We start from the raw sequence: 56,190 nt of genomic DNA on the forward strand, positions 1-56,190 counted from the left end.
GGATCATCGGCATGTAGATGGTGACCCGGTCGCCCTTTTGCACGCCGTGCTTCTTCATCACATTGGCCAGCCGGCACACCTGCTCGTGCAGCTCCCTGTAGGTGATCTTCCGGTCCTCGGCAGGGTCGTCGCCTTCCCACAGGATCGCCACCTGGTCGCCGCGCGCCGCAAGGTGACGGTCGATGCAGTTCGCCGAGACGTTGAGCGCCCCGTCCTCGTACCAGCGGATCGAAACATCGCCCTCGAACGACGTGTTCTTCACCTTCGTGTACGGCGTCAGCCAGTCAAGACGCCGCCCATGCTCCCCCCAGAACCCATCAGGATCCCGCAAGCTCGCATCGTACCAATCCCGATACCGCGCAGCGTCAACCGACGCACCCAATCGCCACGAAGGCTGAACACGGTAGATGTGATCATCGGACATTACGCGCCCCCCGTCAGATCGCCAGATATTCGTTGCGAAGTTCCTCGCTTTCGAGAAGCTCCTTCGCCGCTCCGGCAAAAACCAGTTCGCCCGTATCGAGAATCACGGCCCGGTCGGCCAGCCGCAGCGCCGCCACGGCATTCTGTTCCACGATGATGGTGGTGATGCCGCGTTCCTTGATGCCGTGGACGATGCGCTCGATCTCCTGCACGATGACCGGCGCCAAGCCTTCGTAGGGCTCGTCCAGAAGCAGCAGCTTCACCTCGCGGGCCAGCGCCCGCGCCACCGCCAGCATCTGCTGCTCGCCGCCGGACATGGTAATGGCCTCCTGCCTGCGTCGTTCGGCCAGCCGCGGAAAATGCTCGTAAAGCTCCTCGACAGGCATGCCGTGACCCGGCGCGACTTGCGCAAGGATCAGGTTTTCCTCCACCGTCATGCCAGGGATGATGCGACGATCCTCCGGCACGAGCTGGATGCCGGCGCGCGAAGCCTGCCACGACTTCATGGCATGGAGCGGCTGCCCCTCCAGCCAGATTTCGCCCGAGCGCAGAGCCGGATCGTCCATGCGGGCGATGGCGCGCAGGGTAGATGTCTTGCCGGCGCCGTTGCGTCCGAGGAGCGCGAGAATCTCGCCCTTCTTCACATCAAGCGTCACGCCCTGGACGATATAGCTCTCGCCATAATAGGCATGGATATCGCGCACGGCGAAGAAGGCCTTCGACGGATCGGCTTCCGTTGCAGCGGAAATCGCTTCGCGTTTCATCGTAACGACGCTCATTGTACGCTCCCGCCGAGATAGGCTTCCTGCACCCGTGGATCTTCCTTGATTTCCTGCGGAAGGCCCGATGCGATGATGCGCCCCTGCGCCAGAACCGAAATGCGATCCGCCAGCGAGAAGACGACATGCATGTCGTGCTCGATGATGACCTTGGTCATGCCGCTGGACTTGATCTTGCGCAGCAGTTCGATCGTCGTGTTGGTGTCGTGGCGGCTCATGCCGGCCGTCGGCTCGTCGAGCAGCAGAAGACGCGGGCGCTGGATCAGGCACATGGCAAGTTCCAGCCGCCGCTTGTCGCCGCGCGACAGGGACCCGGCATGATCCCCGCGCCTTCCGTGCAGGCCGATGTCGTTGAGCATGTCCTCGGCCTCCTCCCGGATCTCCGCCTCGGATTCGACGCTGCGCAGCATGTTGACGCGAAACGCCCCGTCACGCCGGGCGAAGGCCGGAGCCATAACATTTTGCAGCACCGGCAGGTCCGGAAAGATCTCCGGCGTCTGGAAAACACGCGAGATACCGAGCTGATTGATCTCGTAGGGCGCCTTTCCGGTCAACACGGTGCCGTCGAACACCACCGCGCCGCTGGTGGGCGGTATGCGGCCGATGATGACATTGAGCAGCGTCGACTTTCCGGCCCCGTTGGGGCCGATGATGGCGTGGGTCTTGCCTTCCTCGATCTGCAGATCGATATCGGACAGGGCGCGCAGGCCGCCGAAATTCTTGTGAACATCGGCCGCATGCAGGATGATGTTGGGCGGTGTTTCGCTCATGTCTGTCCTCCTATTCCGCCGGCTGGACCGAGGCGACGCCCTCAGGCGTCTCCTTTCGCCGTTTGAAGCGCGCCATTAGGCGGTGGAACCCCTCGACCAGACCACCGGGCAGGAACACCACGATCAGCACGAACATGAGCCCGAGCGTCAGGTGCCAGCCCTCGCCCACGAATTTCGACAGCACCGTCACGACGACGTTCTGCAAACCGTCCGGCAGGAAGGAGAAGAAGTTGTTCAGCATGTTGGTGTTGATCGCCGAGAAGATGTTCTCGAAATATTTGATCAGCCAGGCGCCGATCACCGGACCAACCAGGGTTCCGACGCCGCCCAGAATGGTCATCAGCACGACATTGCCGGATTCCGTCCACTTCATGCGTTCCGCGCCCGCCAGCGGGTCGGTGATCGACAGGAGCGCGCCCGCCAGACCGGCGATCATGCCGGAGATGACGAAAGCCGCCAGCATATAGGGCCGGGTATTGAAGCCGGTGTAGTTCATCCGCGTCTGGTTGGACTTGATGCCGCGCAGCGCCATGCCGAAAGGCGAGGCGAAGATTTTCTGCGACATGAAAAATGTCAGGATCAGGACCAGGGCGCTGAGGTAGAAGCCGGTGTAGCCTGTCACCGACATGCCCAGGAATGTCGGTTGCGGCAGACCGGCGATATTCGCCTGCGCGCCGAACATCGCATCAAGATAGCGCGGATCGTCGCGCGCCAGCAGCAAGCCGGTCTCGCCATTCGTGATGGGCGTCAGCACCGAATAGGCGAGGCTGTAGCTCATCTGGGCGAAGGCCAGCGTCAGGATCGAGAAATAGATACCCGTGCGCCGCAGGCTGAAATAGCCAATCACCAGCGCAAACAGACCGCTGACGATGACCGCGAAGATCATCGCCGGCACGATATCCATAGACAGAAGCTTGAACGACCACACCGTCGTGTAGGAGCCGACGCCGATAAAGGCGGCGTGGCCGAAGGACAGATAGCCGGTCAGACCGAACAGAATATTGAAGCCGATGGCGAAGATCGCGTAGATCGCGAACTTCTGCATAAGGCCGGGGTAGGCGGCGCCCAGCGGCGCCAGCCAGAGCGGCATGGTGAGCACCACGGCAGCGAAGACTGCGAGCGTGGCGAGGTCCTTGCGAGAAAGCGAGAACATGGCGGATCAGCTCTCCATGATTCCGCGCCGTCCCATCAGGCCGCGCGGACGCACGAGCAGGATGATGACTGCGACGAGGTAGATGATGACCTGATCGATGCCGGGAATGAGGGATTTCACCTCGGTCATCGATGCGAAGGACTGCAATATGCCGAGCAGGAAGCCGGCCGCCACGGCGCCGGGCAACGAGCCCATGCCGCCGACGACCACGACCACGAAGCTCAGAACGAGAAAATCCATGCCAAGGTGATAGTTGGGCGCGAGCAGCGGCGTGTACATGACGCCTGCCACGCCCGCCACCACCGCCGCCAGGCCAAACACGATGGTGAAGCGCCTGTCGATGTCGATGCCCATCAACCCGACCGTCTCGCGGTCGGCCATGCCGGCGCGAACCACCATGCCGAAGGTGGTGAATTGCAGGAAGGCGAAGACGCCGCCGATGACCAGGCCGGAAAACAGCAGATAAATCAGCCGCCACCATGGATAGGTGAGCACGTGCGGAGCCATGCCGAACCACATGCCGATATCGGCCGCGCCGCGCAGATCGGTGGGAATCGGCTGCGGCACCGGATTGGCGCCGAAGAAGCTCTTGACGATTTCCTGCAACACGATCGCCAGACCGAAGGTGACGAGAATCTGCTCGGCATGGCTGCGCTTGTAGAAATGCTTGATGAGGCCCCGCTCGATGGCGATACCGATGATCAGCATGACCGGAATGGCGAGCAGGATCGAAATCGGAACCGAATAATCGACCAGAACCGCGCCAAAATCCCCGAACCAGTTCTGAACCAGCGGTGTGCGCACCTCGACAGGCGCTCCCCATGGCGACAGCTTCTCGGGGTCCACGGTTACTGTTTCAAGGGTGATGAGATACCGGAATGTGACGGCGCAGAAACAGCCGAGCATGAAAAGCGCGCCATGGGCAAAATTCACCACGCCGAGTGTGCCGAAAACCAGCGTAAGGCCGAGGGCGATCAGCGCATAAGCGCCACCCTTGTCCAGCCCGTTTAGCAACTGGGCCAAGAACACGTTCATCTGGATAATCCTTCGATGCGAGACGCAGCACGTTGCGAACGTCAAGGAGCGGACAGAAAGATGACCTCCACCCCGCCCGGTTCAGGCAGGCGGGGTGGCGGCATCTGTTTTCGTCAGCACTCGTTGGGTTCGTAAGGCCCAAGTTCTCCGCCGAAGATCGAAGCGTCGTAGGTGACATCCTCGCGCGTCGTCTTGCCGATCACATTGAGCACATCGAAGCGGCTCGACGGATTCTCGTTACCGCGCACGACCAGAACCTCCTTGAAGCACTGGTGGTCGCTGTCGCGATAAACGGTATGGCCGTTACCCATGCCGTCAAACTCGAAGCCCTCCAGCGCCTTGATGACTTCCGGCGGATAGAAGGTTCCTGCCCGCTCCACAGCATCGGCATAAAGGATCGTCTGGACGTAGCCGGTATGAGCCGACTGCGACGGAGGCTCGCCATAGGCTTCGCCATAGGATTTGGTGAAAGCCTTGGTGCCCTCGTCATCCAGAGACCATTGCCAGTTGGAAGTGCCGATGATGCCCTTCACCGCTTCGCCCGCGCCGACGGCCATGAGTTCGGAGAACATCGGCACGACGATCTCGAAGTTCTTGCCGTTGGCCTGACGCTCACGCAAACCGAACTGCACCGCCTGCGGCAGCGAGTTGACCATGTCGTGACCGTAGTGATTGAGGATGAGCACGTCAGCGCCCGAGTTGAGCACCGGCGTCAGGTATTGCGAGTAATCGCCGAGGCCGAGCGGGGTGCGCACCGTGGCGACTGTTTCCCAGCCGAGCGCCTCGGTGGCGTTCTTGATCGATTCTTCCTGCGTCCAGCCCCAGGTGTAGTCGGCCGTCAGGTGATAGGCGCGGCGGTCGGTGCCGTATTCCTTGGCCAGGAACGGCGCGATCGCCACGCCCGACTGGTAGGCGTTGAAGAAATGCCGGAAACCGTAGCGGCGCTTGTCCTTGCCGGTGGTGTCGTTGGAATGGGTCAGACCGGACATGTAGATGACGCCCATCTCCTGACACAGGCTCTGCTGAGCGATGGCTTCACCGGAAGTGACCGACCCGGTGACCATGATGGCCTTGTCGCGCTCGATCATGCGGCGCGCGCCGTCACGGGCGGCGTCGGTGTTGGTCTGCGTGTCGCCGGTCACATACTCGACCTTACGCCCGAGCACGCCGTTACCCTTCAGCGCCACAGGATTAAGGGTCTTCAACAGACCGCCATCGCCCTCGCCGTTGATATGCTTGACAGCAAGCTCATAACCCTTGAGCTGCTCCAATCCTTCTTCCGCATAGGAGCCCGTCTGGGGCACGTTGAAGCCGAGAACGATCTTGCCGCTGGTCGGATCGTTGCAGAAATTCTGGGCCCATGCCCCCTTCGTGAAAATGTAGGGCGTGCTGAGCGCGGCGATACCGGCGCCAGCGCCCTTGAGCAGGCTGCGCCTGTTGGGTTTAAAAATAGCCATTTCATCTCCTCCACGCGTCCGAGTCTTCGGTTCGCGCCAAGAGACTGTCACAGAATGTTATATTCTCAATAAGTATTTGACATTAAATGAATTTTTTGTCACAAAATGAAGATTGGTAAATTCACTTTAGTAAAGAATTTACAAAATGGGGAAATCCAGAACGCCCATCGGGGTGCGCATAAGGCGCAAGCGCCTTGCAGCCGGGCTGTCACAGGTGGCGCTGGCGCGCTCCCTGGGAATTTCGGCCAGCTATCTCAATCTCATCGAGAACAACAAGCGCAGCATAGGCGGCAAGCTTCTCTTGCGCATCGGCGAACGGCTGGGCATCGATCTGGAACATCTGTCGGGCGAAAGCGAGGCGCGAACCATCGCCGCCATCGGCGACCTGATGGCCGATCCGCTGATGAGCGGTATCGACATCGAACAACAGGCGATCCGTGATCTCGTCGCGCGCTTCCCCGAAGCGGGAACCGCACTGGCGCGACTGCATCGCGCCTATGCCGACGCCTCGATGGAGATCGAGGTGCTCCAGCACCGGCTCAAATCCGATCCGCTGCTTTCCCAGCTCCTGCACGAGATCCTCAACCGCATCGCCGGCATCAAGTCCGGCGCGGAGATCCTGGCCGACATTCCCGACCTCACCGACGACGAGCGCGGTCGCTTCATCGCCAATATAAACACTGAAGCGCGCGAACTGGTCCCCGCGACGCAGGGCCTTGTCGCCTATTTCGACCAGACTGCCGCGCGCCAGCGGCCGGTCTCACCGCTTGGCGAGGTCGATGAGGCATTGATCGCCAACAACAACCATTTTCCGGACCTTGAAGATATCGCCGATACGCTGCGACATGAGGTGAGCAAAGCAAGCGAACTGGATGAGGCGAGGCTTGTCGAGGCCCTTCACAAACGGTTCGACATTACCGGCGATGCGGCGTCGGCAGGCGAGCCGCGCCCGACGTTTTCGGACGCCCTGCCCCGCCATGCGCGCATCTTTCAAATGCTGCGCACATACGCCGCGCATGCGGCGGCTGACGGGCTTTCAGCAACCGCCGACAGGCTTGACCTGTCGACCGAAGAAGCGCGCGAACTCGCGTTGCGGGCGCTTTCCTCCTATGTCGCCGGGGCCATGATGATGCCCTATGACGACTTTCTCGGCAGGGCCGAAGCCCATCGTTACGATGTTGAGTTGCTCGGCACCCTTGCCGGGGTCAGCTTCGAGCAGGCTGCGCACCGGCTGGTGACGCTACGCCGAAAAGGGCGTGAGGGTGTGCCATTCGGTTTTCTGCGCGCCGACCGGTCTGGGCGACTGACCAAACGCTTCCCCCTGCCCGGCCTCACAATTCCCGGTTTCGGCCATGGCTGCCCGTTGTGGCCCATCTACGACGCCTTCTCGACCAGCGGCGTTGTCCGGCAGGTGTCGGTGTTTCCCGGCGGCGGCCGGTTTCTTCTGCTGGCGAAAACCGTGTCCAAGCAGACACCGCGATTTGGGCAGAAGCCGCTGATGTTCTCGATCATGCTCGCCTGCGACATCGTGCATGCCGACCGCACGGTCTACGGCGACGGGCTGGACCTCGGCGGTGCGCCGGTCGAGGTCGGGCCATCCTGCCTGCCCTGCCCCCGTCTTCGTTGCGGCCACCGGCAGGAGATCCCAGTCTAGGAGCATGTCGCCCGAAAGTAGGAACCGGTTTCGGGGCAACGTCATGCGTAAAAACGAGAACTTAAAGCGTAAAGAGCGAATCTGAAGGATCGCGACACGCTTTAACAGCGGTCCTGGGCTTCATTGAGAACCGCTCTATCCCATTGTTTTAGATGTATTTCCGGGCGCAAAAGCGCGACGACCTTGCATCCGGCACCTATCGGGTGACCTGCGTCAGGCGTCTTCCGCCACGCTTTCACGCTCCGCCCCCTGCCAGACCGGCAGGACTATGCGGAAGCAGGCTCCGGGCAATGCGCCCTCGGTGAGTTCCAGTCGACCGTTCAGCTTGCCGACGATCTTGTGGCTGATATTGAGCCCAAGGCCAAGTCCTTGAGAATCCGGCGTGCCGTCCGGTTCGGCCCGAACGAACTTGTCGAATATCTTGTTCTGGAAGAGTGGCGGCACGCCTGAGCCGTTGTCCGAAATATCCACGACATACCCCTCCGGCGTCAGCCCGGACGAGATATGGACCACGGGTTCCCTGGCGTCGTTATGCGAGATCGCATTGGCGATGATGTTGATGAACACCTGGCTTAACCTGCCGGTGTCGGCCAGCACGATGCAGGTTCCGGAACGCGGGCCGCTTTCGATGGCGACCAGCCGCTTTCTGGCCAGCGCCTCACATACGGCGATGGCCTGATCGAGCACATCCTCGGCGTCGACCGGGACATTTTCCCAGTCGCGCTCACCCTGTTCGAGCGCGCTCAAATCGAGAATCTCGTCGAGCAGCTTGGTCAGACGCACGCTTTCATTGTGAATCGTGTTGATGAAGCGCCTTCTCTGCTCCAGCGTCAGCCCGTCAGGCTCCATGAGGATTTCCGCGAAGGAGCGGATCGAGGTCATGGGTGTGCGCACCTCGTGACTGACCTGCGACAGGAACTCGTCTTTCTGCTGGTGCAGTTCCTTCAGCAGCGCGTTGGCCTCCTTCAATTGCTGGGCTGTGAAGTGCAGCTCCTGCGATTTCAGCTCCAGCGCATGCGAGTATTCAATCGCCTGCTGGGTCTCGTCGGCAATCTGCATCATCTCTTCCAGCGAGATGGCATCGCCGGCAATGGCCTTGGTGAGCAGGATATGGGCCGAAGCCGAGCCGATGGAGCCCGCCAGTTCGCGTTCCAGCCGGGCAATGAAATCAGCCGACACGCCCTGCTGCTGCGCCGTCTGCCGATGCGGCACGCCGGCCGTATCGAACAAAGAGCGCGCGCGGCTCCAGCCCAGCACCCTCTCCGCCACGAAGAACAGTTCGCTGGTGGTGGCCGAACCGCGCAGGATGCGCGGCTGCAAGGAAGCCCCGCGGCGGAACACATCCACAAACAGCGCCGCCTGTATGCGCTCAAGCGCATTCTGGCTGGTCGCCGACGAGACGCCCAGCAGCACTGAAACATTGACAAGCATGCTCCAGAACACGGAATGCACCAGCGGGTCCATGCCCTCCATGCCGAACAGCGCCTCGGGCCGCAACGCCCGAACCCCCCACGGGCCGTTCGCCACCACATCGGCGACGACCGGGCTGAACGTATCGAAGGACGGCAGGAAAAGCGTCCAGGCCCAGACGAAGAAGCCGGCGGAAATCGCCGCAAGCGCCCCCTTCATCGTGGCGGTGCGCCAGAAGATCGCCGCCAGCATCGCCGGCAGGAACTGGGCCACGCCGCCAAAGGAGATCAGGCCGATCGGCGCCAGCGCATCCGAACCTTGGGTCAACCAGAAATAAAGGAAGCCGAGCAAAAGCATCAGCGCGATGGAAATTCGGCGGCTGCGCAACAACAGTCTCGCGATATCGCGCTGCTCGCCCGCCTCGTCGCCACGTGGCGCGCTGCGCAGGGCCAGCGGCACGACGATATGGTTCGAAACCATGATCGACAGGGCGATCGAGGCAACGATGATCATCGAGGTGGCGCTGGAAAAGCCTCCAATAAAGGCGAAAAGCGCCAGCGCATCATGCCCTGTCATCATAGGCAGAGTCAGCACGAACATATCCGGGTTGGAACCCGGCGGCATGTTCGTTTGTCCATAGAGCGCGATTGGCAGGATGAACAGGCTCATGGCCATCATGTAACAGGGGAAAGCCCAGCTCGCCGTACGCAGATGATCCTCGTTGGAGTTCTCGACCACGGTGATCTGGAACTGGCGCGGCAGACAGATCACGGCGCAGGCCGAAAGAAACAGCACCGCGATCCATCGGCTGCCGAAGGGCTCAGCCTCATGGACGCGGACACCCGCCTCCACCGCGCGCGCATAGATGTCTGCAAAGCCGTCGCTGACGCCAAAGACCACGAAAACGCCGACAGCTATCAACGCCAGCAGCTTCACCACCGCCTCGAAGGCGATTGCCGCCACGACCCCGGGGTGCTGTTCGCGCGCATCGACATTGCGCGTTCCGAACAGGATGGTGAATACGGCCATGCCGATCGCCACACCCAGGGCGAGCGTGACCTCATCCAGCGTCGCCAGGTGATCCGCACCTGTCCCCTTGGCCACGGATACTGTCTGGATGGATGTCGTGATCGCCTTGAGTTGCAGCGCGATGTAGGGGGTTATGCTCACCACCGCGATCAGCGTGACCAGCACAGCCAGACGGCTCGACTTGCCGAAGCGGGACGACAGGAAGTCTGCAATGGAGGTGATGTGCTGGCTGTGGGCAATGCGGATCAGCTTGCGCAGGAGGAACCACCAGCCGACGAACACCAGCGTCGGGCCCATATAGATCGCCATAAACTCAAGGCCGCTGCGGGCAGCGGTGCCGACGGCGCCATAAAAGGTCCAGCTCGTGCAATAGACCGAGATCGACAGCGTATAGATGGCGGGGGAACTGAGGAAACCGGCGTTGCCGCTTTTGGCGCGCGCATCCGAAAAATAGGCGAGCACGAACAGCAGGCCGACATAGCCCACCGCGGTCAGGATGACGAAATCCGGCGACAATATCATGAATCACCGGCAGGATCTGTCGGCAATGGAGTCCGGGTTTGCGTCGTCGGCTCGGGCGTGACGACATGGAATTGCCGCCGGCGCGACAACAACACCGCGCCGACAATCACCAGAACCCACACGCCGAACAGGTACAGGATCTCGACAGGCACGCCGAGAGGGCTGAGCAGACCTCCAAACAGATTGAGAAGCGGCGGCATCAACAAAACGCCACCGAAAAAAGGCGCGAGCAGCGCTATATCCTCACGCTCCGCCCGCTCCTCCTTCCCGGCTCCGGGCGCGCTAGGCATGGGCGGAACAGGCCTGGCCTTCAAGAATGCGGCGAACCGCATTCACCACATCACCGTTTGCGTAAGGCTTGGTGATGAAATCATCAGCCTTCATATCCAACGCGGCCTGCCGGTCATATTGCTGACCGCGCGCGGTGAGGATGACGACGGAGGTCGATGCAAACGCGGGGTTGGAACGCAGCACCTTCAGCACGTCGAGGCCGCCGCGCTTCGGCAGCATGATGTCCAGCAAAACCAGGCGCGGGCGGAACCGCATGACGGCCTGAAGCGCCGCCTCGCCGTCGCGCGCCACGCCGACGGACCAGCCGCAGCGGGTGAGGATGAACTCGAGCGATTCCAGTATCGCCTGTTCATCTTCAACTATGAGGATATCCGTCATCACAGCAGCCCCTCCCAAGGCTGTGAATGGCGCTGCACCACCTCGTGGCTTTTCCGGCGGCCCACAGGAACGTCCGGTGTTGTTCTTGCAATCCCCTCATCCCAATCCAAACCGACCATTAAATCAAGTCGTCTTTGGTCTAACCATGCCCAACCCGCTCATCCAGCGAGATTTTCTGCGCTTTCCGAAGCTTTTCCAAACGTCTGAAAAAGGAAAGGCTCGCCAATGACGGCAATACGAGGGGCGAAAAACTTTCCTATCCGAGCAAGATTCCCGGAAACCGCATTGAAAACCGACCTTCAAAATCAATTTGAATTTTGAAGTATGCATCCCGAAAACGACAGGCATGACCGTGAAAGCCCGCCGATGTCAAAAGCCGGCGTTCATCCGGTCACAGGCAACGGTGGCCGAGCGAAAGCTTCTCCAGCGAGGCGAGGAAAGCGCCTGGAAACAGATTCACAAAAATACGCGAAGCGACTGAAAACACACAACAATAGATAGATATGGAACATGCGCCGCCCACTCTGCCGTAAGGCGACGCATGTTAAACCATAATTCATTAAGGGCGGCGCACTCACCCGCCATGTCCGTACTTCCGGCCGATGATCGATCAGAATGGGATTTCGTCGTCGAGGTCGCGGCCGCCACCCATTCCCCCGCCCCCGCGCGAACCACCGACATCGCCGGGGCCAGACTGGCCGAAGTCGGAGCCGCGGCCGCCACCACCGCCGCCGGAATAGCCGCCGCGATCATAACCAACCTGCCCGCCGCCTTCGCCCTGACCCTGCCCACGCGCATCGAGCATCTGCAACTCACCGCGGAATTTCTGCAGCACGATCTCGGTGGTGTAGCGGTCCTGGCCGTTCTGGTCCTGCCACTTGCGTGTCTGGAGCTGGCCTTCGATATAGACCTTCATCCCCTTCTTCAGGTACTGCTCGGCGACCTTGGCGAGATTGTCGTTGAAGATCACGACGCTATGCCACTCGGTCTTTTCCTTGCGTTCGCCCGACATCTTGTCGCGCCATGTTTCAGACGTGGCGATGCGCAGGTTCACAACCGGATCGCCGGAGTTCAGCCGCCTGATTTCAGGGTCCGCGCCCAGATTGCCGACCAGAATGACCTTGTTGACGCTGCCCGCCATTACGCTGTCTCCACGCTCGTCCTAAATTGGAAGTCTGCCATATCTTACAGTCTGTCGCGCCGTTTGGCCCGCACGCTGCACCTGTTTCCCCAAAAGGTTTTTGTTCCCTTTATGTTCTTGCTTCCCAGCCCAAAGTCAAGCGAAACATAGCGGTGTCAACCCTGCTTGCATTTCATGAGAGCTGGCGTCAGGCGGGCGACACACCTATAGATACAACATGAAGCTTTCACGCATAGCCACCTGCGGAGTTCTGCTTGTCGCGCTTTCGAGCGGGTCTGCGGTTGCCGGAGGCAAATCCGGAACCGCCGGCCAGACAACTCCATCACCAGGCGATTTGCCAGGTGTGAATGGCGCTTACAGCATCGTGACTCCTCTTCCGCCAGAGCCTGACGACGATAAGCCGACCGGCCAATTCGGCCATTTCAGAGTCGGGAATTTCGATGTGAAGGTTTCAGGCAAGCTCACCTACGACATCGGCGTCGGCACGCTGCGACCTTCGAAACGTTAGGGCCGCGCGTCCTTACCGGTTTCCCAAAGAGTGAGCCCCGCCGCTGCCATTTCGAGCGGTCGGGGCTTTTGATGGGTTCTACCCATGATGCCGGGAGCATTTTACCGGCTTTGGATTTCGGATGCCACGCGGCATTCAGCCGACGATCCGACAAAAGTTTCTGATTTTAGGGGAAACGACCGGTCCGGTTTTCCTGCGCGGAAATTCCGGCTGGCTATCGGCCGATCGCGGCTCCGTTCAGGCGCGGAGCCCTTCGGGACTGTCCGGTGGGGTCATACCTCTCTCCTTCTGTCCGTTTCGCCGTCGGTCCGAAAGCACTTCATCCGCAGGCGCATCATCCATCACGCGGCGTCTCGCAGATGCCATGCGCCTCGCAGAGATCAGCCTCTTGAGGCGATCGGCTTCCGTACCTTCAAAATCTGGCGTGTTCATCCCGTCACGTCAACAGGCCACGGCCGACTTGAGCAAAATGTGATCTTTGTAACAGGCCCGGACCGGATTTGTCAGGAGCATGTTCGGTTTTTGTTCTTTTTGCTTGCCTGCCTTGCAGAAAGACGCTTAAACCCACGATGGAAAGTCGCGGCTTCTCTCGAAACCGCGCCGGGACGACCTATATTGGCGGATGGCCGGGAAACCCCGCCATCCCGAAACATTTCATACCAAGGCGGCGGAACGGCCATGGCCGACCATAAGTTTATCTCCATTCGCGGCGCGCGCGAACACAATCTCAAGAATGTGGACCTCGACCTGCCCCGGGATTCCCTTGTGGTGATGACCGGTCTCTCCGGTTCGGGCAAGTCATCTCTGGCCTTCGACACCATCTATGCCGAAGGCCAGCGCCGCTATGTGGAAAGCCTGTCGGCTTATGCGCGGCAATTCCTGGAGATGATGCAGAAGCCGGACGTCGACCAGATCGACGGGCTGTCGCCCGCCATTTCGATTGAACAGAAAACCACTTCGAAGAACCCGCGCTCGACGGTTGGCACCGTCACCGAGATTTACGACTACATGCGCCTGTTGTTCGCGCGCGTGGGCGTGCCCTATTCCCCGGCGACCGGCCTGCCCATCGAAAGCCAGACCGTCTCGCAGATGGTCGATCGCGTTCTGGCGCTTGAGGAAGGCACACGGCTTTACCTACTTGCCCCGATCGTGCGCGGCCGCAAGGGCGAGTACCGCAAGGAACTTCTGGAGCTCCAGAAAAAGGGTTTCCAGCGCGTCAAGGTCGATGGCGCCTTCTATGAGATCGCGGACGCGCCGGCTCTGGACAAGAAATACAAGCACGACATCGACGTGGTGGTGGACCGCATCGTGGTGCGGCCCGACCTTGCCACCCGCCTCGCGGACTCCATCGAGACGGCCCTTCGGCTGGCCGATGGGCTCGCGGTCGCCGAGTTCGCCGACAAGCCGCTGCCGCCGGAGGAAACCGCCGGGGGCGGGTCCGCCAACAAGTCGCTCAACGACACGCATGAGCGTATCCTGTTCTCCGAAAAATTCGCATGCCCGGTTTCCGGCTTCACCATTCCGGAAATCGAGCCGCGGCTGTTCTCCTTCAACAATCCGTTCGGCGCCTGTCCGACCTGCGACGGCCTGGGCAATCAGCGGGCCATCGATCCCAACCTCGTGATCCCGGATGAAAACCTGTCGCTGCGCGACGGCGCGGTCGCTCCGTGGGCGAAATCCACTTCGCCCTATTACGCGCAGACGCTGGACGCGCTCGGCAAGACCTATGGTTTCAAGCTCGGCGACAAGTTCAGGGATCTGCCCGAGGAAGCCCGGGACGCCATATTGCACGGCACCGGCAAGCGCGAGGTGACGTTCAACTACGACGACGGCCTGCGTTCCTACCAGACGACCAAGACCTTCGAAGGCGTGGTCCCGAATCTCGAACGGCGCTGGAAGGAGACGGAATCGGCCTGGATGCGCGAGGAGATCGAGCGCTTCATGTCGGCCACGCCCTGCCCGGCCTGTGGCGGATATCGCCTGAAGCCGGAGGCTTTGGCGGTGAAGATCGCCGGCAAGCATATTGGCGAAGTCACCCAGCTCTCTATCCGAAAGGCCGACCGCTGGTTCACTGATCTTCCGGACCGGCTCAATGAAAAGCAGAACGAGATCGCGCTGCGCATCCTCAAGGAAATCCGTGAGCGGCTGCGTTTTTTGAACGATGTCGGCCTCGATTACCTGACGCTGTCGCGCAATTCCGGCACGCTGTCGGGCGGCGAAAGCCAGCGCATCCGTCTTGCCTCCCAGATCGGCTCGGGGCTTACCGGCGTGCTTTATGTGCTTGACGAGCCTTCGATCGGCCTGCACCAGCGCGACAACGCCCGCCTGCTCGACACGCTCAAGCATCTGCGCGACCTCGGCAATACGGTCATTGTCGTCGAGCATGACGAGGACGCCATCCTCCATGCCGACTATGTGGTCGATATCGGCCCTGCCGCGGGCGTACATGGAGGCCGGATCATCGCGCAGGGCACGCCGCGCGAGATCATGGCTAATCCGAACTCCATCACCGGCAGGTACCTGTCGGGCGAACTGGAAATCGCAACGCCCTCCCAGCGCCGCGCCGGCAAGAAGGGCAAGCGCATCAAGGTGGTGGGCGCGCGCGGCAACAACCTCAAGAACGTGACGGCGGAAATCCCGCTCGGCACCTTCACCGCCATCACCGGCGTTTCAGGCGGCGGCAAGTCCACCTTCCTGATCGAAACCCTATTCAAGGCCGCCTCGCGGCGCATCATGGGATCGCGCGAGCATCCGGCCGAGCATGACCGCGTCGAAGGGCTGGAATTCCTCGATAAGGTCATCGACATCGACCAATCGCCGATCGGCCGCACGCCGCGTTCCAATCCGGCCACCTATACGGGAGCCTTCACGCCGATCCGCGACTGGTTCGCCGGCCTGCCGGAAGCCAAGGCGCGCGGTTATCAGCCGGGCCGCTTCTCCTTCAACGTCAAGGGCGGGCGCTGCGAGGCCTGTCAGGGCGACGGCGTCATCAAGATCGAGATGCATTTCCTGCCGGACGTCTATGTCACCTGCGACGTCTGCCACGGCAAGCGCTACAATCGCGAAACGCTGGACGTGACCTTCAAGAGCAAGTCCATCGCCGATGTGCTCGACATGACTGTGGAGGAAGGCGTCGAATTCTTCGCCGCAGTGCCTGCGGTGCGCGACAAGTTGCAGACGTTGAAGGATGTCGGCCTCGGCTACATTCACATCGGCCAGCAGGCTACCACCCTGTCGGGCGGCGAGGCCCAGCGCATCAAGCTCGCCAAGGAACTGTCACGCAAGGCGACCGGCAAGACGCTCTATATTCTCGACGAGCCGACCACCGGCCTGCACTTCCACGACGTGGCCAAGCTGCTTGAGGTTCTTCAGGAACTGGTCGAGCAGGGCAATACGGTGGTGGTGATCGAGCACAATCTGGAAGTCATCAAGACGGCCGATTGGGTGCTCGACCTTGGGCCCGAAGGTGGTGACGGTGGCGGTGAGCTGGTTGCAATCGGCACCCCGGAGGACATCGTGGCCGAGCCGCGCAGCTATACGGGCCACTTCCTGAAGGAACTGCTGGAGCGCCGGCCAGGCGGCAAGCAGGTAGCGGCGGAATAGAGGTGAAGCGGCAGGCGAAGCGATTTTCGCGTCCGGATTTGCGTCAAAACAGAGATTTAGGGCGTTGCGCGTTCGCGGAAGAACAAAAAAGCTCTGAAGAATCTGTACGTGAGACCCTGCGACTGTGGCCGCAGCGATAAGACAGACGGGGCGGTTGCGCTCAATCGCCCACGCGCCCACCGATGAATGCGGAGCCGAAGGTGGCCAGCCTATCGGGAGGCGGTGTGCGGCGGCTGCGTTATTCTTGGCGTGACATCATCTATGCAACGCACCTGTCGCCAGAGCGGAACTGTCAGCAGACAACGCGGGACGGTTTGCACCGCTTCCCTCGTGATGAAATACTCCTCAACGATCGGCACCCCTGGGAGTGAAGAATGGCCAAATCAGGAACGATCCGCGCCGGCATGGGCGGCTGGACCTTCGAGCCTTGGAACACGTCTTTTTACCCCGAGAAGCTACCGAAGACCAGGCAACTCGGATATGCGACGCGACAGGTGCCGACGATTGAGGTCAACGGCACCTATTACTCCTCGTTCAAGGAGCCAACCTTCGTCAAATGGGCGAAGGAAGCGCCAGATTGCTTTATCTATTCGCTCAAAGGCAACCGTTTCGTGACCAACCGCCGCGTACTGGGAGAGGCTGGCGAGTCGATGATGCGATTTCTCGGCTCGGGAATTGCGGCTTTGGGCGAAAAGCTCGGGCCCATTCTATGGCAATTTGCACCAACGAAAAAGTTCGATCCGGAGGATTTCGAGGCCTTTCTCAAACTGCTGCCGGGTAGTCAGGATGGCGTGAAGCTGCATCATGCGCTGGAAGTGCGGCACGACAGCTTTGTCACGCCCGATTTTGTGGCGCTTGCCCGAAATTACGGGGCAGCCATTGTCTATGCCGACCATGCCAGATATCCGGCCATCGCAGACCTGACCGGCGACTTCGTCTACGCCCGCCTGCAAACGGGCAGTGACGACAACCCCGACTGCTACACCCCGCGAGCGCTGGACGAGTGGGCCGAAAGAGCCCGGATCTGGGCGGGCGGCAAGACACCCGCCGACCTTCCGACCGCCGGCCCGGTGAACCCGGCTCCTGCCCAGCCGCGTGATGTGTTCATCTATTTCATTACCGAAGGAAAGATGCGAGCGCCGCATGGCGCGATGGCGCTGATGCGGCGCATAGACGGGTGAGGCCAGAGTTACAAAACTGATTCAGAGGTCTGGCATTCTGATTCAAGCGCCGCATGCAAGCCTTTGGAAAAGCTTGAAAAGTCCAGGCGCTTCGCCGTCCCTCGTTCCCGCTGCAGCTTACGTCCCGCGAGCTACCCGCTCTATCTCCTCACGCACAAGCTTCTCGACAAGGGTCGGCAGATTGTTGTCGAGCCATTCCTGCAGCATGGGCCGCAGCATCTCTTCGGCCATTTCATCGAGCGACCTCTTGCTGCGCGCCGCAAAGGCCTCGGAAAGTTCTTCGAACGCCGCCGCAACCTGCCGGCTGGTTTTTTCCGAAACCAGCACCGGCCTCGCGGCGGCAGCCTCGGAAGTTTCAGGCGTCAGCACGGGTTTGGCCGCGACCGTTCCCGAAACAGCAGATTCTATCGCCGGCTTCTGCCCGTCGGCAGGCTCCGAATCGATCGGCGCATCGGCCAGCCGGCCAGCCGGCGGAGGCAAATCTGTTCCCGTGCCTTCTCTGCTGTCGAAGGTAGGCTGATCGACCGGTACATGCCAATCATCAGCCGCTTCGGCGGGCTTGTGAATCGCTTCAAGCGAAGGCCGCGGAAACTCGTTCCGGGTGAAATCGATCTTCGTAAACGCCGATTGCGAATTGGCGAGAGAGCTGCCTTCCGGCTCCTTGTCGCCGGTCCGGCTGTCCTCCACTGCGGACCCTGCCTCGGCCGCAGATCGAGAAACTTCAGGCGCTCCGGCGTTGGGCGTCAGTGAAACCGACTCGGCTCCGGATCGTAGCTCGCTGCGAAATACATCAACCACAGCCGGCGCAGCCTCCTCTGAGGCTTCGGCACCGTCACCGGTGAATGGGTCTGTCGGTTTGCGGCCGGAATCGCTGTCCTCGATGATCCGGCGGATCGACGCCAGGATCTCTTCCATCGAAGGTTCGCGCTGAACATTGCTTGCCGTCGCCATCGTCACGTCCGCCGCCCTCGTGATTTGCCTGCTGGTCAGCTCTGAACGCAACCGAATCGTAACGGTCACGTCCGAATCATGTTGCAATGAACGTAGCGGACCATTGGCCGTGCGAGAATCCCCAAACTGGAACTCGGCTCCATTTCAACAGATTACGGCGAGGTGAAGCTTTTTCGCCGCGACCCTTCACGACAGCCGGCCAACAAAAAAAGGCGCCAAAGCGCCTTTTCCTTCGATCAAAATCCAACAGTCAGGTTTTAGCGGCCATCTGGCGTGCGCAGACCATACCACTTGTCCTTCACGGCGTTGTAGTGCTCTTCCGGCTGGTACTTGGCGACCTGCAGGCCGAGGCGATCGACCGAAAGGCGTCCCATCGCCTGAAGGATGGCATAGCTCGCCAGCACCACGTCGCGCTCCGCGCTGGCCAGATTGATCTTCGCGTTGATCACGTCGCGCTGGGAGTCCAGCACCTCCAGCGTCGTCCGCTGACCGACATTACGCTCCTCGATCACGCCATTCAGCGCGAGTTGCGCGGCGCTCACCAACTGGCGATTTGCAACCACCCCTTCCTGGGCGGCGGCATAGGCTGTCCAGGCGGCTGTGATGGCCTGACGCACCTGATCGCGGCTGACATCGACCTCGATACGGGCCTGACCCAGCTGCTCCTTCGATTTGCGCACCTGCGCAGAGGTGCGGCCGCCCTGATAGATCGGGATCGACAGGGTGGCCCCGATATTGGCCGAGTTGGAATAGCCATCGCTGGTGCTGGCGCCGGCCAGCCCGCCTCGTGTATCGCTGTAGTTGCGCGACACGCCAGCCGAAGCCGTAACCGAAGGCAGCAACGCGCCTTCGGCAGACTTCACGCCATATGCGGCCGCATCCACCAGATGGCTGGTTGCGATGATTGCCGGGTGCTCCTTGGCGGCGATCGCGACAGCGGTGTCGAGACTGGCGGGAAGAAGTTTCGAAAGCGGGGAAGCCGCCTTGAGCTGGCCCGGCTCATCACCGATCAACTGCCTGTACTGAGCCGCGCTCGCCAGAGCGTCGGCGCGGGCGGCGCTGAGCTGGGCTTCCGCGCCCGAGCGAGCGGCGTCAGCCTGCGCCACATCGGTGCGGGTTCCTTCGCCGACTTCGAGTCGCGAACGGGCAGCGCGCGTCTGTTCATTGAGGAATTCGAGATTCTGCTTCGTCAGAGCCGCAACCTGGCGGTCATGGATGACATTCATGTACGCCTGAGCAGCGCTGAACAGGATGTTCTCTTCGGTATTGCGCAGGCTTTCCTGCGAAGCCCGGACCCGCGCTTCGGCGGCCGAAACATTGTTCTTCGTCTGAAAACCGTCGAACAAGGTCTGATTGACCTGCACGCCGAAGCTGCCGCTTGTCAGGCGCGTCGACATATCATGCCGCCGCCGTTCCGTGTAATCGATGCTCGCCGAGCCCATCACGCTCGGCCGATAGCCGGACTTGGCGATGGCGACATCCTCATCGGTGACGCGGACGCCCGCACGCGCAGAATTGAGCTGGGAGTTGTTGCGATAAGCTTTTGACAACGCTCCGGTGATAGTTTCGGCCGAAGCCGTCACCGGCGCAAACGCCGCTGCGGTGATCAAAAGGGCGGCAAAAACGGTCTTGCTAAAGGACTGCACGTCGACCCTCAACTTTACAAATCGATGGCGGCGCAACTCAGGTCCGGAGCCAACCTATCGCGCCTCTGTATTCACATACCCCGCCGACGCATGCCTCTGATGGGCCGCAACCGGATTCGCTCACAGCAAGCCAACATGAGTGGACCTCCGCTGCAAGTTAAATCAGATCAGAACTCGAAAACTTTGTTGCGTTCAAATCCGGGTAGTGGCCGAATTGCCGCATTGAACGCGCGACGTCCCGTCACCAACCCGTCGGCTTTCAGAAAAACACGGGCGACGCCGGCGTTGCCGCTGCCTTCGACGGCGACCAGACGGCCACCGTCGGCAAGCTGCTCATAAAGCGCTTCCGGCACTTCGTCGGCGCTGCCCTGAAGCACGATGACGTCATATGGAGCGCCGGCCTTCCAGCCATCGCGAAGCGCCCCTTCCATGACAGAAACATTGCCGCAACCCAGCGCCGCAAGCGCCTCGCGCGCCCTGCCGGCCAGTTCGGGATCGCTTTCCAATGCGGTGACCGAAGAAGTCAGCTGCGAAAGAATCGCCGACGAATAACCGGTGCCGCAGCCGATATCGAGCACGGCGTCGCCGGAGGCTATCTCCGCCAGTTGCAGAAGCCGCGCGAGCGGTGACGGCTCCATAAGAAATCGCGCGCCGGATTCGCCGTCGGCGATGCGAATATCCTCGTCGATATAGGCCAGTTCACGCATCGATTCATCAACGAACAGCTCACGCGGCACAGACAGGAAAGCATCCAGCAGCGGCGTGCTCGTCACATCGGTGGTGCGAAGCTGCCCGTCGACCATCTTGACCCGACGTTCGGTGAAATCAGCGCTCATATGCAAGCTGCCCCGCTTTGGCGCGCATCGCGCGCTCACAGTCCACAGGAACGCGGGCAATCCTGCCGCTTGCAGGACGCCATGGAACTTGGAGGCCTCGCCCGGAATCGAACCGGGGTGCAAGGATTTGCAGTCCTCTGCGTAACCACTCCGCCACGAGGCCTCACGCTGTCCAAGCGTTCCAGCGGCCTCATTAGGTTAGGGTGTTTTCGTCGTCAAGCCGAACAGAGCCATTCTGAAAAATATCCTTGGGGGAGCGTATCCGAACCAGCCCGCGAATCCCCGAACTGGCAGGGCAAAGGAAGCAATGCCGCGGCCCTACCGCCGCTTGCGTCGTTCCCACCAGACGGCGGAGCGGCGACGCCACCGCCGCACGCGAGCGAACTCATAGGAAAGAACGAGCAGGCCGAGGGGAATCATCCAGAAACCCAGCACGGGCAGAAAGCCGAAGCAGCCAAGTGCGATCAGACCCACGCCTATGAAAATGCGCGCGCGTCGCGACCGGGGCAGCATGAACTCCTTGCCCATAAGCCTGATCTTTCGCGGCGGCGGTTCGCTGCAATCGTTTAGGGGATCTTCCTGAATCATGTCGCTCCAAGTGCCGAAGCTCCTGTCCCTGGGCATAATCACACCCCAAGACCCGAAACCCGTTGCCTCTCAATCTGTTCCAATGACTATCTTGCGCCGCCCGGACAGGCCAATATGGCCATGCAATTGCGACATTTCGAGCGCGAGTGTGCAAATGGTGCAAAAAAACAAAAAGCGGCTTTGCAAAGCTGAAAGGTGTTTGCTATAGGCTGCCCCGTTCTCGCAAGAGTCTGCTGTTCCCCGGTAGCTCAGCGGTAGAGCAACCGGCTGTTAACCGGTTGGTCGCTGGTTCGAATCCGGCCCGGGGAGCCACTTCATCAAGCTATCATGATCAGCCTGCCTTGAGTTGTCGCCGGATGGCGGCGATTGCAACCTGCATGTTGTTTGCCGTGCAGGCAAAAATACTATCCTTTATTTTCAATGGCTTGCTCTGAAAGTTGACCTTCCGGGTTGCGCGCGGGGGGTGCTCTCCTATGCTTCGCCGGTGGCGTCGACGAGATGCCGCGTCGATAAAACCGCAACAAGATTGAGGTGCAGCGGGTGAACGACCCCGAAAATATTCTTGAAGAATCGCCGGATACCGACACATTCGGCGGCCGCTTTTCCAGAGCTCTCGATGCCTGCGAACTGGATATGCGAGAGTTCGCACGCCACCTCGGCGTCAGGCCCAACACCGTCCGGGGATGGGAAAGCGACCGATCGATGCCCAATTTCCATCGCCTGAACAAGATTGCCGGCCTGCTCGGCGTCAGCATCGCATGGCTTCTGCATGGCGTGGGCCGCGGCCCCAGCGAGACGGAACTCCGCAACGACACACCGCAGAATGTCACAGAACAGCTCGCCAGATTGAAATTGCTCCACGCCCAGACAGGCGAGCTCATTACACGGCTTCAACTCGATCTCGACCGTCTGGCGGCCGCCGGACGCTGAGCGCACGCGTTCATGAAACAATAGTTGTCGGCGACTGTTCCTTCAGGTGACAAGTCGCCGCGACTAGGCTATGCATTCGTCCGTCGGGAAGCTGCAAAGCTTCAACTGTTTGCGGGAGAGAACAGCACAAGGCTGTCGCCGAAGGGGAAATCGCCCGAAATCTCTCAGGCAAAAGAACCGTTGGCAGTAACGACACTCTGGAAAGTCGGGGCCTCATCCGCCCTGCGCCGAAGGTGTAAGTGCCGCCGACAGGGTTCCGGCAGCACGAGTCTCTCAGGCTTCAGACAGAGGGGCACGGAAGGGCCGCACGGTGCGGCCCGTTACGTGTTGTTCTGGAGAAGTCATGGCAGGCGAAGAAACAAGACACCTACCCCTGGAAGATCTGCACCAGAAGGCGGGAGCGCGGTTCGGCCCGTTCGCCGGCTGGTCCATGCCGCTGACCTATCCGGCTGGCGTCATGAAGGAGCATCAGCATACCCGCGAGCATGTCGGCGTTTTCGACATCTCCCACATGAAGCTCATCGAGCTCTCCGGCGCTGGCGCCGGCGCGCTTCTCGATCGCGCCTGCCCGCTCGACGCGGCGGCGCTGCCGTTGCTCCAGTCCAAATATTCCTTCCTGCTGAACGACAATGCCGGCATCCTCGATGACGTGATCGTCACACGTCTCGGCGACGCCCGCTTCATGCTGGTGGCCAATGCCGGCAACGCGGCGCAGGACGAGGCGCATCTGCGTGAACTCACGGAAGGGCTGGACGTCACCATCAATCCGCTTGACCGCGTCTTCCTCGCCATTCAGGGCCCGGAAGCCGAAGCAGCGCTCAACAGCATCGGTATCGAAACCGGCGGCCTCTCCTTCATGCACGGCGCCGAGCCGCGCGCCGACTGGTTCCTGACCCGCTCGGGTTATACCGGCGAAGACGGCTTCGAGATCGGCCTGCCGGAAAAAGACGCCCGCGAGTTGCTCGACAAGCTGTTCGCCGACGAGCGCGTGATGTGGATCGGGCTGGCGGCCCGCGACAGCCTTCGCCTTGAAGCCGGGCTTTGCCTGCACGGCAACGACATCTCGCCGGAAGCCAATCCGGTCGATGCCGGCCTCATGTGGGCTGTGCCGAAGAGCGTGCGCGCAGACGGCCGGTTCGTCGGCGCCGAAGCGCTGCGCGACCTGATCGCCCGCGGCGCGGTCGAGAAGCGCGTCGGGCTCAAGCCCGAAGGTCGCCAACCGGTGCGCGCCGGCGCAGCCCTGTTCGATGCCGACGGCAATCCTGCCGGCCGCATCACCTCCGGCGGCTTCGGCCCCTCGGCCGGCCATCCGGTCGCCATGGGCTATGTTCCCGCCACCCTGGCAGCCAACGGTACAAGGCTGTACGCCGATGTGCGCGGCACAAAGATGCCGGTCGATGTGCATGCCCTGCCCTTCACTCCGCATCGCTACCGTAAAGGATAATTCTCATGGCGACGATCTACTATACCGAGGACCACGAATGGCTGCGCGTCGAGGGCGACGTCGCCACGGTCGGCATCACCGATTATGCACAGGAGCAGTTGGGAGACCTCGTCTTCGTCGAGCTTCCTGAAAGCGGCAAGGGGCTGACCAGAGGCGACACGGCCGTCGTCGTGGAATCGGTCAAGGCCGCCTCCGACGTCTATGCGCCGGTCGATGGCGAAGTGACCGAAGCGAACGAGGCGCTCTCCTCCGACCCGGCGCTCGTCAACTCCGCCGCAACCGGTGACGGCTGGCTATGGAAGATGAAGCTTTCCGACAAGAGCCAACTCGACGGCCTCATGGATGAGGCAGCCTACAACGCCCATATAGGCTGACAGGACAACTGAAGATGACCACGGCACCTTACGCTTTCGCAGATCGCCACATCGGCCCCGGCGACGACGATGTCCGCGCAATGCTCGCGCGGATCGGCGTTCCTTCGGTGGATGCGCTGATCGATCAGGCGGTTCCGAAATCGATCCGCCTCGACCGCCCCCTGAACCTTCCGGCTCCGGCGACGGAAGCCGAAGCTCTCGAAGAGCTTTCGGCCACCATGTCGCGCAACACGGTGATGAAGAGCTTCATCGGCGCGGGCTATCACGGCGTGCAGGTGCCGCCGGTCATCCAGCGCAACATGTTCGAGAACCCGGCCTGGTACACGGCGTACACGCCCTATCAGGCCGAGATCAGCCAGGGCCGTCTGGAAATGCTGTTCAATTTCCAGACCCTGGTGTCGGAGCTGACCGGTCTTCCGGTAGCTTCCGCCTCCCTGCTCGATGAAGCGACGGCGGCCGCGGAAGCAGTGGGCATCGCCGTTCGCCACCACCGCGACAAGCGTAACAAGATTGCAATCGCCGGCGTGCCGCTGCCGCAGACGTTCGACGTCCTGCAAACGCGCGCCGAACCGCTCGGCATCGAGATCGATGGCGACACAATCGACGAGAACACCGCCACGCTGATCGTATCCTGGCCGGACGCCAACGGCGTCTATGGCGACCACAAGGCGGCCATCGGAAAGGCGAAAGCGGCCGGCGCTCTGGTCATCTTCATTTCCGACCCGCTGTCGCTGACCGTCACCAGCGCGCCTGCAAGCCTCGGCGCGGATATCGCCGTGGGCTCCATGCAGCGTTTCGGCGTGCCGATGGGCTTCGGCGGGCCGCACGCGGCCTATTGCGCCGTCTCGGAGAAGCTGACGCGCCTCATGCCCGGCCGTCTTGTCGGCCAGTCGGTGGATGCGCATGGCCGCCCCGGATACCGTCTCGCCCTGCAAACGCGCGAGCAGCACATCCGCCGCGACAAGGCGACCTCCAACATCTGCACCGCGCAGGCGCTGCTCGCCAATATGGCGACGGCCTACGCGATCTGGCATGGCCCTTCCGGCCTGCAGGCCATCGCCAGCCGCGTTCACGCTCTGGCCAACGGTCTGGCTGAAGGCCTCGCCGCCGCCGGCGTCACGGTGCTCGGCTCCAGCCGCTTCGATACGGTGACGGTCGAAGTGAAGGGCAAGGCCGAAGCCATCGCCGCCGAAGCGGAAAAGGGCGACAGGCTGCTGCGTGTCATCGACGCCGATCATGTCAGCGTCTCCTTCGACGAAACCTCGAACGAGGCCGATGTCGTAGCGATCGCCGCCCTGTTCGGCGCGCAAGCCACGGCGTCCGCAGCCAGCAGCCTGCCGGGCAAGCCGCGCGGCGGCGAATTCCTGACCCAGCCGGCATTCCACGAGAATCGCTCCGAAACCGACATGATGCGCTATCTGCGCCGGCTGGCCGACAAGGATCTGGCGCTCGACCGCGCCATGATCCCGCTCGGCTCCTGCACCATGAAGCTCAACGCCGCGGCTGAAATGATGCCGGTGAGCTGGCCGAATATCGCCAATCTGCACCCGTTCGCGCCCAAGGCGCATTCGGCGGGCATTCGCGACATGATCGACGAACTGGAAGGCTGGCTTGCCGAGATCACCGGCTTCGACGCCGTGACCTTGCAGCCCAATGCCGGCAGCCAGGGCGAATATGCCGGTCTGCTCGCCATTCGCGGCTACCACAAGTCGCGCGGCGACGGGCATCGCAACATCTGCCTCATTCCCTCCTCCGCACATGGCACCAACCCGGCTTCCGCAGCCATGGCCGGCATGAGCGTGGTGGTGGTTCGCTGCACCGACGACGGCAATATCGACATCGACGACCTGAAGGCCAAAGCCGAACAGCACAGCGCCAATCTGGCGGCGCTGATGTTCACCTACCCGTCCACGCATGGCGTGTTCGAGGAAGGCGCCAAGGACATCTGCGCCATCGTGCACGCGCATGGGGGCCAGGTCTATTTCGACGGCGCCAACCTCAACGCGCTGGTCGGACTCGCGCGCCCCGGCGACATCGGCGCCGATGTCTGCCACATGAACCTGCACAAGACCTTCTGCATCCCGCATGGCGGCGGCGGACCGGGCGTCGGCCCGATCGGCGTCAAGGCGCATCTTGCGCCGCATCTGCCGGGCCACGTCGCGGAAGGTTCGGCGCACGCGGTTTCGGCCGCCCCCTTCGGCAGCGCCTCGATCCTGCCCATCACCTGGATGTATATCCGCATGATGGGGCCGGAGCTGAAAAAGGCGACCGAGATCGCCATCCTGTCGGCCAACTATCTGGTGGCGCGTCTGGGCAACCACTATTCGGTGCTCTACCGGGGCCGTGGCGGACGCGTGGCGCATGAGTGCATCCTCGACACCCGCGTGCTCAAAGACCGCTCGGGCATCACCGTGGACGACATCGCCAAGCGGCTGATCGACTACGGCTTCCATGCGCCGACCATGTCGTTCCCGGTTGCCGGCACGCTGATGGTGGAGCCGACGGAATCCGAGCCGAAGGGTGAGGTGGATCGTCTGTGCGAAGCGTTGATCGCCATCGCCGACGAAGCCGCGAAGGTGGAAAAAGGCGAATGGCCGGCAGACGACAATCCGCTGGTGAACGCGCCGCACACCGCCGCCGAAGCTCTCGCCGGCGACTGGACGCATCCCTATTCGCGCATGGAAGCCGCCTACCCCGCCGGCGACGCCGACACGCTGGTCAAATACTGGCCGCCGGTATCGCGCATCGACAACGTCGCCGGCGACCGCAACCTGATCTGCTCCTGCCCGCCCGTGTCCGAATACAGCGACGCGGCCGAATAGGCCGCAGGCACGAAGAATGTACGAGGCCGGCGTGAAAACGCCGGCCTTGTGCTTTTCAGGACTCTGCAGCCCCTTGCTCCTTGCGACATTCGTCTATATTCGGGGGAAACGATCCTGAACAGAACCGGAACCTCGGTCGCGCTGGCTTCCAAAGCGTGGCACACTCTCCGGTGATTCGCAGCTCCCGCTCACGGACCCGCATGGACGACAGCAACGATCTTTTCGCCCGCATCGATGACAAGCCGCAGCCGGTGCGCACACCGTCGCGCCCGGCCGATCCGCTCGTGCAAGCGGCGCGCAAGGCGGTGGCGACAGCTCCGGCCGCTCCGGCTCCCGCGCCCAAGGAGTTCGGGGAAAGCTACAGCGCCGCCGACATCGAGGTTCTGGAAGGCCTGGAGCCGGTGCGCCGACGCCCCGGCATGTATATCGGCGGCACCGATGAAAAGGCGCTGCACCACCTGTTCGCCGAGGTCATCGACAACTCGATGGACGAGGCCGTGGCTGGCCACGCCACCTTCATCGAGGTGGAGCTGAGCGCCGATGGCTTCCTCACCGTGACCGACAACGGGCGCGGCATTCCCGTCGACATGCACCCGAAATTCAAACGGCCAGCGATCGAGGTCATCATGACCACGCTGCATTCGGGCGGCAAGTTCGACTCCAAGGTCTACGAGACCTCCGGCGGCCTGCACGGCGTCGGTGTGTCCGTGGTCAATGCGCTGTCGGAGGAAATGGAAGTCGAGATCGCGCGCGGGCGCAAGCTCTACCGACAGCGTTTCTCGCGCGGCAAGCCGCTTGGCGATCTGGAGCATCTGGGCGACATCCACAACCGGCGCGGCACCAGGATCAGCTTCAGGCCGGACGAGCAGATTTTCGGCAAGGGCGCGAAATTCGACCCCGCGCGCCTCTACAAGATGGCGCGCTCGAAGGCCTATCTGTTCGGCGGCGTGCAAATCCGCTGGAACTGTGAGCCTTCGCTGATCAAGGAAAAGGACGACACGCCGCCCAAGGCGGAATTCCACTATCCGGGCGGCCTCAAGGATTATCTGGCCGCTTCGCTGAACGGCGACTTTCAGGTTACCCGCGAAATCTTCGCCGGCAAGACCGAACGCCAGGGCGGCCATGGTTCCGTCGAATGGGCTGTGACGTGGTATGGCGGCGACGGTTTCGTCAATTCCTACTGCAACACCATCCCGACCGGAGAAGGTGGAACACACGAAACAGGCTTCCGCAACGTGCTGCTGCGTGGCCTGCGCGCCTATGCCGATCTGACCGGCAACAAACGCGCCTCGGTCGTCACCTCCGAGGATGTGATGATTTCGGCGGCGGGCATGCTGTCGGTCTTTATCCGCGAGCCGGAATTCGTCGGCCAGACCAAGGACCGGCTGGCCACCGTCGAGGCGGTGCGCATCGTGGAAAGCGGGATCCGCGACCAGTTCGACCACTGGCTGGCGGACAATCCGCAGGAAGCCACGAAGCTTCTGGACTGGGTGATCCAGCGCGCCGACGAGCGCGTGCGCCGGCGGCAGGAAAAAGAAGTGTCGCGCAAGACGGCCGTGCGCAAGCTGCGCCTGCCCGGCAAGCTGGCCGACTGCACGCAGAATGCGGCGGCGGGCGCGGAACTGTTCATCGTCGAGGGCGACTCGGCCGGCGGCTCCGCCAAGCAGGCGCGCGACCGCGCCACGCAGGCCGTTCTGCCGCTGCGCGGCAAAATCCTCAACGTCGCCAGCGCCGGTCACGACAAACTCACGGCAAACCAGACCATTTCGGACCTGATTCAGGCGCTTGGCTGCGGCACCCGCTCCAAATACCGCGATCAGGATCTCCGCTACGACCGCGTCATCATCATGACCGACGCCGACGTCGACGGCGCGCACATCGCTTCGCTGCTCATAACCTTCTTCTATCAGGAGATGCCGCAGCTCATCCGCGACGGCCATCTCTACATGGCGGTGCCGCCGCTCTATTCGCTCCGGCAGGGCGGCAAGGTCGCCTATGCGCGCGACGACGCCCACAAGGACGAGTTGCTGCGCACGCAGTTCACCGGGCGCGGCAAGGTGGAGATCGGTCGTTTCAAGGGCCTTGGCGAGATGATGGCGCATCAGCTCAAGGAAACCACAATGGATCCGAAGAAGCGCACGCTTCTGCGTGTCGATGTGCTGGACGAGGATAACGCCACCCGCGACGCTGTCGATGCGCTGATGGGCACGAAGCCGGAGGCCCGCTTCCGCTTCATCACCGAGCGCGCGGAATTTGCCCAGGCCGACGCGCTGGATATCTGACTTCATCATGTGAGCGCCGGGCCCGATACGGAACCCGGCTTCGCCATCTGCGCCAATAGAGCGTTTGCGCTCCGGCGACAGGCTTCAGGCGGCGGCGATGGCGAGTGCGTGGCCGCGCGCGTTCTCGCGCAGCGCGTCGAGATGGACGGATTTTATCAGTGTGGCGAGATCGCCCTGCGCGGCCGGCCCGCCGAGTTCCTCCAGCATCAGCCAGCTCACTTCCTGAACGCCAGCGATACGTTTGCCATTGGCAACCTCGCGCCAGACCCTTAGCGCGCAAAGAATGACGGGGTGGGTGGCATCGGCAAGGCCGGCGCTGGCCAGCAAAGCGCGTAACGCCACGTCATTGCCGGCGGCCAGAAGGCAAGCCACGCGCTGCTCGCCACGACGGGTGAGCACCACCAGAGCGCTGCCGAAGAAATCGATCTTGCCATGCGCGACGGTGCGAATGAGGAAGGAAGCCGTCAGATCGCCCCGGAGGCGCAAATGCTCCGCCAGGGCTGCATGCTCGTCCGCCAGCGTGGATTCGATCAGTGTGAGCGAGGCTCTGGTGCATGCGTCGCGGAGCATGCGTTCGGCGCGCGCGGCCCCCATCAGCGCCTGCACCAGCGGCGAGCCTTTGAGCGTCTCGCCAAGCTTCACCAGCAGCATGTGCCGGCAATCGACGGGGAGTCGCCGGTCGGCGATCAGCGCCTCACGCACCGCGCCGACATGGCCGAAGCGTTCGGCCATGCGCCGGAAGCTGAGAGACGCAATATCGGCGCCGCAATTTTTCAGCAGCGTCAGACAGGCGTCCGCCTCGCCGATCTCGGCAATCGCCGCCGCCACCGGCATCGACACGGACGGACGGTCGGCGATCAGATTCTGCGTGGCCAGGCTTGCGGAAGCAATCCGGTCGATAAGGTCGGCGTCCGTCAGCAAAGGCGAACGGGCGACGACGAGCGCCGCCACTTCCGGCTGATCGGCAGCAAGCCCGGCAACGACCTGCGGCGGCGCGTGGCGACTCATGGAAAGCGCCTCGGCCATGGCCTGGCGCACCTTGGAGGACGGGTCGTCGAGCAGCAGGGTAAGGGCTGCCTCGGCCGCGCATCGGTCCTCGAAGGGAAGCGTATGCTGCACATAGGCATTGGCGAGGGCAGCCGCCGCGGCAGCCCGTTCCGACACTTTCGCAGTGCCAACCCATTTCAGGAAATGCGAAACAACGATCACTTGCGCCAACCCCACAAGCCAGCCCCGGCTTTGACAGGCAGGATAGGGTCGATGGCTTAATAAAGCGTTCACCATGTTTTCATGTCGGGCCAAAGCTTGCCCGGCGGGCGGCAGCGCCCTATCAAAAAGCACGGAGAGGAGAGCGCAATGCCCGGTTTGTACCTTGAGGAATTCGAAGTCGGACATGTCTTTCGCCACACGCTGCGCAAGACCGTGACCGAAAGCGACAACATGCTGTTTTCGGTGATGACGCTGAATCCGCAGCCGCTCCATATCGATTTCGATTTCGCCTCGAAAACCGAATGGGGCAAGCCGCTGGTCAATTCTCTGTTCACGCTGGGACTGATGATCGGCATCGCCGTGAACGACATCACGGTCGGCACCACCGTCGCCAATCTCGGCATGAAGGACACGGTGTTCCCGCATCCGCTGTTCCATGGCGACACGGTGCGGGTGGAAACCACGGTCGTTTCGGTGCGCGAGTCGAAATCGAAGCCCGATCGCGGCATCGTGGAACTGGAACATCGGGCCTATAATCAGAACGATGTGCTGGTGGCCAGGTGCCTGCGTCAGGCCATGATGCTGAAGAGGCCCACTTGATGCGTTCGTTGCTGTTCGTTCCGGGCGATTCGGAAAAGAAGCTGGAGAAAGGCTTTTCCTCCGGGGCCGACGCGGTGATCGTGGATCTGGAGGATTCCGTTGCACCGGCCAACAAGGAAGCCGCGCGGCGCATTGCGTCGGATTTCCTCGCCACGCGCCCCAAGGAGGAGAAGCCTGCGGTCTACATCCGCGTCAACGACCTCACGACAGGCCTGGCCGACGCCGATCTTGCAGCTGTGGCCGGCGCACGCCCCGACGGGATCATGCTGCCAAAGTCGACCAGCGGCGCGGACGTGCAGCAGCTTTCGGCCAAATTGCGCGTGCATGAGGCGGAGCACGGACTGCCGGATGGCGGCATTTCCATCATTCCCATCGCCACCGAAACGGCGGCCTCGCTCTTTTCCGGCGGAACCTATGAGGGAGCTAGCGCCCGGCTTGCCGGACTCACCTGGGGCGCGGAAGACCTGTCGGCTTCCATCGGCGCGCGCGCCGCGCGGGACGGGAATGGGCGCTATACCGACGTGTTCCGTCTCGCCCGCACGATCACCCTGCTTGCGGCGTCGTCCGCCGACGTGGCGGCCATAGACAGCGTCTATCCCGATTTCCGCGATCTCGCCGGGCTGGAAGCGGAGTGCATCGAAGCCGAACGCGACGGCTTCACGGCCAAGATGGCGATCCACCCTGCGCAGGTGCCGATCATCAACGCCGCTTTCACGCCATCAACCGCGGCGATCGAACAGTCTGCGGCCGTGGTCGCAGCTTTCGAGGCCGCGGGAAATCCGGGCGTGGTCGGCATCGGCGGCAAGATGTACGACCGCCCGCATCTGCGCCTCGCCGAGCGGCTGCTGGCAAGAGCGCGGGCTGCGGGCGTGCTGGAATAAAGCCTGCCCTATCCCCGCCATGGGCCGGAATAGTCGGAATACAGCGTCGCCGGATCGGGGCGCGGGCGTTCCGGCGCCGTGCCTTCATAGGTGCCGATATGCACGAAGCCGACGACGCGTTCTTCCGGCGCGAGGCCGAGGATCGCCCTGCCCTGCGCCACGTCGGAATACCAGTTGGTGATCATGTTGGTGTGATAACCCAGCGCGTTCGCGGCTATGATGAGGTTCATGGCCGCCATGCCGCCAGACAGGAACTTTTCCCAATCGGGAATCTTGGGGTGCTCCTTCGGCGTCGAAACAACGCCGACAACCACGGGGGCCCGCGAGAAACGTGTCAGCTCCTGGTTGCGCCTGCCTTCCGGAAGCGGGCCTTCGCGCTCTTCGGCGAGAGCCGCCAGCTTGCGGCCAATCTCCTTGCGCGCTTCGCCGCGGTAGACGATGAAGCGCCAGGGCGCCAGCCTGCCGTGGTCGGGTACGCGGCTGGCGGCGGCGATGATCCGGGCGATCTCGGCATCGTCCGGCCCCGGCGCCTGCAAATCCTGAATTGGCACGGATGCTCTGGACAGCAGGAAATCCATGATCGTCGAGTTCATCAGCAAACATCTCCTGGAAGGATGGCGGCTGGGGCGCAGGCGTCTTTCGCCGGCCCGGGCATTGCCGGAAATGAAGACATCCGCCCAAGCGGATGCAGTCGGGCCTTGAAATTGCCACCGCCTTGCGGTTCAAGGCAAGTTATGATTGCTGCGGCACGCCGTCTTTCCCCCGTCCTCATGACCGCCCTGCTGTGCGCGGCCGCAACGATACCGGCTGCCGCCCAGGAAAGCGACGGGCTCGAAGACCTCAAACTGCCCGGCATTTCCAGCTATTCCACACCGCACGCCGAACGCTCGCTCGCAACCCGCGAAGCCGGTAGCGTGACTTTGAGCGCCCAGCTGATCGACGGCGGCGAGGACATCACGCGCGGCATGATCTGGCGCGTCTTCAAACCCGAACCGGATTCCGAGGGCAAGCTGCCGCTGGTCGCCTCCGCTCAAGGGGGAACCTCGATCTTCGATCTGGAGCCCGGCAGCTATCTCGTCCACGCCTCCTATGGCCGGGCAGGCGCCACCAAGCGCATCTCGGTGGGCCGGGAGGCGCAGCGCGAAAGCTTCGTCCTCGACGCCGGTGGCCTGAAACTCGACGCGATCGCTTCCGGCGGCAGCCGGATACCGCCGGCCAAGCTGCGCTTTTCGATTTATGAGGGCGGCGGGGAGGACAATGGCGAGCGGGCTCTGATCCTGCCCGACGTCCAGTCCAACAGCGTGGTGCGGCTCAGATCCGGCACCTATCATATCGTCTCCACCTATGGTTCGGTGAACGCCATCATCCGCTCGGATATCCGCGTCGAGGCCGGCAAGCTTACCGAGGCGACGGTTGAACACCATGCTGCGGAAGTCACGCTCAAGCTGGTGCGCGAGGCCGGCGGCGAGGCTATTGCGGACACGTCCTGGTCCGTTCTCAACGAGGCTGGAGAACAGGTGAAGGAAAGCGTCGGCGCGTTTGCTCCCATGGTTCTGGCAGATGGCGACTACACGGCGATCGCCAAGAACCGCGACCGCATCTACCAGATGGATTTCAAGGTGGAGCCGGGCCGCAATCGCGAAATCGAAGTGGTGGCTTCCGAAGCCTCGGCAGTCGACCCCGAGGCGGCTGACTGACCGTTCACCAATTTGCCGGTTGCAACAGCTTTCCTCCCGTGACAGAAAAGCTCTGTTCTCAGGGCGGGGCGAAATTCCCCACCGGCGGTATGCGGTGCGATGCCAAAGGCATCAAGGCCGTGAGCCCGCGAGCGCTTTCCCCGAAGATCAGGGAAAGGTCAGCAGATCAGGTGCGACGCCTGAGCCGACGGTCATAGTCCGGATGAAAGAGGACATGCAGGCGCCTCCATACGTGGATGGCAAGCCTTCATGTGATCGCCTTGGGTGACGTGTCTGTTGCTGAAAGGAGATCGCCATGACACAAGCCCACTTCAAGCAAGCCCACCCCGCGTTTGCGCAGACCGCGCGCTATGCCTTCATCAAGGCTAACTGGCATCGCGACATTGTCGACCGCGCTCTGGTGGGGTTCACCCAACTCATTCCAGCCGAACAGGTCGATGTCTTCGACGTTCCGGGCGCTTTCGAAATGCCGATGCTCGCCCGCGATTTGGCCCAGTCCGGCCGTTATGCGGCTGTAGCCGCAGCCGCTCTCGTGGTCGATGGCGGCATCTACCGGCATGATTTCGTGGCGCAGGCGGTGGTCGACGGCCTGATGCGCGCGGGCATGGACACAGGCGTCCCGGTGCTTTCAGTGTCGCTCACCCCGCACCACTATCAGGAAACCGAACATCATAACCGCATCTTTTCCGAGCATTTCGTGCAGAAAGGCCGCGAAGCCGCCGAAGCCGCGCTGATGATCGGCAGAACCCGCGCGCAGTTCGCCGCCGCCGCCTGATTCTTCATTCCCCGGAACGAGAACGGCGACGGACTTCCCCGTCGCCGTTTTTCGTTCGGATGCCCGCAGCGCAATCAGCTTGCGCGGGCGCGCTTGATGTCCGGCGGCGTCGCTTCATCCACAAGCGCCGCGATCGCCTCATCCAGCATCATTGACTGCTGGTCGCGGGAGCCCAGACGACGCATGTTGACCGAGCCCTCCTCCGCTTCGCGCTTGCCGCAAACGAGGATGACCGGCACCTTGGCGAGGCTGTGCTCGCGCACCTTGTAGTTGATCTTCTCGTTGCGAAGATCGGCCTCGGCCGTCAGACCGGCGGCCTTCAGCTTCGCGACGACCTGCTTCACATAATCGTCGGCGTCGGAGGTGATCGTCGCCACCACCACCTGCAAGGGCGCGAACCACAGCGGCATCTGGCCGGCATGGCTCTCGATGAGAATGCCGAGGAAGCGCTCCAGCGAGCCGCAGATGGCGCGGTGCACCATCACCGGCTGCTTCTTCTCCGAATCCGCGCCGATGTAGAACGCGCCGAAGCGTTCCGGCAGGTTGAAATCCACCTGCGTGGTGCCGCACTGCCATTCACGGCCGATGGCGTCTCTGAGCGTATATTCGAACTTCGGGCCGTAGAAGGTGCCCTCGCCTTCATTGACGCCGGTCTTGATGCGATTGTCCTCGCGCGCCATGCGCGCAAGCGCCCGCCGCAGAATGTCCTCGGCATGGTCCCACGCCGCATCGGTGCCGACGCGCTTTTCAGGACGCGTGGCGAGCTTCACCACCACTTCGTCGAAGCCGAAATCCTTATAGACCGACATCATCAGATCGTTGATCTTGAGGATTTCCGCCTCAAGCTGGTCCTCAGTACAGAAGATGTGCGCATCGTCTTGCGTGAAGGCCCGCACCCGCATAAGGCCATGCAGCGCGCCGGAAGCCTCATAGCGATGCACATTTCCGAATTCGGCAAGCCGGATAGGCAGATCGCGGTAAGACTTCAGGCCGTGCTTGAAGATCTGCACATGGCCGGGGCAGTTCATCGGCTTCAGCGCGAAGATGCGCTGGTCGGCGTCCGCGTCGTCGGGATGGGTGAAGGCGTGGGCCGACTTCACCGCGAACATGTTCTCCTGATACCAACCCCAGTGGCCGGACGTCTCCCACAGGCTCTTGTCGAGCACCTGCGGCGCGTTCACCTCCTGATAGTCGTCGCCCAGGCGGCGGCGCATATAGGAAATGAGGTTCTGGAACATCTTCCAGCCTTTGGCGTGCCAGAAGACGACGCCGGGCCCCTCCTCCTGGAAATGGAACAGGTCCATCTCGCGGCCAAGACGGCGATGGTCCCGCTTTTCAGCCTCTTCCAGCATGTGCAGATACTGGTCGAGTTGCTCCTGCGTGGCCCATGCAGTGCCGTAGATGCGTGTCAGCATCGGGTTGTTGGCGTCGCCGCGCCAGTATGCGCCGGCAACCTTCATCAGTTTGAAGGCGTTGCCGATCTGACCCGTGGACGCCATGTGCGGGCCGCGGCAGAGATCGAACCAGTCGCCCTGATAATAGATCTTGAGGTCCTGATCTTCCGGGATCGCCTCGACCAGTTCAACCTTGTAGGCTTCGCCCTTGTCGCGGAACACCTGTCTGGCCTTGTCGCGCGACCACACCTCCCTGGTGAAGGGCTTGTTGCGCTGAATGATCTCGCGCATCTTCTTCTCGATGGCGGCGAAATCCTCGGGGGTGAAAGGCTCGTTGCGGGCGAAGTCGTAGTAGAACCCGTTCTCGATCACCGGACCGATGGTCACCTGCGTTCCCGGCCACAATTCCTGTACCGCCTCGGCCAGCACGTGTGCGGCGTCGTGGCGGATCAGCTCCAGCGCGCGGGGATCGTCGCGGGTGACGATTTCCACCTTGCCGGAACCGCCCAGCGGATCGGACAGGTCACGCAAGACGCCATCGAACGTGTAGGCGACAGCCTTCTTGGCCAGCGATTTGGAAATGGATTCCGCGAGCGCGGCGCCGGTCGTCGCAGCGTCATAGTCGCGCGACGAACCATCGGGAAATGTAAGGGAAACGGTATTCGACACGAATCTTCTCCTATCCAGTCCCGCAAACGAGCGCGGGTGGGTTTGATACGGCTTAAATGCCGAGCCGGTCTGATAGTGCCTGTTCCGGCCTGAGTAAAGACGGCGAAGCATCGCGGCTGCGCCACCCCATCCGCCGGCTTTGTGCTCAGGGAACTTCCACGGTTATGCAATCGAGCTTGTTGCTCTTTAGCACAGCGCATGCGCGCGTGGCGGCAGCCTGATCTTCAAAACCCTCGAAGCGGGCGCGATAGAGCGTCCTGCCGCTGCGGGTGGTTGGCTCGATCTGCGCCAAAGCACCAGTATGGATGCTGCGGACGAGCCCGCCCACTTTGTCCAGGAGGAATTGGGCGGCGTTCCGGTTCGGCAGGGCCGCGATCTGAATCTGCCAGCCCGTAAGGGACGGGACAGGGAAGCCGCCGTCGCCCTGTTCGATCTCAGGCATATGCATGGCAATTTCCACCGCCGGCCTTGGTGTCGGCACGGGCGCATTCATCGCCACCAGAGGTGTTTCAACGCCAGTTCCCTTGCTGAAACGGGTTAGCAGCGACGCCATCTGGTTGTCTCGCGCGCGTGCCGTTTTTCCGCCCAGTACGACGCCAATCAGACGATGGCCGTTGAGGTTCAGGGAACTCGCGAGGTTGTAGCCGGCTGCATCGGTATAGCCGGTCTTGATGCCGTCGACGCCGCCATAGCGATACATGAGGTTATTGTGGCCCTTGCGCAGCTTGCCTCGGAACACGAATGACGGCTGCGCAAACAGGCGATATTCCTTCGGGAAATCCCGCTGTAGAGCCAGCCCAAGCATCGCCATGTCCCGCGCCGTGGTCGTCTGCTTCAGGCCATCCGTCAACCCCGACGGGTTCGTGAAAGCCGTATCCTTCATGCCGATCTGCCGGGCGCGCTGCGTCATCAGCCGCGCGAACCCGGCTTCCGACCCGGCGAGATATTCAGCCATAGCAGCCGCCGCATCATTGGCGGAGACGACGATCATGCCGTCCACGGCCTCACGCACGCTGATGGTGTCGCCGGGCTTCACCCACAGCTTGGTGGGAATCTTGATGGAGGCGTTGCGGGACACGGTGATGCGATCCTCCCACCGCAGCCGCCCGTCTCGGATCGCCTCGAAGGTGATGTAGAGCGTCATCATCTTGGCCAAAGATGCCGGTGGCTGGATGCGGCTGCCGCCCTCCTCTCCAACGAAAACTCCGCTGTCCACGTCGAACACCGCCCATGAGGTTTCGGCCAGCGCAACGCCTGCGCCCAGTACGATGGAGCCAGCCGCAAACAGGGCCGCAAGGAAGTGGCGGACACGCCGCCCACCGCAAAAACCCAGCATCAAGCCCCCTCGAACGAATCGCATTTCTGAAAAATATCACGGCAGAATGTAAGGCCGGAGCCTGAGAAAGCCGAAGCCGTTCCATCCTCACCATGGTAAACTTTTGCTAACAAACAATGAGGGAAATTTTAACGATTGCTCATCCGGCGCTACAGCCCGCAGGCTATCCACATCCTCTTTTCCTGCCGATCTCGCGATACCGCCACGGAAGGAACCAGCGGAAGCGCGGGGCAAGCTCTTCAGGAACATTGTCGATGCCATGCGTGCCCCCCGGCCCGCAGCGCAGGAAGCGGAACAGTCCCATCCAGCCGCCTGCCCACAGGCCGTGGCGGGCAATGGCCTCATAGGCGTATTCCGAGCAGGTGGGCAGATGCCGGCAGGTGTTGCCGACGAAACCGGAGAGGGTGAGCTGATACAGGCGCACAAGCGACGTTCCCAACAGGCGCCCCGGCGTCTTGCGCCACTGGCCTGCCCAGTTGCGTCCTTTCAGGGTTTCTTGCCGTGTCTGTGGATGGCGGTGCGTCACGCTTCTGCCCTGCCCAATTCTCCGCCACATACAGATGCGGTTTCACCGCAGGAATTGCAATGCGACGACAGCCGGCGTCAAGGATAAGTGAACACTGCGTCTCCATTCGCGCATGTTTGAATGGACAACCCCGCCTCTCTATGTTCGGCGCAACACAAAGCCCGGCAGCAGGCCGGACAGGAGGCTCAAAATGCCCGACACCATCGAACTTGGACTGGACACCTTCGGCGACGTCACCTTTGGTGCGGACGGCAGCCTGCTGCCGCAGGCGCAGGTCATCCGCAATCTCGTCGATCAGGCCGTGCTCGCCGACCACACGAAAATCGACTTCATCGGCGTCGGCGAACATCATCGTGACGATTTCGCCGTATCGGCTCCGGAAGTGGTTCTGGCCGGCATCGCCGCGCGCACGGAACGAATCCGACTCGGTTCCGCCGTCACCGTTCTGAGTTCGGACGATCCTATCCGGGTTTTCCAGCGTTTCTCGACCGTCGACGCCATCTCCAATGGCCGGGCCGAGGTCATCCTCGGACGAGGATCGTTCACCGAATCCTTTCCGCTGTTCGGCTTCGCCTTGTCCGACTACGAAACCCTTTTCAGCGAAAAGCTCGACTTGTTCGCGGCGCTGATCAAGGGCGGCCCGGTCACATGGCAAGGTTCCGTGCGCCCGCCGCTCAGCGAGCAGCGCGTTTATCCGCCCATTGAAAACGGCGCGCTCAAAACCTGGATCGGCGTCGGAGGCAGCCCGGAATCGGTGATTCGCGCGGCGCGCTATCAACTGCCGCTGATGCTCGCCATCATCGGCGGCGACCCGAAACGCTTCCGCCCCTATGCGGACCTCTATCGCGATGCGCTAGCGCAATTGAACGCCCCGACGCTGCCCATCGGCGTGCATTCTCCCGGCCATGTCGCCGAGACGGATGAACAGGCCCGCGAGGAGCTCTGGCCGAGCTACAAGAAGATGCATGACCGCATTGGCGGCGAGCGCGGCTGGGGTCCTGTCTCGATCACCGCTTTCAATTCCGAGGCCGACATGGGCTCGCTCTATGTCGGTTCGCCGGAAACCGTGGCGAGGAAGATCGCGTCCACGGTGAAGGCGCTGGGTGCGACGCGCTTCGACCTGAAATACTCTTCAGGTCCGATGGAGCATGAGAAGATGATGCGCTCCATCGAGCTCTACGGAACGCGCGTCATTCCCATGGTGCGCGACCTGCTGGCGAGCGACGCAGGCTGATCTCGCGGCTCTGATCGCGGGCAACCCTCTCCCCTTGCCGGGAGAGGGCTCGCTTCAGGCAGCTTCACCGGCCTTCGCCTTCTCGATCTGGTCGATGCAATCGACAACCGCATCGAACACCAGCATCGTCGAGGCGTGCCTTGCCTTGTAGTCGCGCACAGGCTCCAGATATTTCAGGTCGTCAAAACGACCCTCCGGCGGCGCGCCGTTTTCCTTCAGCATCTTCAGCATGATCTCGCGCAGGTCGCGCAGTTCCCGAGCGCTCGCGCCGATCACCTTCTGCGCCATGATCGAGGAAGACGCCTGTCCGAGCGCGCACGCCTTCACGTCATGCGCATAATCGGTGACGATGCCGTCCCGCATGGACAGGTCGACGACAACTGTCGAGCCGCAAAGCTTGGAATGCGCCTTTGCGGTTGCGTCGGGGCTTTCCAGCCGACCGATCCGCTCGATATTCCCGGCAAAGGACAGGATTTTCTTGTTATAGACATCGTCGATCATGATTTTCCGGTCCTTCGCCGCCACACGAACAGCGATTTCAGTATCCACACTTTCAATCGTGGCGCCGGCCCAATATATAATGATCATGTTTCGGGAACGGCAAGGTGCCTTTGCACGTCTATGCTTTCCGGAACCCAGTCACGCCGTATTCGGGCCGTTTCTCGACCCCGTAACAGGCTGTGGTCCGTTCAACTCGTTCCTCCGCCGAGGGGAACTACGGGAGACGCCTTTATGGACGCCGTCATCAAGAAAACCATGCCCGCCTCTATCTACATGGAAAAGCCTGTCACCGACCGGCCGAGCCAGCAGGAGGTGGAATCCGCTGTCCGCACCCTGTTGCGCTGGACTGGCGACAATCCTGATCGGGAGGGCCTGATCGATACGCCGAAGCGCGTCGCCAAGGCGTTCCGCGAGATGTTCAATGGCTACGACATGTGCCCCGCCGAGGAACTTGGCCGCACTTTCGAGGAAGTGGCCGGCTACGACGATCTCGTGGTGGTGCGCGACATCCAGTTCCATTCGCATTGCGAGCATCACATGGTGCCGATCATCGGCAAGGCCCATGTCGGCTACCTGCCCGATGGCAAGGTCGTCGGCCTGTCCAAGATCGCGCGCGTGGTCGACATATTCGCCCACCGGCTCCAGACGCAGGAAGCGATGACGGCGCAGATCGCAAACGTCATTCAGGATGTGCTCAACCCGCGCGGCGTCGCCGTGCTGATCGAGGCCGAGCATATGTGCATGGCCATGCGCGGCATCCGCAAGCAGGGGTCAACCACGCTGACCTCCACCTTCACCGGCACCTTCAGCGACAATGCCGAGGAGCAGATCCGTTTCATGACCATGGTGCGTGGCGGCCTGGTGCGCTGAACGCGCCATCCTTCGTCAACCGCCCATCACCCAAAGGGAGAGCAGCCGCAATGGCGCTGACCTTCGCCCCATCCCCAGCAGACAAGGCCGCGCTTGAACGGGAGTATGGATCCTTCACGCCCCGCTTCGACGCCAACGGCCTGATCACCGCCGTCGTGACCGACGCCGCCGACAGCATGCTGTTGATGGTGGCGCACATGAACGCCGAGGCGCTGGCGCTGACGCTGGAGACCGGCGTCGCGCACTACTGGTCGCGCTCGCGCAAGGCTCTGTGGAAGAAAGGCGAGACTTCCGGGAACCTGCAACAGGTCGTCGAACTGCGCACCGACTGCGATCAGGATGCAATCTGGCTGCGCGTTAAGGTCGCAGGCCACGATGCAACCTGCCATACAGGCAGGCGTTCCTGTTTTTATCGGACGGTGGAAGCACGCGACGGCGAGGCCATCCTCGCAGGAGACGGAAGCCCGCCACTGTTCGATGCGGACACCATCTATCGAAAGTCTGACTGACCCGCTCGCCAACTTGCTCTTAAACTGATTCACCTTTTCGATACGGGACAACCATAGACTGAGAACGGGACAAGGGAGATCGTGATGCTCGACTGGGCGTCATTACGCGGCAAACCACAGGTCCGGGAAGCCAATGGGCTTTCTTCGGCGAGCGGTTCGGCCGACTCCTTTCCCGCTCCCCAGAAAGGCATTGCACTGGCGCTTGGCGGCGGATGCGCGCGCGGCTGGGCGCATATCGGCGTGCTGCGCGCCCTTGATGAAGCCGGCGTGGCGATTTCCATGATCGCCGGAACTTCGGTCGGCGCGCTGGTGGGTGGTTGCTATCTCGCCGGCAAGCTGGATGAACTGGAGGAATTCGCCCTCAGCCTCACCAGGCGGCGCATCTTCGGCCTTCTCGACATCACCTTTCGTGGTAGCGGCCTGTTCGGCGGCATGAAGCTCGACGCGCGGTTGCGTGAGCACCTGAACGGCATGCGTTTTGAAGATCTGCCGAAGCCGTTTGTCAGCGTCGCATCGGAAATTCACAGCGGGCATGAAATCTGGCTCTGGAAAGGATCGCTCATCACCGCCATGCGCGCTTCCTATGCGCTGCCGGGCATATTTGAACCGGTGCAGTGCAACGGTCGTCTCCTGGTCGACGGCGCTCTGGTCAACCCGGTGCCGGTGTCGGTCTGCCGGGCCTACGAGCAGCCGGCCGTGGTCGCCGTGAACCTCAGTTCCGACAATTTCGGCCGCGCGGCTGTGATCCGTCACGACGCCGGCAACGGGCTGCCGGAAGAGCCTTCGCTGCCCGCCGCCCAGACGTCAGCGCATGAGGCGCGGCTTGGCATAACCGGCGTGATGTTCGAGGCGTTCAACATCATTCAGGACCGCATTTCGCGTTCGCGACTTGCCGGCGACCCGCCCGACCTGTCCCTTCAGCCCCGACTCAACCATATCGGGCTCGCCGATTTTCACAGGGCCGGAGAAGCCATCCATCTGGGCTATGAAGCCACGATGGCGAATGTGGAGCAACTGAAGCGGCTGCAAAGCACGCTGGTCTGATCACGCCTCGGCAGCGTCCACAATCCTGAACTGGGCGCTTCTGTTGCCGTTCCAGTAGTTGGACGACAGCGAGCCGGCGGTATGGATGGTCGCGCCCCGGCTTTTGAACAGGAAATCCCCCAGCGCGCTATCGGCTGCACGGAAGGCGATGCCCTGAATACGGCCGCCGCTTTCCGAGCGCAGTTCGGCCCTGATGTGATTGGCTCCCACCAGCCGCGCATCGACAAGGCGATGACGCGGCAGGGCGAAGACCGGCGCGACATGGCCCGTGCCATACGGTCCGGCCTTTTCCAACGTATCGAGCAATTGCAGGGTGACGCCCTCAGCCGCAAGCGCGCCATCGATCAGCAGGCTTTCCTTGTCCTGAAGCCGGAACACGTCTTCCGCCGCGCGCTCCTCGAAGAAGGCGCGCAACGCGCCGAGCTTGTCTTTCTCGACCGTGATGCCGGCCGCCATGGCATGGCCGCCACCCTTGACCAGCAAACCGGCCTCCACCGCCTCCCGCACCATGCGGCCGAGGTCGAAGCCCGGCACGGAGCGGCCCGAACCGGTTCCCACCCCGTTTGGATTGAAAGCGATGGCGAAAGCCGGGCGGCGCGCATGATCCTTCAGGCGCGACGCCAGAAGGCCGACAATTCCGGGGTGCCATGAGTGATTGGCGGTGACCAGCACCGCCGGACCGTTGCCGCCGGCAAGCTCGGCATCCGCTTCGGCTCGCGCCTGCGCCAACATCTCGGTTTCCATCGCCTGCCGTTCCTGATTGAGCCGGTCGAGCGTCTCGGCGATGGCTTGCGCCTCAACCGGATCGTCGGTGGCGAGGAGCCGGCTTCCCAGCGCCGCGTCGCCGATGCGCCCACCTGCATTGATGCGCGGACCGATGAGAAAAGCGAGATGAAAGGCGTTGATCGGCTCGCCAATGCGCGCCGCCCGCGCCAGGGCTGCAAGCCCGACATTGGACTGGCTGCGCATGACCTGCAGCCCCTTCACCACGAAGGCGCGGTTGACGCCGGTGAGCGGCACCACATCGCAGACCGTGGCCAGCGCCACAAGGTCGAGCAGGCCGAGCAGATCGGGCGGACGGGCGGCGGGCAAACGGCCGCGCAGCACCTTGGCCATCTGCACGAGGGCGAGGAACACCACGCCCGCGGCGCACAGATGCCCCTGCCCCGACAGGTCGTCTTCCCGGTTCGGATTGACTACCGGTGTATCGGGCGGAAGCGCGCCGCCGAGCTGATGGTGGTCGAGCACCACCACATCCGCGCCCGCTTCCTTCGCGGCTTCGATGGACGGGGCCGAGTTGGTGCCGCAGTCCACCGTCACGATCAGCGAAGCCCCGCGCGCGACCAGTTCGCGCATGGCGTCCGGATTGGGGCCATAACCCTCGAAGATACGATCCGGAATATAAATTTCGGATTCGACATCGAAATGGTCGAGGAAGCGCCTCAACAAGGCCGAAGACGCAGCGCCGTCGACGTCGTAGTCGCCAAAAATCGCCACCTTCTCCTTGCGCATGATGGCGTCGGCGAGCCGGGCCGCCGCCCGCTCCATATCGGTCAGCGATGCGGGATCGGGCAGCAGTTCGCGGATGGTGGGGTCGAGGAAGCGCGCGGCGTCGGCGCTCTGCACGCCGCGCCCAGCCAACACGCGCGCGACGATATCGGGCACGCCGTGGCCCTGCGCGATCGCCAGCGCAATCATGTCCTGGCGATCGCTGAGCCTGTGTTCCCAGAAGATGCCGGTCGCCGAGCGCCGGACATCGAGGAAAAGACGCTTGTCGGCCATCACCGCTCACATGTCCTGAGGGAGATGCGACTATAGGCCGGCGGCGACGACAACGGAATCAGAACTTGTCCAGATCCTGATGACGCGCCTTGATCTCGCGAACGGTACGCGAAGACGAGCGCAGTACGATGGTGTGCGTGGTGATGGAGTTGCGGCCGAACTTCACGCCCGAGAGCATGTTGCCGTCGGTCACGCCGGTCGCCGCGAACAGCACGTCGCCACGCGCCATCTCGTCGGCGCGGTAGACTTTGTTCGGATCGCTGACACCCATCCGAGCGGCCCGCTCCACCTTTTCCGGCGTATCGAGGATCAAACGGCCTTGAATCTGGCCGCCGATGCAGCGAAGCGCTGCGGCCGCCAGCACGCCTTCGGGCGCGCCGCCGATGCCCATATAGATGTCGATGCCGGTCTCTTCGGGATCGGTGGTGTGGATGACGCCGGCCACGTCGCCGTCGCCGATCAGGCGAATGGCCGCGCCCGTGGCGCGCACGGCGTCGATGATCGCGGCATGGCGCGGACGATCGAGGATGCAGGCGGTGATCTCGGAGACGGGAACGCCCTTGGCCTTGGCGAGCCGCGCAATATTCTCGGCTGGCGCCGCATCGATGTCGATCACGTCATCCGCATAACCGGGGCCAATAGCGATCTTGTCCATGTAGACGTCGGGCGCGTTGAGCAGACTGCCCTTCTCGGCCAGCGCCACCACGGCAAGCGCATTCGGCAGGTTCTTGGCGCAAATGGTGGTGCCTTCCAGCGGATCGAGCGCGATATCAACTTCCGGTCCCGCGCCGGTGCCAACCTCCTCGCCGATATAGAGCATCGGCGCCTCGTCGCGCTCGCCCTCGCCGATCACCACCGTGCCCTTGATGGCCAGGCGGTTCAGCTCGGTGCGCATGGCGTCGACGGCGACCTGATCGGCGGCCTTCTCGTCGCCGCGTCCGCGCAGACGCGCTGCGGCCACCGCCGCGCGCTCGGTGACGCGCACCAGTTCCATGGTCAGAACCCGGTCGAGGCCTGCGCTGATCTTGTCTGCCGCATTCATGATCTTGCTCAATCCCTTTTGTCATGCTCCGCCATGGAGCTTCGCCCTGTTTTGTCAAAGGCGCGTGACAACGGCAAGCCCCGCCGCGCTTATCGACAAAAATTCAACAATATCAATCGATTGAAAGAAGGCCTGAAGCGCATCGCGACCTTTTGGAGCTGATCCTTGCCCTTCAGGCCCCTGTTTTCACGCATGTCGTCATACCCGAAAGCGGTTCATGCTTGCGGGGGACATGCCCTAACCGGCCCGTTCGATACGGATGACCTGCGCCTTGTCGACCAGATGCCCGTCTTCCGTGATGCCATCCACCGCCCCGCGCACCGCCGCTTCGGTGGTTTCGTGAGTCACGAGAATGACGGTCTTCTGGGTTTCGGGGTTCGCGCCATTGGCGTGCTGGACGATGGACTCCAGCGAAATCTCGTTTTCGGCCATACGCTGAGCGACGGCCGCGAATACGCCGACGCGGTCATGTACCGTGAGCCGGATGAAGTAGCCGCCCGCATGCGTGCGCATACGGGCCTTTCTATAGGGCTGCAACTCCTTCGCCGGCCGGCCGAAAACGGGACCGTGCTGGAATCCGGGGCGGCTCTTGGCGATATCGGCGATGTCGCCGACGACGGCGGAAGCGGTCGCGTTGCCGCCGGCGCCGGGGCCGGAAAGCAGCAATTCGCCGAGAATGTCGGTTTCGATGGCGACAGCGTTGGTAACCCCATGCACCTGCGCGATGACGGACGCCGTCGGCACCATCGTCGGGTGCACACGCTGCTCTATGCCGCTTTCCGTGCGCAGCGCGACGCCCAGCAACTTGATGCGGTAGCCGAGTTCGCTGGCGGCGCGAATGTCAGCCTGCGTGATGTTCGATATGCCTTCCAGATAGATGTCGTCGGCTGCGATGCGGTTGCCGAAGGCGAGGCTGGTGAGGATGGATAGCTTGTGGGCGGTGTCGTTGCCCTCGATATCGAAGGTCGGGTCCGCCTCTGCATAGCCCAGCCGCTGCGCGTCCTTCAGGCAGTCCTCGAAAGACAGGCCCTCGGCCTCCATGCGGGTGAGGATATAGTTGCAGGTGCCGTTGAGGATACCGAAAACGCGGCTCACAGTGTTGCCGGCCATGGCTTCGCGCATGGTCTTGATGACGGGAATGCCGCCAGCGACCGCCGCCTCGTAATTGAGCAGGATGCCCTTCTCTTCCGCGATTTCCGCAAGCGCCACGCCATGGCGGGCAAGCAACGCCTTGTTGGCGGTCACCACATGGCGGCCGGCTTCGAGCGCGGCTGTCACGCTGGCGCGGGCCGGCCCTTCCTCGCCGCCGATCAGTTCGACGAGCACGTCGATGTCGGCGCTGCGCGCCAGCTCCACCGGGTCGGCGAACCATTGGGCGGCTGAAAGATCGACACCGCGGTCGCGGGTCGAGTCGCGTGCCGAAACGGCGGTCACCACGATTTCACGGCCGCACTGGCGAGTGAGTTCGGCGGCCTTTTCCGTCAGAACCCGCGCGACCGAGGCGCCGACAGTGCCAAGACCGGCTATTCCAACGCGCAATGCTTCAGCCATGAGAGGCCCTGTCCCTTCTTCAAATTCGATAAGACGCGGCGAAAGCTGTCAGCCTCTGGCCGAGAGCGGAACCACATTGTGGGATTGCGCCACGTCCGAGGCGAAGAAGCGCTTGATGTTGCGCGCCGCCTGACGGATGCGATGCTCGTTTTCGACCAGCGCGACACGCACATAGCCATCGCCGTGTTCGCCAAAGCCGACGCCGGGGGCAACGGCCACATCCGCGTGCTCGATCAGCAGCTTGGAGAACTCCAGCGAACCGAGATGACGAAACTGCTCCGGTATCGGCGCCCAGGCGAACATGGAGGCTGCCGGCGCGGGAATGGCCCAGCCGGCGCGGGTGAAGGCGTCCACCATCACGTCGCGGCGCTTGTGGTAGACCTCGCGCACTTCAGCGATGTCCGAGCCGTCGCCGTTCAGCGCGGCCGTTGCCGCCACCTGGATAGGTGTGAAGGCTCCATAATCGAGGTAGGATTTCACCCGCGTCAGCGCCGCGATCAGCCTTTCGTTGCCGACCGCGAAGCCCATGCGCCAGCCGGGCATGGAGAACGTCTTCGACATGGAGGTGAATTCGACAGCGCAATCCATCGCGCCCGGCACTTCAAGCACGGATGGCGGCGGGTTGCCGTCGAAATAGATTTCCGAATAGGCGAGATCGGAGAGGATGACGATGTCGTTCTTCTTCGCGAAAGCGACCACATCCTTGTAGAAATCGAGCGAGGCAACCAGCGCGGTCGGGTTCGACGGGTAATTGAGGATCAGCGCCAGCGGCTTCGGGATCGAGTGACGCACGCCACGCTCCAGAGCCGGGATGAAGCCGTTATCGGGCTCGACCTGCATGGAGCGGATGACGCCGCCGGACATGATGAAGCCGAAGGCATGGATCGGATAGGTCGGATCCGGGCACAGCACCACGTCGCCCGGCGCGGTGATGGCCTGCGCCATATTGGCGAAGCCTTCCTTGGAGCCGAGCGTCGCCACCACCTGCGTGTCGGGATCGAGCTTAACACCGAAACGGCGGGCATAGTAATTGGCCTGAGCCTTGCGCAGGCCGGGAATGCCGCGCGACGAGGAATAACGATGAGTGCGCGGATCGCGCACAACTTCACAGAGCTTGTCGACGATCGCCTTCGGCGTCGGCAGGTCGGGATTGCCCATGCCGAGATCGATGATATCCGCGCCCCGCGCCCGGGCGGCTGCCTTCAGACGGTTGACCTGCTCGAACACGTAAGGCGGAAGGCGGCGAACTTTGTGAAACTCTTCCATGAGACGTCCAGCGATCAGAAACCGTAAAAAATCAGGTGGCGCGGTATAACTCTATTTGCAGGTCGGGTCGAGGGTGGGATCGCACTTGCCTTCGATCTCCCTGAGCGTGTCCTTGCCGTGGCTGGCCGCGAGCTTGCGCAGGGCCGCGCTGTCGTTTTTGGCGCGCGCCGCGCGTCCCGGATCCCGGGCGGCCTCCCGCTCGGCTTCCAGCGCCGCGAGCTTGGCCTTCGCTTCGCCATCCGTGAATTGCGGGGCCGCCTGTCCGGGCCTTATATTGAGATTGGGATAGCTGCCGGTGTCGCGCGGGCCGACCACATTTCCACCCGACGCATAGGGCGCGGACGGCTGGACATCGCCGGAAGGCGAACCGGCGCAACCCGACAGCGCCGTCAGCACCACCGCGACTGCAACGGCGAGTGAAAACTTCCGGCTTGTAACTGACGCTTTTTCGATACCCGCTGTCATCTTGAATCCGTGTAATCCGGCATAGACCATGTTGGACCCTATCCGCTCACCCATGTTATCATGTCAACCACAGGGCCAGGGAGAATTGCGCGAACCATGTCCGAAAATGCGGGCCAAGGCAAAGGCGAAAGTGACGGTCGCTCCCCCATCGATCAGTATCTGGTGAAGGACCCGGAGCTTTTCGCCCTCAATCTCGCCCGCATGATCGAGCAGGCCGGCAAGGCCGCTTCCGCATGGGTGCAGCCGCGCGAAAAGGGTGAAGTTCGCGACCACATGGCCGAGCCGATGGCCGACATGGTCAAGACGTTTTCCCGGCTTACCGAATACTGGCTGTCCGATCCGCAGCGCGCAGTCGAGGCGCAGACGCGTCTTTTCGCCAGCTACATGGATGTGTGGATGCGCGCGATCCATCGCCTCAACGCAGCGCCCGACGCCGCCCCTGCCGAGGATGTCGTGAAATCGGAGCGCGGCGACAAGCGCTTCCAGGACCCCGAATGGGGCCGCAACGCCTTTTTCGACTTCATCAGGCAGACCTATCTGGTGACGTCGAAATGGGCGGCCGATCTGGTGGAGCAGACCGAGGGGCTGGACGAGCACACGAAGCAGAAGGCCAATTTCTATGTGAAGCAGGTCTCGGCGGCGATGTCGCCATCCAATTTCCTCTTCACCAACCCCGAAATCTTCCGCGAGACCATGGCCTCGCACGGCGAAAATCTGGTGCGCGGCATGAAGATGCTGGCCGAGGATATCGAGGCCGGCAAAGGCGATCTGAAACTTCGGCAGGTGGACTACACCCGCTTCTCAATCGGCGAGAACATCGCCGTATCCCCCGGCAAGGTGGTCGGGCGCAGCGATGTGGCGGAGATCATCCAGTATTCGCCCTCGACCGAAAAGGTGCTCAAACGACCGCTGCTGATCTGCCCCCCATGGATCAACAAGTTCTACATCCTCGACCTGAACCCGGAAAAATCCTTCATTCGCTGGGCCACCGAAAAGGGGCATACCGTTTTCGTCATCTCCTGGGTCAACCCGGACGAGCGCCACGGAGCCAAGAACTGGGAAGCCTATATAAGGGAAGGCCTGCAATACGGCCTCGACATCGTTGAGAAAGAGACTGGCGAAAAGGAGGTCAACGCGATCGGATACTGCGTCGGCGGCACGCTGCTTTCCGCCGCGCTCGCGCTGATGGCGCAGGAGGGCGACAACCGGGTGCGATCCGTCACCTTCTTCACCACGCAGGTCGACTTCACCCTTGCCGGCGACCTGAAGGTGTTCGTCGACGAGGACCAGATCGGCGCGCTGGAACGCGCCATGCAGGAGAAGGGCTATCTGGACGGCACGCGCATGGCCACCGCCTTCAACATGCTGCGCTCCGGCGACCTCATATGGCCCTATGTCGTCAACAACTATATGCGCGGCAAGGACCCTATGCCGTTCGACCTGCTCTACTGGAATGCCGATTCCACACGCATGACCGCAGCCAACCACTCCTTCTACCTGCGCAACTGCTATCTGGAGAACAACCTCTCCGCCGGGCGGATGGAACTGGCGGGCCGCACCATATCGCTCGCCGACATCAGCATCCCCGTCTACAACCTCGCCGCGAAAGAGGACCACATCGCCCCGGCCCGCTCCGTATTCCTGGGTTGCAAATTCTTTGGCGGGGACGTGGAGTATGTGATGGCCGGCTCCGGTCATATCGCCGGCGTGATCAATCCGCCGCATCTTGCCAAGTACCAGTACTGGACAGGCGGAAAACCTGTTGGCGAATTCGATCAATGGTTCGCCAAAGCCGTTGAAACGCCGGGTTCCTGGTGGCCGCACTGGCGCAAATGGATCGAAAGCCAGAACAACAGGCGCGTCGACGCCCGGATTCCCGGCCAACAGATTCAGCCTCTGGGTGAAGCGCCGGGCACGTATGTACGTGTGCGTGTGTAACAATCTGTAATGTCTGGTGAGTTGACGGAAAGCCCGAAGCGGGTGAAATGGCTGCGTCAACTATCTGGTAATCTTATTCTGTCGATAGTCGCCGAATTCACAGCAAGGTTGCCGATTTGACACAGGTCCCGTTTGCGAACCGGGGGACACGATCAAGTCGATGCTGACGTCACAACGCCTGCGTCGATGCGATATCGGACGGAATGCAAGGGAGTTTGGTTTTGAAATCAGCAGGATCGCGCCTCGCAAAAGGTGAATGCCGACTTATTACGGCTGCTCTCCTGTCCGTCCTTCTCGCCTCCTGCTCCTCGACCGGCGACCCGGCGCTTTCCGTAGGCATGCCCGGCTACAACGCTGCGGAGTTCTCGTCCGCTTCCGCAGCCGGTCCTGCGTTCACCGCCGAATCAGAATCCTCCTATTCCAGCGAGCCGCAGCAGCTCATGAGCGCCGAAGGCGACACCGATCTGCCGGATCAGGTGGCATTCATGCCGGCTGTGAAACCGGATACATCCTTGACCGCCCTTGCAGCAGTGGATGGTGAAGCCCAGCACTCGCTGCAAGCGCAGGCCGCAACCCTGACGCAGGCTTCCCAGCCACAGGAAAGCCAGCAAGCCGCCGCTCCCGCCCCGGAAACGAAGCCGGAGACCTCCACCTCCGCTCAGGTCGCTTCAGTCCAGCCGGCGGAACAGCCAGCAGAACTCTACGTGACGGCCACAGAGCCTTCGCCTCAGACGGACGCTCCCAAGAAGAAGGGCTTCCTTGCATCCTTCTTCGGTGGCGGGTCTGCGGCGAATTCAGGCAAGGCGCAGGCCAAACCCGTCGTTACACCGGCAAAGACGGCCAAACCGGTGGTGACATTGGCGTCCGCAGAGCCCGTCAAGCCCATCGTGGCGTCCGCAAATGTCGAGCGGAGCAATTTCTCCGGCGACGCGCTTCCAGGTGTCCGCCAGAACGCCCTTTTCGAGATCAAACGCAAATCCGGGATCGATGACGACAGCGACGTCGACATCAATGAGGATGAAGGTTTCGGATCCTATCAGGTCGCCTCGGCTGCCGGCCTTGCACGCCTCGCGCCGAACGGTCTCCTGAAGCAAACCGAAAGCGTGGATGTCGCATGCCTCAAGCCTTCGCTGGTTCGCGTGCTCAAGACCATCGAGAACCACTACGGCAAGAAGCTGATCGTGACCTCCGGCTACCGCGATCCTACCCGCAACCAGCGCGCGCGAGGGGCCAAGAACTCGCTGCACATGTATTGCGCCGCGGCTGACGTGCAGGTTCCGGGCGTCAGCAAATGGGAACTGGCCACCTATCTGCGCTCCATGCCGGGGCGTGGGGGCGTCGGCACCTACTGCCACACTGATTCGGTTCACGTTGACGTCGGGCCCGAACGTGACTGGAACTGGCGCTGTCGCCGGCGCAAATAGAGCTGACAGCGAGGTTTTTCCCTGCCGGAATAGCCGATCCGGCGCTGGTGAAAAACATTTCGAGAAAAAAGTTGTCGCAGGGCGGGTTGATGGGTTGCCCGTTTCGAACAACCCAACTATATACCGCCCTCATCTGAGCGCGCCCATCGTCTAGCGGTCAGGACGCCGCCCTTTCACGGCGGAAACAGGGGTTCGATTCCCCTTGGGCGTACCAGATATTTCAAACACTTCACCACAGTTCCAAAAGCTTTGTGGCAAGCGGCTTCCGGTGTCGGAAGGCCAATTGCGTAACACGCTTTTGCAATTCGTCATTGGCATGCGAAGCCGCGCGATGCGATCTATCAGGAGCGGCGGACCTTCGGGCGAGCTTGCGGGGGCGGCTTCAGGCAATGCTCCTTCGGGAGCGCCGCCCTTGAATATTCCCCGACAGCGCCGCGATTGATCAGACGGGTTGCCGTGCTATGGTGGCCATGGCGGTTTCCTGAAGGCGGGTCGAGACATTGAGTGAAGCGGATCAGGTCAGCGGGCGGCAGATTGCGGCCGGCAGGGTTCTGGCAGGTGTAGGACAGGACAGACTGGCCAAACTCGCCAATATTTCCGTCACCACCCTGCGGCGCATGGAATCGAGCGAAGGCCCGGCCAGCGGGCTGCTCAACAATGTCCGCGCTGTCAAAGCCGCGCTGGAAAACCTCGGCATCCGTTTCATTCCCGAAAATGGCGGGGGCGTCGGCGTACGCCTCAAATTCAACTCTTCCGAAGTCCGGCGTATAGCCACGCTCGAAGGCGAAGGCGGGATCGTCGCCGACGACGACTTCTGATACATCACCGTCTGCCGGTCGGCGCCCTGTCCAGCGGGGACGATTCGGCGCAATGCAATAAGGAACAGAACAATGACCGACATCGTGGTTCGCGACAGCAATGGCAACCAGCTCAACGATGGCGACAGCGTGACCCTCATCAAGGATCTGAAGGTCAAGGGCACTTCAGAAACCATCAAGCGCGGCACGGTGGTGAAAAATGTCCGGTTGAACGGCAATCCGGGTGAGATCGAAGCCAATACGAAACAGGTCAAGGGCCTGGTTCTGAAAACGGAATTCGTGAAGAAGGCCTGAGCGCCGCAGGAGCGTAAAGCGGAACATCCGGCAGCCAGACAACGCGGCCAGGGCTGCACATGCCGTATCGTAACCGTGCACATGAGCCGGCAAAGCCTCGCAATTAACTTAACTTTGACTCTTACGCCCCATATCCGGAAGCATGAGCCAAAGTGAAGACAAACCGGCCCCGCGCCGCTGGGAGACGCTGATCTGCCTCGCGCGCGTTGGCGTGCTTTTCGCGCCCGCCTTTGTGGGCCTTCTGGCTTTGGCTCTTCTCTCGGCCCGCGAACCTGACAAGTCTTCGCCGCAAGGCATCGATCTGTTCATGACCGGATCGGTTCGAAGGTAATTCCCACAGCCCCGGATAGCCGTTGCGAGCTCTTACCGGAGCACGCCGCTAGCAATCACGCCCCCTGATCCGATCAGGCGGTTCCATCACGCTGCTGGTGCAGATAGCTACCCTGAAGTTCGATCTGAACCGCATCCTGAAGACCAAGGATCTCGCTGCGGATCGCGTCGTCAGCGAGGCCCGCACGCCGCATCTCGGCAACAATACCGGCAATGCGTTCGCGCCAGAAAATATTCGCAGCCGGACCATGCACGACCTTGAGATCGTCCACGATAGAACGAATGAGCCGGGTGCGGGAGTGAAGCGGGAAAGGAATCAAATCAGCCATGGCGGCATGCTTGGGCCAGCATGGTTTACAGTTGGTGAACGCGAGGCGTTTCTTTGTATTCAAAATCGAAACGGACGGGTGCTTGAAACCCGCCGTCGTGATGAACATATCCACAGAAGGTGGACAGCGCCGGGTCGCAACCCCCTTTTTTTCAACATGTAAGCTCTTTGGCTTCAGGAGGACCTGATGAGCAGAAAGACGTTCGACAGCCCCGTTTTCATAAAGAACGGCAACCGCCTGATACAGGAAATCGCCTGTCTCGAAGATGCCCTTGAGTTCCTGTACGACTGGCCGCAAGGCAGGCGCGGCCCGATCCATGCAACGGCCCTCAGGGCCTGCCAGAAGGCCTTCGAGACGGACTATCCGCTGAGCGCAGCCCGAAGCGCCTTTGTCGGCTTCGCAAAATCCTGCCGCATTCTGGAAGATGTCGGCGCCGCCATGCCCTGGGCGCAGACGCCGACTGCTTCCTCGGGCGGCATGAGAGCGTAGCGGAACCGGCTTTCACCGATCATGCAGCGCGCAGAACGGGCTCACAGCTTCGCTGCGCGCAACACCTCGTTGATGCGGGACTGCCATCCCGGCCCCGTGGCCTTGAACTTGGCGATCACCTCCGGGTCGAGCACGTTTTCCATGTTAAGCCCGCCCTGCGGCGCAGGTGGGGGACGACGCCAGCGACGGCGCTCGTCAATGGCGTTCAGAACATCGCAGGCCGAGCGCGCCTCGCTTTCGGAGAGGCTGCACAGCACCCTATCGCCAAACACCGCTGGCGTTTCTTCCTCGCCATCCCACACGGTCCAGAGATTGGTGGGGTCAAGGACGACACTGAATCGTTTCTCTCGAATCGACATTCTCGCTGCTTCCGGTATGCACCCCCGACAGCAGGTTGTTTTCGATTCCTATCGCTGGACTGTTAATATGAACAGCGAGATTGTATTCAAATAAATATCTGTTTTTATTAAATTTTTACACGTCGGTGACGGCAACCGGAGACAATTCCGACCGTAGCCATGACTTGCTCAGCTGAGCTTTGACGCCGCTTCGTTTTCGAGGTTGACCGGCACGGTCATGTCCCTGGCGAGAAGTCCGCTGACGCGGCAGAAAGCCGCAAGCGCGCGAAAGGCCTCTTCGGTCGACATGACATCGACGCTTGCGCCAAAACAGGCATCCAGCGCCGCCTGGAAAAGCGGACCCTCGCGGCCAACCGGCCAGTTCTGAAGAAAGTCAAGCGCCTGTTCGACCCCGTAGATTTCCTCAACCGGGGAGTCGGGCGTTGTCCGGATACGTACCGGCACCGCGAATTGCAGCCTGTCCATTTGACGCCTCACAGCAATGAGAGCACGGCGGCATCGTCGTCAGCGCCGCCGTCTTGCACCTCCACCATGCTTTCAATGCGATCCGGAGGCTGAGGTTCCGCGGATGCACCAATTCCGCTGTATGGGTTGAAGCGGCGCGCAATCGATGCCACATGATGGCAGATAAAATTCAAGCCATCGTCCGAGCCCAGTCGTCCGCCATGACAACCTATCTTGACGCCGAGACCGCACCGTTACGCAACACCGGCCAGATTCGCCTGTATAACGAGGAAGCCTTTGCGGGCATGCGCAAGGCCTGCAATCTGACCGCCCGTTGCCTCGACGAACTCGCCGACCTCGTGCATCCCGGCGTGACGACCAACACGATCGACCGTTTCGTGTTCGAGTTTGGCATGGACAATGGCGCTCTGCCCGCGACCCTCAATTATCGCGGTTACACCAAATCCACCTGCACCTCGATCAACCACGTCGTCTGTCACGGCATTCCTGACGACAAGCCGCTGCGCGACGGAGACATCGTCAATATCGACGTCACCTATATCGTCGACGGCTGGCATGGCGACGCCAGCCGCATGTATCCTGTCGGCGGCATCAAGCGGGCCGCCGAACGGCTTCTGGAAGTGACCTATGAATGCCTGCTGCGTGGCATCGCCGCGGTGAAGCCCGGCTCACGCATAGGCGCGATCGGAGCCGCCATCCAGAGCTACGCCGAAGGCGAGCGCTGCTCCGTAGTGCGCGATTTCTGCGGCCATGGCGTCGGCCGCCTGTTCCATGACGCGCCGAACATTCTGCACTATGGCAATGTGACGGACGGCGTGGAGATGCGCCCCGGTATGATCTTCACCATCGAACCCATGATCAATCTCGGCCGCCCGCATGTAAAGGTGCTATCCGACGGGTGGACAGCGGTCACGCGCGACCGCTCTCTTTCCGCGCAGTACGAGCACACGGTCGGCGTGACCGAAACCGGCTGCGAGATCTTCACCCTGTCGCCCAAGGGGCTCGACCGTCCAGGTCTGCCAGCATAACATCTGCAAAAGGCGGCAATGCCGGCGTGCTCGATGCGTGGGGAACGGGCGGGAGCGTATGAGCAAGAAATATGGGGATTCTCACGGGTTTTTGGCGGAACAATCCGTCGTGCTCGCGCGAGAGACCCAGGTAGCGCGGGAGAAACCACATTATCTCG

The 56,190-nt window shown here is 62.1% G+C and carries 51 protein-coding genes, 3 tRNA genes, 1 pseudogene and 2 riboswitches (1 of these 57 only partly in view); of the genes and pseudogenes, 26 read left to right on the forward strand and 29 right to left on the reverse strand.

The annotated features are described in order from the left end of the window. The 6 genes from ABID44_RS07035 to ABID44_RS07060 form a co-directional block, all read right to left on the reverse strand. The coding region (locus tag ABID44_RS07035; RefSeq protein ID WP_354150996.1) for an acetyl-coenzyme A synthetase N-terminal domain-containing protein at positions 1 to 424 on the reverse strand (424 nt) is incomplete at its 3' end. A 13-nt stretch (positions 425 to 437) separates the two neighbouring features. Then, positions 438 to 1,202 carry an ABC transporter ATP-binding protein gene (locus ABID44_RS07040; protein ID WP_378226281.1) on the reverse strand — a complete coding sequence of 255 codons (765 nt, stop codon included), beginning with the start codon at positions 1,200 to 1,202 and terminating at the stop codon, positions 438 to 440. Continuing rightward, positions 1,199 to 1,972: an ABC transporter ATP-binding protein gene (locus tag ABID44_RS07045; RefSeq protein ID WP_354150997.1), complete on the reverse strand. Its 774-nt coding sequence runs from the start codon at positions 1,970 to 1,972 to the stop codon at positions 1,199 to 1,201. Before ABID44_RS07045 ends, ABID44_RS07040 begins: the two co-directional genes overlap by 4 nt. Positions 1,973 to 1,982: 10 nt before the next feature. After that, on the reverse strand, positions 1,983 to 3,125 hold the full coding sequence (locus tag ABID44_RS07050) for a branched-chain amino acid ABC transporter permease (RefSeq protein WP_354150998.1): 1,143 nt from the start codon (positions 3,123 to 3,125) through the stop codon (positions 1,983 to 1,985). 6 nt (positions 3,126 to 3,131) lie between these two features. Next, positions 3,132 to 4,160: a branched-chain amino acid ABC transporter permease gene (locus tag ABID44_RS07055; protein WP_354150999.1), complete on the reverse strand. Its 1,029-nt coding sequence runs from the start codon at positions 4,158 to 4,160 to the stop codon at positions 3,132 to 3,134. A gap of 113 nt (positions 4,161 to 4,273) precedes the next feature. Beyond that, entirely contained in the window at positions 4,274 to 5,617 is a 1,344-nt protein-coding gene (locus tag ABID44_RS07060; protein WP_354151000.1) for a substrate-binding protein, read from the reverse strand. Positions 5,618 to 5,762: 145 nt separating this feature from the next. Here ABID44_RS07060 and ABID44_RS07065 point away from each other — a divergent pair, with 145 nt between their 5' ends. After that, the gene (locus ABID44_RS07065) at positions 5,763 to 7,271 is read left to right on the forward strand and encodes a helix-turn-helix domain-containing protein (protein WP_354151001.1); all 1,509 of its coding nucleotides are present in this window, start codon (positions 5,763 to 5,765) and stop codon (positions 7,269 to 7,271) included. 213 nt (positions 7,272 to 7,484) lie between these two features. On the opposite strand, the gene ABID44_RS07070 is transcribed toward ABID44_RS07065, so the two are convergent. From ABID44_RS07070 to ssb, 4 genes are all read right to left on the reverse strand, one after another. Further along, positions 7,485 to 10,232 carry an ATP-binding protein gene (locus ABID44_RS07070; RefSeq protein ID WP_354151002.1) on the reverse strand — a complete coding sequence of 916 codons (2,748 nt, stop codon included), beginning with the start codon at positions 10,230 to 10,232 and terminating at the stop codon, positions 7,485 to 7,487. Next, positions 10,229 to 10,522: a hypothetical protein gene (locus ABID44_RS07075; protein WP_354151003.1), complete on the reverse strand. Its 294-nt coding sequence runs from the start codon at positions 10,520 to 10,522 to the stop codon at positions 10,229 to 10,231. Before ABID44_RS07075 ends, ABID44_RS07070 begins: the two co-directional genes overlap by 4 nt. After that, on the reverse strand, positions 10,515 to 10,901 hold the full coding sequence (locus ABID44_RS07080) for a response regulator transcription factor (RefSeq protein ID WP_354151004.1): 387 nt from the start codon (positions 10,899 to 10,901) through the stop codon (positions 10,515 to 10,517). Before ABID44_RS07080 ends, ABID44_RS07075 begins: the two co-directional genes overlap by 8 nt. A gap of 610 nt (positions 10,902 to 11,511) precedes the next feature. Then, a complete protein-coding gene (gene ssb / locus ABID44_RS07085) occupies positions 11,512 to 12,042 on the reverse strand; it encodes a single-stranded DNA-binding protein (protein ID WP_354151005.1) in 531 nt (176 codons plus the stop codon). 217 nt (positions 12,043 to 12,259) lie between these two features. Between ssb and ABID44_RS07090 the strand changes: the two genes are divergently transcribed. From ABID44_RS07090 to ABID44_RS07100, 3 genes are all read left to right on the forward strand, one after another. Next, positions 12,260 to 12,550: a hypothetical protein gene (locus ABID44_RS07090; RefSeq protein ID WP_354151006.1), complete on the forward strand. Its 291-nt coding sequence runs from the start codon at positions 12,260 to 12,262 to the stop codon at positions 12,548 to 12,550. 678 nt (positions 12,551 to 13,228) lie between these two features. Continuing rightward, positions 13,229 to 16,153 carry an excinuclease ABC subunit UvrA gene (gene uvrA, locus ABID44_RS07095; protein WP_354151007.1) on the forward strand — a complete coding sequence of 975 codons (2,925 nt, stop codon included), beginning with the start codon at positions 13,229 to 13,231 and terminating at the stop codon, positions 16,151 to 16,153. Between the two features lie 374 nt (positions 16,154 to 16,527). Continuing rightward, the gene (locus ABID44_RS07100; RefSeq protein ID WP_354151008.1) at positions 16,528 to 17,334 is read left to right on the forward strand and encodes a DUF72 domain-containing protein; all 807 of its coding nucleotides are present in this window, start codon (positions 16,528 to 16,530) and stop codon (positions 17,332 to 17,334) included. A 117-nt stretch (positions 17,335 to 17,451) separates the two neighbouring features. Here ABID44_RS07100 and ABID44_RS07105 read toward each other — a convergent pair whose 3' ends face one another. The 5 genes from ABID44_RS07105 to ABID44_RS07125 form a co-directional block, all read right to left on the reverse strand. Further along, entirely contained in the window at positions 17,452 to 18,285 is an 834-nt protein-coding gene (locus ABID44_RS07105; protein ID WP_354151009.1) for a PopZ family protein, read from the reverse strand. A 257-nt stretch (positions 18,286 to 18,542) separates the two neighbouring features. Beyond that, complete coding sequence (locus ABID44_RS07110) at positions 18,543 to 19,931, reverse strand: TolC family outer membrane protein (RefSeq protein ID WP_354151010.1); 1,389 nt, start codon at positions 19,929 to 19,931, stop codon at positions 18,543 to 18,545. 167 nt (positions 19,932 to 20,098) lie between these two features. Next, positions 20,099 to 20,767, reverse strand: a complete 669-nt coding sequence (locus tag ABID44_RS07115; protein ID WP_354151011.1) for a protein-L-isoaspartate O-methyltransferase family protein — start codon at positions 20,765 to 20,767, stop codon at positions 20,099 to 20,101. Positions 20,768 to 20,856: 89 nt separating this feature from the next. Continuing rightward, positions 20,857 to 20,930, reverse strand: a tRNA-Cys gene (locus ABID44_RS07120). A gap of 155 nt (positions 20,931 to 21,085) precedes the next feature. Beyond that, on the reverse strand, positions 21,086 to 21,355 hold the full coding sequence (locus ABID44_RS07125; protein WP_354151012.1) for a hypothetical protein: 270 nt from the start codon (positions 21,353 to 21,355) through the stop codon (positions 21,086 to 21,088). Positions 21,356 to 21,592: 237 nt separating this feature from the next. Here ABID44_RS07125 and ABID44_RS07130 point away from each other — a divergent pair. From ABID44_RS07130 to parE, 6 genes are all read left to right on the forward strand, one after another. After that, positions 21,593 to 21,667 (forward strand) — tRNA-Asn (locus tag ABID44_RS07130). A gap of 228 nt (positions 21,668 to 21,895) precedes the next feature. After that, positions 21,896 to 22,285, forward strand: coding sequence for a helix-turn-helix domain-containing protein (locus ABID44_RS07135; RefSeq protein WP_354151013.1), 390 nt, complete (start codon positions 21,896 to 21,898; stop codon positions 22,283 to 22,285). Positions 22,286 to 22,387: 102 nt separating this feature from the next. Then, positions 22,388 to 22,475: riboswitch (glycine riboswitch) on the forward strand. A 153-nt stretch (positions 22,476 to 22,628) separates the two neighbouring features. Then, entirely contained in the window at positions 22,629 to 23,729 is a 1,101-nt protein-coding gene (gcvT, locus tag ABID44_RS07140) for a glycine cleavage system aminomethyltransferase GcvT (RefSeq protein ID WP_354151014.1), read from the forward strand. Positions 23,730 to 23,734: 5 nt separating this feature from the next. Continuing rightward, a complete protein-coding gene (gcvH, locus tag ABID44_RS07145; RefSeq protein ID WP_354151015.1) occupies positions 23,735 to 24,103 on the forward strand; it encodes a glycine cleavage system protein GcvH in 369 nt (122 codons plus the stop codon). A 14-nt stretch (positions 24,104 to 24,117) separates the two neighbouring features. Next, on the forward strand, positions 24,118 to 26,925 hold the full coding sequence (gene gcvP, locus ABID44_RS07150; RefSeq protein ID WP_354151016.1) for an aminomethyl-transferring glycine dehydrogenase: 2,808 nt from the start codon (positions 24,118 to 24,120) through the stop codon (positions 26,923 to 26,925). 200 nt (positions 26,926 to 27,125) lie between these two features. After that, a complete protein-coding gene (parE, locus tag ABID44_RS07155) occupies positions 27,126 to 29,207 on the forward strand; it encodes a DNA topoisomerase IV subunit B (protein ID WP_354151017.1) in 2,082 nt (693 codons plus the stop codon). An 84-nt stretch (positions 29,208 to 29,291) separates the two neighbouring features. On the opposite strand, the gene ABID44_RS07160 is transcribed toward parE, so the two are convergent. Further along, positions 29,292 to 30,416, reverse strand: coding sequence for a DUF2336 domain-containing protein (locus ABID44_RS07160; RefSeq protein WP_354151018.1), 1,125 nt, complete (start codon positions 30,414 to 30,416; stop codon positions 29,292 to 29,294). A gap of 147 nt (positions 30,417 to 30,563) precedes the next feature. Between ABID44_RS07160 and ABID44_RS07165 the strand changes: the two genes are divergently transcribed. Both ABID44_RS07165 and ABID44_RS07170 read left to right on the forward strand, forming a co-directional pair. Next, complete coding sequence (locus ABID44_RS07165) at positions 30,564 to 31,016, forward strand: MaoC family dehydratase (protein WP_354151019.1); 453 nt, start codon at positions 30,564 to 30,566, stop codon at positions 31,014 to 31,016. After that, positions 31,016 to 31,897 carry an HpcH/HpaI aldolase/citrate lyase family protein gene (locus ABID44_RS07170; RefSeq protein ID WP_354151020.1) on the forward strand — a complete coding sequence of 294 codons (882 nt, stop codon included), beginning with the start codon at positions 31,016 to 31,018 and terminating at the stop codon, positions 31,895 to 31,897. Before ABID44_RS07165 ends, ABID44_RS07170 begins: the two co-directional genes overlap by 1 nt. 8 nt (positions 31,898 to 31,905) lie before the next feature. On the opposite strand, the gene ABID44_RS07175 is transcribed toward ABID44_RS07170, so the two are convergent. Further along, entirely contained in the window at positions 31,906 to 32,490 is a 585-nt protein-coding gene (locus tag ABID44_RS07175; protein WP_354151021.1) for a nitroreductase family protein, read from the reverse strand. A 177-nt stretch (positions 32,491 to 32,667) separates the two neighbouring features. Here ABID44_RS07175 and ABID44_RS07180 point away from each other — a divergent pair, with 177 nt between their 5' ends. Both ABID44_RS07180 and ABID44_RS07185 read left to right on the forward strand, forming a co-directional pair. Further along, entirely contained in the window at positions 32,668 to 33,594 is a 927-nt protein-coding gene (locus ABID44_RS07180; RefSeq protein WP_354151254.1) for an RgsD C-terminal domain-containing protein, read from the forward strand. A 50-nt stretch (positions 33,595 to 33,644) separates the two neighbouring features. Further along, a riboswitch (FMN riboswitch) is annotated at positions 33,645 to 33,812 on the forward strand. Positions 33,813 to 33,889: 77 nt separating this feature from the next. Continuing rightward, the gene (locus ABID44_RS07185) at positions 33,890 to 34,369 is read left to right on the forward strand and encodes a 6,7-dimethyl-8-ribityllumazine synthase (protein WP_354151022.1); all 480 of its coding nucleotides are present in this window, start codon (positions 33,890 to 33,892) and stop codon (positions 34,367 to 34,369) included. Positions 34,370 to 34,443: 74 nt separating this feature from the next. Here the strand turns inward: ABID44_RS07185 and thrS are convergent, their stop codons facing one another. The 3 genes from thrS to yidD form a co-directional block, all read right to left on the reverse strand. Continuing rightward, a complete protein-coding gene (thrS, locus tag ABID44_RS07190) occupies positions 34,444 to 36,432 on the reverse strand; it encodes a threonine--tRNA ligase (RefSeq protein WP_354151023.1) in 1,989 nt (662 codons plus the stop codon). 145 nt (positions 36,433 to 36,577) lie between these two features. After that, the gene (locus ABID44_RS07195; RefSeq protein ID WP_354151024.1) at positions 36,578 to 37,768 is read right to left on the reverse strand and encodes a serine hydrolase; all 1,191 of its coding nucleotides are present in this window, start codon (positions 37,766 to 37,768) and stop codon (positions 36,578 to 36,580) included. Positions 37,769 to 37,931: 163 nt separating this feature from the next. After that, positions 37,932 to 38,324, reverse strand: a complete 393-nt coding sequence (gene yidD / locus ABID44_RS07200; RefSeq protein ID WP_378226287.1) for a membrane protein insertion efficiency factor YidD — start codon at positions 38,322 to 38,324, stop codon at positions 37,932 to 37,934. A gap of 160 nt (positions 38,325 to 38,484) precedes the next feature. Between yidD and ABID44_RS07205 the strand changes: the two genes are divergently transcribed. Then, positions 38,485 to 39,528, forward strand: a complete 1,044-nt coding sequence (locus tag ABID44_RS07205) for an LLM class flavin-dependent oxidoreductase (protein ID WP_354151026.1) — start codon at positions 38,485 to 38,487, stop codon at positions 39,526 to 39,528. A 54-nt stretch (positions 39,529 to 39,582) separates the two neighbouring features. Here the strand turns inward: ABID44_RS07205 and ABID44_RS07210 are convergent, their stop codons facing one another. Beyond that, on the reverse strand, positions 39,583 to 40,029 hold the full coding sequence (locus ABID44_RS07210; RefSeq protein ID WP_354151027.1) for an iron-sulfur cluster assembly scaffold protein: 447 nt from the start codon (positions 40,027 to 40,029) through the stop codon (positions 39,583 to 39,585). Positions 40,030 to 40,260: 231 nt separating this feature from the next. Here ABID44_RS07210 and folE point away from each other — a divergent pair, with 231 nt between their 5' ends. The 3 genes from folE (at position 40,261) to ABID44_RS07225 (ending at position 42,452) form a co-directional block, all read left to right on the forward strand. Next, positions 40,261 to 40,899 (forward strand): GTP cyclohydrolase I FolE, encoded by a 639-nt coding sequence (folE, locus tag ABID44_RS07215; RefSeq protein ID WP_354151028.1) that lies wholly within the window; start codon positions 40,261 to 40,263, stop codon positions 40,897 to 40,899. Between the two features lie 50 nt (positions 40,900 to 40,949). Then, complete coding sequence (hisI, locus tag ABID44_RS07220) at positions 40,950 to 41,408, forward strand: phosphoribosyl-AMP cyclohydrolase (RefSeq protein WP_354151029.1); 459 nt, start codon at positions 40,950 to 40,952, stop codon at positions 41,406 to 41,408. Positions 41,409 to 41,492: 84 nt separating this feature from the next. Then, positions 41,493 to 42,452 carry a patatin family protein gene (locus ABID44_RS07225; protein WP_354151030.1) on the forward strand — a complete coding sequence of 320 codons (960 nt, stop codon included), beginning with the start codon at positions 41,493 to 41,495 and terminating at the stop codon, positions 42,450 to 42,452. Here ABID44_RS07225 and recJ read toward each other — a convergent pair whose 3' ends face one another. The 5 genes from recJ to ABID44_RS07250 form a co-directional block, all read right to left on the reverse strand. Further along, positions 42,453 to 44,234, reverse strand: coding sequence for a single-stranded-DNA-specific exonuclease RecJ (recJ, locus tag ABID44_RS07230; protein WP_354151031.1), 1,782 nt, complete (start codon positions 44,232 to 44,234; stop codon positions 42,453 to 42,455). It lies immediately after the preceding gene. Positions 44,235 to 44,292: 58 nt separating this feature from the next. Then, positions 44,293 to 45,276 carry a class II fructose-bisphosphatase gene (gene glpX, locus ABID44_RS07235; protein WP_354151255.1) on the reverse strand — a complete coding sequence of 328 codons (984 nt, stop codon included), beginning with the start codon at positions 45,274 to 45,276 and terminating at the stop codon, positions 44,293 to 44,295. Between the two features lie 237 nt (positions 45,277 to 45,513). After that, positions 45,514 to 46,827, reverse strand: coding sequence for a homoserine dehydrogenase (locus tag ABID44_RS07240; protein ID WP_354151032.1), 1,314 nt, complete (start codon positions 46,825 to 46,827; stop codon positions 45,514 to 45,516). A gap of 48 nt (positions 46,828 to 46,875) precedes the next feature. Beyond that, on the reverse strand, positions 46,876 to 48,093 hold the full coding sequence (locus tag ABID44_RS07245; protein ID WP_354151033.1) for an LL-diaminopimelate aminotransferase: 1,218 nt from the start codon (positions 48,091 to 48,093) through the stop codon (positions 46,876 to 46,878). 51 nt (positions 48,094 to 48,144) lie between these two features. Continuing rightward, entirely contained in the window at positions 48,145 to 48,558 is a 414-nt protein-coding gene (locus ABID44_RS07250) for a hypothetical protein (RefSeq protein ID WP_354151034.1), read from the reverse strand. Positions 48,559 to 48,654: 96 nt separating this feature from the next. On the opposite strand from ABID44_RS07250, the gene ABID44_RS07255 reads away from it, so the two are divergent. The 5 genes and pseudogenes from ABID44_RS07255 to ABID44_RS07275 all read left to right on the forward strand — a co-directional run bounded on the left by ABID44_RS07255 (position 48,655) and on the right by ABID44_RS07275 (position 53,032). Continuing rightward, positions 48,655 to 50,496: a PHA/PHB synthase family protein gene (locus ABID44_RS07255; protein WP_354151035.1), complete on the forward strand. Its 1,842-nt coding sequence runs from the start codon at positions 48,655 to 48,657 to the stop codon at positions 50,494 to 50,496. Between the two features lie 215 nt (positions 50,497 to 50,711). Further along, complete coding sequence (locus ABID44_RS07260) at positions 50,712 to 51,920, forward strand: D-Ala-D-Ala carboxypeptidase family metallohydrolase (RefSeq protein WP_354151036.1); 1,209 nt, start codon at positions 50,712 to 50,714, stop codon at positions 51,918 to 51,920. 139 nt (positions 51,921 to 52,059) lie between these two features. Then, positions 52,060 to 52,134 (forward strand) — tRNA-Glu (locus ABID44_RS07265). A gap of 286 nt (positions 52,135 to 52,420) precedes the next feature. Continuing rightward, positions 52,421 to 52,663, forward strand: a pseudogene (locus ABID44_RS07270) (transcriptional regulator); the annotation flags it as partial. Positions 52,664 to 52,810: 147 nt separating this feature from the next. Next, on the forward strand, positions 52,811 to 53,032 hold the full coding sequence (locus tag ABID44_RS07275; protein ID WP_354151038.1) for an alkylphosphonate utilization protein: 222 nt from the start codon (positions 52,811 to 52,813) through the stop codon (positions 53,030 to 53,032). A gap of 404 nt (positions 53,033 to 53,436) precedes the next feature. On the opposite strand, the gene ABID44_RS07280 is transcribed toward ABID44_RS07275, so the two are convergent. After that, positions 53,437 to 53,799, reverse strand: coding sequence for a DUF6074 family protein (locus ABID44_RS07280; protein WP_354151256.1), 363 nt, complete (start codon positions 53,797 to 53,799; stop codon positions 53,437 to 53,439). Positions 53,800 to 53,877: 78 nt separating this feature from the next. On the opposite strand from ABID44_RS07280, the gene ABID44_RS07285 reads away from it, so the two are divergent. Then, positions 53,878 to 54,180 (forward strand): DUF982 domain-containing protein, encoded by a 303-nt coding sequence (locus ABID44_RS07285; protein ID WP_354151039.1) that lies wholly within the window; start codon positions 53,878 to 53,880, stop codon positions 54,178 to 54,180. Positions 54,181 to 54,221: 41 nt separating this feature from the next. On the opposite strand, the gene ABID44_RS07290 is transcribed toward ABID44_RS07285, so the two are convergent. Together ABID44_RS07290 and ABID44_RS07295 are read right to left on the reverse strand one after the other, a co-directional pair. Then, on the reverse strand, positions 54,222 to 54,539 hold the full coding sequence (locus ABID44_RS07290; protein WP_354151040.1) for a BrnA antitoxin family protein: 318 nt from the start codon (positions 54,537 to 54,539) through the stop codon (positions 54,222 to 54,224). A gap of 168 nt (positions 54,540 to 54,707) precedes the next feature. Next, positions 54,708 to 55,004 (reverse strand): DUF982 domain-containing protein, encoded by a 297-nt coding sequence (locus tag ABID44_RS07295; RefSeq protein WP_354151041.1) that lies wholly within the window; start codon positions 55,002 to 55,004, stop codon positions 54,708 to 54,710. A 200-nt stretch (positions 55,005 to 55,204) separates the two neighbouring features. On the opposite strand from ABID44_RS07295, the gene map reads away from it, so the two are divergent. Then, positions 55,205 to 56,032, forward strand: coding sequence for a type I methionyl aminopeptidase (gene map / locus ABID44_RS07300; protein ID WP_354151042.1), 828 nt, complete (start codon positions 55,205 to 55,207; stop codon positions 56,030 to 56,032). Positions 56,033 to 56,090: 58 nt separating this feature from the next. Then, on the forward strand, positions 56,091 to 56,190 hold the 5' end (the start) of the coding sequence (gene radC, locus ABID44_RS07305) for a RadC family protein (protein WP_378226291.1). Its footprint extends 656 nt past the window's final position; 100 of the gene's 756 nt are visible here — the first part of the coding sequence; the start codon lies at positions 56,091 to 56,093; its stop codon lies off the right edge, out of view.

Origin of the sequence: Aquamicrobium ahrensii (assembly GCF_040545755.1) — a bacterium.
Lineage (GTDB): Bacteria > Pseudomonadota > Alphaproteobacteria > Rhizobiales > Rhizobiaceae > Mesorhizobium > Mesorhizobium ahrensii.

Excerpts from the sequence above, each read along its gene's own strand:
- ABID44_RS07040 (WP_378226281.1), bottom strand. The coding sequence starts at position 1,202 with ATGAGCGTCGTTACGATGAAACGCGAAGCGATTTCCGCTGCAACGGAA.
- ABID44_RS07045 (WP_354150997.1), bottom strand. The coding sequence starts at position 1,972 with ATGAGCGAAACACCGCCCAACATCATCCTGCATGCGGCCGATGTTCAC.
- ABID44_RS07050 (WP_354150998.1), bottom strand. The coding sequence starts at position 3,125 with ATGTTCTCGCTTTCTCGCAAGGACCTCGCCACGCTCGCAGTCTTCGCT.
- ABID44_RS07055 (WP_354150999.1), bottom strand. The coding sequence starts at position 4,160 with ATGAACGTGTTCTTGGCCCAGTTGCTAAACGGGCTGGACAAGGGTGGC.
- ABID44_RS07060 (WP_354151000.1), bottom strand. The coding sequence starts at position 5,617 with ATGGCTATTTTTAAACCCAACAGGCGCAGCCTGCTCAAGGGCGCTGGC.
- ABID44_RS07065 (WP_354151001.1), top strand. The coding sequence starts at position 5,763 with ATGGGGAAATCCAGAACGCCCATCGGGGTGCGCATAAGGCGCAAGCGC.
- ABID44_RS07070 (WP_354151002.1), bottom strand. The coding sequence starts at position 10,232 with ATGATATTGTCGCCGGATTTCGTCATCCTGACCGCGGTGGGCTATGTC.
- ABID44_RS07075 (WP_354151003.1), bottom strand. The coding sequence starts at position 10,522 with ATGCCTAGCGCGCCCGGAGCCGGGAAGGAGGAGCGGGCGGAGCGTGAG.
- ABID44_RS07080 (WP_354151004.1), bottom strand. The coding sequence starts at position 10,901 with ATGACGGATATCCTCATAGTTGAAGATGAACAGGCGATACTGGAATCG.
- ssb (WP_354151005.1), bottom strand. The coding sequence starts at position 12,042 with ATGGCGGGCAGCGTCAACAAGGTCATTCTGGTCGGCAATCTGGGCGCG.
- ABID44_RS07090 (WP_354151006.1), top strand. The coding sequence starts at position 12,260 with ATGAAGCTTTCACGCATAGCCACCTGCGGAGTTCTGCTTGTCGCGCTT.
- uvrA (WP_354151007.1), top strand. The coding sequence starts at position 13,229 with ATGGCCGACCATAAGTTTATCTCCATTCGCGGCGCGCGCGAACACAAT.
- ABID44_RS07100 (WP_354151008.1), top strand. The coding sequence starts at position 16,528 with ATGGCCAAATCAGGAACGATCCGCGCCGGCATGGGCGGCTGGACCTTC.
- ABID44_RS07105 (WP_354151009.1), bottom strand. The coding sequence starts at position 18,285 with ATGGCGACGGCAAGCAATGTTCAGCGCGAACCTTCGATGGAAGAGATC.
- ABID44_RS07115 (WP_354151011.1), bottom strand. The coding sequence starts at position 20,767 with ATGAGCGCTGATTTCACCGAACGTCGGGTCAAGATGGTCGACGGGCAG.
- ABID44_RS07125 (WP_354151012.1), bottom strand. The coding sequence starts at position 21,355 with ATGATTCAGGAAGATCCCCTAAACGATTGCAGCGAACCGCCGCCGCGA.
- gcvT (WP_354151014.1), top strand. The coding sequence starts at position 22,629 with ATGGCAGGCGAAGAAACAAGACACCTACCCCTGGAAGATCTGCACCAG.
- gcvH (WP_354151015.1), top strand. The coding sequence starts at position 23,735 with ATGGCGACGATCTACTATACCGAGGACCACGAATGGCTGCGCGTCGAG.
- gcvP (WP_354151016.1), top strand. The coding sequence starts at position 24,118 with ATGACCACGGCACCTTACGCTTTCGCAGATCGCCACATCGGCCCCGGC.
- parE (WP_354151017.1), top strand. The coding sequence starts at position 27,126 with ATGGACGACAGCAACGATCTTTTCGCCCGCATCGATGACAAGCCGCAG.
- ABID44_RS07165 (WP_354151019.1), top strand. The coding sequence starts at position 30,564 with ATGCCCGGTTTGTACCTTGAGGAATTCGAAGTCGGACATGTCTTTCGC.
- ABID44_RS07170 (WP_354151020.1), top strand. The coding sequence starts at position 31,016 with ATGCGTTCGTTGCTGTTCGTTCCGGGCGATTCGGAAAAGAAGCTGGAG.
- ABID44_RS07175 (WP_354151021.1), bottom strand. The coding sequence starts at position 32,490 with ATGAACTCGACGATCATGGATTTCCTGCTGTCCAGAGCATCCGTGCCA.
- ABID44_RS07180 (WP_354151254.1), top strand. The coding sequence starts at position 32,668 with ATGACCGCCCTGCTGTGCGCGGCCGCAACGATACCGGCTGCCGCCCAG.
- ABID44_RS07185 (WP_354151022.1), top strand. The coding sequence starts at position 33,890 with ATGACACAAGCCCACTTCAAGCAAGCCCACCCCGCGTTTGCGCAGACC.
- ABID44_RS07195 (WP_354151024.1), bottom strand. The coding sequence starts at position 37,768 with ATGCTGGGTTTTTGCGGTGGGCGGCGTGTCCGCCACTTCCTTGCGGCC.
- yidD (WP_378226287.1), bottom strand. The coding sequence starts at position 38,324 with ATGTGGCGGAGAATTGGGCAGGGCAGAAGCGTGACGCACCGCCATCCA.
- ABID44_RS07205 (WP_354151026.1), top strand. The coding sequence starts at position 38,485 with ATGCCCGACACCATCGAACTTGGACTGGACACCTTCGGCGACGTCACC.
- ABID44_RS07210 (WP_354151027.1), bottom strand. The coding sequence starts at position 40,029 with ATGATCGACGATGTCTATAACAAGAAAATCCTGTCCTTTGCCGGGAAT.
- folE (WP_354151028.1), top strand. The coding sequence starts at position 40,261 with ATGGACGCCGTCATCAAGAAAACCATGCCCGCCTCTATCTACATGGAA.
- hisI (WP_354151029.1), top strand. The coding sequence starts at position 40,950 with ATGGCGCTGACCTTCGCCCCATCCCCAGCAGACAAGGCCGCGCTTGAA.
- ABID44_RS07225 (WP_354151030.1), top strand. The coding sequence starts at position 41,493 with ATGCTCGACTGGGCGTCATTACGCGGCAAACCACAGGTCCGGGAAGCC.
- recJ (WP_354151031.1), bottom strand. The coding sequence starts at position 44,234 with ATGGCCGACAAGCGTCTTTTCCTCGATGTCCGGCGCTCGGCGACCGGC.
- glpX (WP_354151255.1), bottom strand. The coding sequence starts at position 45,276 with ATGAATGCGGCAGACAAGATCAGCGCAGGCCTCGACCGGGTTCTGACC.
- ABID44_RS07240 (WP_354151032.1), bottom strand. The coding sequence starts at position 46,827 with ATGGCTGAAGCATTGCGCGTTGGAATAGCCGGTCTTGGCACTGTCGGC.
- ABID44_RS07245 (WP_354151033.1), bottom strand. The coding sequence starts at position 48,093 with ATGGAAGAGTTTCACAAAGTTCGCCGCCTTCCGCCTTACGTGTTCGAG.
- ABID44_RS07250 (WP_354151034.1), bottom strand. The coding sequence starts at position 48,558 with ATGACAGCGGGTATCGAAAAAGCGTCAGTTACAAGCCGGAAGTTTTCA.
- ABID44_RS07255 (WP_354151035.1), top strand. The coding sequence starts at position 48,655 with ATGTCCGAAAATGCGGGCCAAGGCAAAGGCGAAAGTGACGGTCGCTCC.
- ABID44_RS07275 (WP_354151038.1), top strand. The coding sequence starts at position 52,811 with ATGACCGACATCGTGGTTCGCGACAGCAATGGCAACCAGCTCAACGAT.
- ABID44_RS07280 (WP_354151256.1), bottom strand. The coding sequence starts at position 53,799 with ATGTTCATCACGACGGCGGGTTTCAAGCACCCGTCCGTTTCGATTTTG.
- ABID44_RS07285 (WP_354151039.1), top strand. The coding sequence starts at position 53,878 with ATGAGCAGAAAGACGTTCGACAGCCCCGTTTTCATAAAGAACGGCAAC.
- ABID44_RS07290 (WP_354151040.1), bottom strand. The coding sequence starts at position 54,539 with ATGTCGATTCGAGAGAAACGATTCAGTGTCGTCCTTGACCCCACCAAT.
- ABID44_RS07295 (WP_354151041.1), bottom strand. The coding sequence starts at position 55,004 with ATGGACAGGCTGCAATTCGCGGTGCCGGTACGTATCCGGACAACGCCC.
- map (WP_354151042.1), top strand. The coding sequence starts at position 55,205 with ATGACAACCTATCTTGACGCCGAGACCGCACCGTTACGCAACACCGGC.